Source organism: Flavobacterium sp. B183 (assembly GCF_023539155.1).
Taxonomy (GTDB): Bacteria; Bacteroidota; Bacteroidia; order Flavobacteriales; family Flavobacteriaceae; genus Flavobacterium; species Flavobacterium tructae.
This window is the reverse complement of the sequence record NZ_CP097434.1, coordinates 2,017,213-2,074,883: the sequence shown is the minus strand read 5'-3', so window position 1 is coordinate 2,074,883 and position 57,671 is coordinate 2,017,213. Positions and strand designations below refer to the sequence as shown.

The 57,671-nt window shown below is 34.8% G+C and carries 55 protein-coding genes, 1 tRNA gene and 1 pseudogene (2 of these 57 only partly in view); 14 read left to right on the top strand and 43 right to left on the bottom strand.

Features of this window, described 5'->3' with window-relative positions; translation table 11 throughout:
- The 18 genes from M4I44_RS09250 to M4I44_RS09165 form a co-directional block, all read right to left on the bottom strand.
- Window positions 1–91, bottom strand: the 5' end (the start) of a protein-coding gene (locus M4I44_RS09250) for an ABC-F family ATP-binding cassette domain-containing protein (protein WP_249967101.1). It extends 1,823 nt beyond the left edge of the window; only the first 91 of its 1,914 coding nucleotides appear in the window; its start codon is at window positions 89–91; the stop codon falls past the left edge of the window.
- 248 nt (window positions 92–339) lie between these two features.
- Complete coding sequence (locus tag M4I44_RS09245; protein ID WP_017496968.1) at window positions 340–1,338, bottom strand: TerC/Alx family metal homeostasis membrane protein; 999 nt, start codon at window positions 1,336–1,338, stop codon at window positions 340–342.
- A 29-nt stretch (window positions 1,339–1,367) separates the two neighbouring features.
- Window positions 1,368–2,879, bottom strand: coding sequence for a helix-hairpin-helix domain-containing protein (locus M4I44_RS09240; RefSeq protein WP_249967100.1), 1,512 nt, complete (start codon window positions 2,877–2,879; stop codon window positions 1,368–1,370).
- 2 nt (window positions 2,880–2,881) lie between these two features.
- Window positions 2,882–4,288, bottom strand: a complete 1,407-nt coding sequence (locus tag M4I44_RS09235; protein WP_249967099.1) for a PP2C family serine/threonine-protein phosphatase — start codon at window positions 4,286–4,288, stop codon at window positions 2,882–2,884.
- 3 nt (window positions 4,289–4,291) lie between these two features.
- Window positions 4,292–5,344: a TerY-C metal binding domain-containing protein gene (locus tag M4I44_RS09230; RefSeq protein ID WP_249967098.1), complete on the bottom strand. Its 1,053-nt coding sequence runs from the start codon at window positions 5,342–5,344 to the stop codon at window positions 4,292–4,294.
- 252 nt (window positions 5,345–5,596) lie between these two features.
- Entirely contained in the window at window positions 5,597–6,085 is a 489-nt protein-coding gene (locus M4I44_RS09225) for a hypothetical protein (RefSeq protein ID WP_249967097.1), read from the bottom strand.
- A 2-nt stretch (window positions 6,086–6,087) separates the two neighbouring features.
- Entirely contained in the window at window positions 6,088–6,723 is a 636-nt protein-coding gene (locus M4I44_RS09220) for a VWA domain-containing protein (RefSeq protein ID WP_017496974.1), read from the bottom strand.
- Window positions 6,724–6,880: 157 nt separating this feature from the next.
- Window positions 6,881–7,519 (bottom strand): VWA domain-containing protein, encoded by a 639-nt coding sequence (locus M4I44_RS09215; protein WP_017496975.1) that lies wholly within the window; start codon window positions 7,517–7,519, stop codon window positions 6,881–6,883.
- A 12-nt stretch (window positions 7,520–7,531) separates the two neighbouring features.
- Window positions 7,532–7,945 carry a hypothetical protein gene (locus tag M4I44_RS09210; RefSeq protein WP_249967096.1) on the bottom strand — a complete coding sequence of 138 codons (414 nt, stop codon included), beginning with the start codon at window positions 7,943–7,945 and terminating at the stop codon, window positions 7,532–7,534.
- A complete protein-coding gene (locus M4I44_RS09205) occupies window positions 7,945–8,604 on the bottom strand; it encodes a TerD family protein (RefSeq protein ID WP_017496977.1) in 660 nt (219 codons plus the stop codon). The genes M4I44_RS09210 and M4I44_RS09205 overlap by 1 nt, the downstream gene beginning before the upstream one ends.
- A 21-nt stretch (window positions 8,605–8,625) precedes the next feature.
- Window positions 8,626–9,177, bottom strand: a complete 552-nt coding sequence (locus tag M4I44_RS09200; protein WP_017496978.1) for a TerD family protein — start codon at window positions 9,175–9,177, stop codon at window positions 8,626–8,628.
- A gap of 12 nt (window positions 9,178–9,189) precedes the next feature.
- Window positions 9,190–10,155, bottom strand: coding sequence for a hypothetical protein (locus tag M4I44_RS09195; protein ID WP_017496979.1), 966 nt, complete (start codon window positions 10,153–10,155; stop codon window positions 9,190–9,192).
- 19 nt (window positions 10,156–10,174) lie between these two features.
- A complete protein-coding gene (locus M4I44_RS09190; RefSeq protein WP_017496980.1) occupies window positions 10,175–11,263 on the bottom strand; it encodes a toxic anion resistance protein in 1,089 nt (362 codons plus the stop codon).
- A 6-nt stretch (window positions 11,264–11,269) separates the two neighbouring features.
- On the bottom strand, window positions 11,270–11,878 hold the full coding sequence (locus M4I44_RS09185) for a TerD family protein (RefSeq protein ID WP_017496981.1): 609 nt from the start codon (window positions 11,876–11,878) through the stop codon (window positions 11,270–11,272).
- 8 nt (window positions 11,879–11,886) lie between these two features.
- Complete coding sequence (locus tag M4I44_RS09180) at window positions 11,887–12,441, bottom strand: TerD family protein (protein ID WP_017496982.1); 555 nt, start codon at window positions 12,439–12,441, stop codon at window positions 11,887–11,889.
- A 4-nt stretch (window positions 12,442–12,445) separates the two neighbouring features.
- Complete coding sequence (locus tag M4I44_RS09175) at window positions 12,446–13,252, bottom strand: phosphoribosyltransferase family protein (protein ID WP_017496983.1); 807 nt, start codon at window positions 13,250–13,252, stop codon at window positions 12,446–12,448.
- 2 nt (window positions 13,253–13,254) lie between these two features.
- Window positions 13,255–13,920: an HAD family hydrolase gene (locus M4I44_RS09170; protein ID WP_249967095.1), complete on the bottom strand. Its 666-nt coding sequence runs from the start codon at window positions 13,918–13,920 to the stop codon at window positions 13,255–13,257.
- Window positions 13,921–14,074: 154 nt separating this feature from the next.
- On the bottom strand, window positions 14,075–14,650 hold the full coding sequence (locus M4I44_RS09165) for a TerD family protein (protein WP_249967094.1): 576 nt from the start codon (window positions 14,648–14,650) through the stop codon (window positions 14,075–14,077).
- A gap of 306 nt (window positions 14,651–14,956) precedes the next feature.
- Here M4I44_RS09165 and M4I44_RS09160 point away from each other — a divergent pair, with 306 nt between their 5' ends.
- Window positions 14,957–15,340 carry a DUF983 domain-containing protein gene (locus M4I44_RS09160; protein WP_017496986.1) on the top strand — a complete coding sequence of 128 codons (384 nt, stop codon included), beginning with the start codon at window positions 14,957–14,959 and terminating at the stop codon, window positions 15,338–15,340.
- Window positions 15,341–15,342: 2 nt separating this feature from the next.
- Here M4I44_RS09160 and M4I44_RS09155 read toward each other — a convergent pair whose 3' ends face one another.
- The 8 genes and pseudogenes from M4I44_RS09155 to topA form a co-directional block, all read right to left on the bottom strand.
- Entirely contained in the window at window positions 15,343–16,392 is a 1,050-nt protein-coding gene (locus M4I44_RS09155) for an FAD-binding oxidoreductase (protein WP_249967093.1), read from the bottom strand.
- Between the two features lie 72 nt (window positions 16,393–16,464).
- Window positions 16,465–17,457 (bottom strand): gliding motility protein GldN, encoded by a 993-nt coding sequence (gene gldN / locus M4I44_RS09150; protein ID WP_017496988.1) that lies wholly within the window; start codon window positions 17,455–17,457, stop codon window positions 16,465–16,467.
- Window positions 17,458–17,676: 219 nt separating this feature from the next.
- Entirely contained in the window at window positions 17,677–18,666 is a 990-nt protein-coding gene (gene gldN / locus M4I44_RS09145; RefSeq protein WP_017496989.1) for a gliding motility protein GldN, read from the bottom strand.
- A gap of 43 nt (window positions 18,667–18,709) precedes the next feature.
- Window positions 18,710–20,251, bottom strand: a complete 1,542-nt coding sequence (gldM, locus tag M4I44_RS09140) for a gliding motility protein GldM (RefSeq protein ID WP_249967092.1) — start codon at window positions 20,249–20,251, stop codon at window positions 18,710–18,712.
- Between the two features lie 51 nt (window positions 20,252–20,302).
- On the bottom strand, window positions 20,303–20,950 hold the full coding sequence (gldL, locus tag M4I44_RS09135; RefSeq protein WP_070908728.1) for a gliding motility protein GldL: 648 nt from the start codon (window positions 20,948–20,950) through the stop codon (window positions 20,303–20,305).
- Window positions 20,951–21,026: 76 nt separating this feature from the next.
- Complete coding sequence (gldK, locus tag M4I44_RS09130; RefSeq protein ID WP_026110043.1) at window positions 21,027–22,430, bottom strand: gliding motility lipoprotein GldK; 1,404 nt, start codon at window positions 22,428–22,430, stop codon at window positions 21,027–21,029.
- A 263-nt stretch (window positions 22,431–22,693) separates the two neighbouring features.
- Window positions 22,694–23,845 (bottom strand): formimidoylglutamase, encoded by a 1,152-nt coding sequence (locus M4I44_RS09125; RefSeq protein WP_017496993.1) that lies wholly within the window; start codon window positions 23,843–23,845, stop codon window positions 22,694–22,696.
- A gap of 3 nt (window positions 23,846–23,848) precedes the next feature.
- Window positions 23,849–26,382, bottom strand: a pseudogene (topA, locus tag M4I44_RS09120) (type I DNA topoisomerase).
- Between the two features lie 284 nt (window positions 26,383–26,666).
- Between topA and miaB the strand changes: the two are divergent.
- The 8 genes from miaB to M4I44_RS09080 all read left to right on the top strand — a co-directional run bounded on the left by miaB (window position 26,667) and on the right by M4I44_RS09080 (window position 35,509).
- Window positions 26,667–28,112, top strand: coding sequence for a tRNA (N6-isopentenyl adenosine(37)-C2)-methylthiotransferase MiaB (gene miaB / locus M4I44_RS09115; protein ID WP_017496995.1), 1,446 nt, complete (start codon window positions 26,667–26,669; stop codon window positions 28,110–28,112).
- Between the two features lie 94 nt (window positions 28,113–28,206).
- Entirely contained in the window at window positions 28,207–29,460 is a 1,254-nt protein-coding gene (locus tag M4I44_RS09110; RefSeq protein ID WP_017496996.1) for a sigma-54-dependent Fis family transcriptional regulator, read from the top strand.
- A 176-nt stretch (window positions 29,461–29,636) separates the two neighbouring features.
- A complete protein-coding gene (locus tag M4I44_RS09105) occupies window positions 29,637–30,140 on the top strand; it encodes an LptE family protein (protein ID WP_026110044.1) in 504 nt (167 codons plus the stop codon).
- Between the two features lie 101 nt (window positions 30,141–30,241).
- A complete protein-coding gene (locus tag M4I44_RS09100; protein ID WP_249967091.1) occupies window positions 30,242–31,582 on the top strand; it encodes a tetratricopeptide repeat protein in 1,341 nt (446 codons plus the stop codon).
- A gap of 3 nt (window positions 31,583–31,585) precedes the next feature.
- Window positions 31,586–31,924, top strand: a complete 339-nt coding sequence (gene secG, locus M4I44_RS09095) for a preprotein translocase subunit SecG (protein WP_026110045.1) — start codon at window positions 31,586–31,588, stop codon at window positions 31,922–31,924.
- A gap of 144 nt (window positions 31,925–32,068) precedes the next feature.
- Complete coding sequence (gene groES, locus M4I44_RS09090) at window positions 32,069–32,344, top strand: co-chaperone GroES (protein WP_012023920.1); 276 nt, start codon at window positions 32,069–32,071, stop codon at window positions 32,342–32,344.
- Window positions 32,345–32,429: 85 nt separating this feature from the next.
- On the top strand, window positions 32,430–34,058 hold the full coding sequence (groL, locus tag M4I44_RS09085; protein ID WP_017497000.1) for a chaperonin GroEL: 1,629 nt from the start codon (window positions 32,430–32,432) through the stop codon (window positions 34,056–34,058).
- 251 nt (window positions 34,059–34,309) lie between these two features.
- Complete coding sequence (locus M4I44_RS09080) at window positions 34,310–35,509, top strand: ectonucleotide pyrophosphatase/phosphodiesterase (RefSeq protein ID WP_249967090.1); 1,200 nt, start codon at window positions 34,310–34,312, stop codon at window positions 35,507–35,509.
- 48 nt (window positions 35,510–35,557) lie between these two features.
- Here M4I44_RS09080 and M4I44_RS09075 read toward each other — a convergent pair whose 3' ends face one another.
- Both M4I44_RS09075 and M4I44_RS09070 read right to left on the bottom strand, forming a co-directional pair.
- Window positions 35,558–37,087, bottom strand: a complete 1,530-nt coding sequence (locus tag M4I44_RS09075) for a SulP family inorganic anion transporter (protein ID WP_249967089.1) — start codon at window positions 37,085–37,087, stop codon at window positions 35,558–35,560.
- 125 nt (window positions 37,088–37,212) lie between these two features.
- The gene (locus M4I44_RS09070) at window positions 37,213–37,425 is read right to left on the bottom strand and encodes a hypothetical protein (protein WP_017497003.1); all 213 of its coding nucleotides are present in this window, start codon (window positions 37,423–37,425) and stop codon (window positions 37,213–37,215) included.
- Between the two features lie 571 nt (window positions 37,426–37,996).
- Between M4I44_RS09070 and M4I44_RS09065 the strand changes: the two genes are divergently transcribed.
- Window positions 37,997–38,464, top strand: a complete 468-nt coding sequence (locus M4I44_RS09065; RefSeq protein WP_070908721.1) for a hypothetical protein — start codon at window positions 37,997–37,999, stop codon at window positions 38,462–38,464.
- Window positions 38,465–38,933: 469 nt separating this feature from the next.
- Window positions 38,934–40,184 (top strand): TMEM143 family protein, encoded by a 1,251-nt coding sequence (locus M4I44_RS09060; protein WP_249967088.1) that lies wholly within the window; start codon window positions 38,934–38,936, stop codon window positions 40,182–40,184.
- Here the strand turns inward: M4I44_RS09060 and M4I44_RS09055 are convergent.
- Entirely contained in the window at window positions 40,181–40,417 is a 237-nt protein-coding gene (locus M4I44_RS09055) for a hypothetical protein (RefSeq protein ID WP_249967087.1), read from the bottom strand. The genes M4I44_RS09060 and M4I44_RS09055 overlap by 4 nt on opposite strands.
- Before the next feature lie 328 nt (window positions 40,418–40,745).
- On the opposite strand from M4I44_RS09055, the gene M4I44_RS09050 reads away from it, so the two are divergent.
- Entirely contained in the window at window positions 40,746–41,210 is a 465-nt protein-coding gene (locus M4I44_RS09050; RefSeq protein WP_249967086.1) for a DUF962 domain-containing protein, read from the top strand.
- A gap of 91 nt (window positions 41,211–41,301) precedes the next feature.
- Window positions 41,302–41,493, top strand: coding sequence for a hypothetical protein (locus M4I44_RS09045; protein WP_017497008.1), 192 nt, complete (start codon window positions 41,302–41,304; stop codon window positions 41,491–41,493).
- A gap of 216 nt (window positions 41,494–41,709) precedes the next feature.
- On the opposite strand, the gene M4I44_RS09040 is transcribed toward M4I44_RS09045, so the two are convergent.
- Window positions 41,710–42,651, bottom strand: a complete 942-nt coding sequence (locus M4I44_RS09040) for a GyrI-like domain-containing protein (protein WP_249967085.1) — start codon at window positions 42,649–42,651, stop codon at window positions 41,710–41,712.
- A 155-nt stretch (window positions 42,652–42,806) separates the two neighbouring features.
- On the opposite strand from M4I44_RS09040, the gene M4I44_RS09035 reads away from it, so the two are divergent.
- A complete protein-coding gene (locus M4I44_RS09035) occupies window positions 42,807–43,541 on the top strand; it encodes a hypothetical protein (protein ID WP_089077734.1) in 735 nt (244 codons plus the stop codon).
- 93 nt (window positions 43,542–43,634) lie between these two features.
- Here M4I44_RS09035 and M4I44_RS09030 read toward each other — a convergent pair.
- The 13 genes from M4I44_RS09030 to M4I44_RS08970 all read right to left on the bottom strand — a co-directional run.
- Window positions 43,635–43,708: transfer RNA gene (locus tag M4I44_RS09030), tRNA-Arg, on the bottom strand.
- Between the two features lie 66 nt (window positions 43,709–43,774).
- Complete coding sequence (locus tag M4I44_RS09025; RefSeq protein WP_026110046.1) at window positions 43,775–44,224, bottom strand: GatB/YqeY domain-containing protein; 450 nt, start codon at window positions 44,222–44,224, stop codon at window positions 43,775–43,777.
- A gap of 206 nt (window positions 44,225–44,430) precedes the next feature.
- Window positions 44,431–46,458, bottom strand: a complete 2,028-nt coding sequence (ftsZ, locus tag M4I44_RS09020) for a cell division protein FtsZ (RefSeq protein WP_026110047.1) — start codon at window positions 46,456–46,458, stop codon at window positions 44,431–44,433.
- 84 nt (window positions 46,459–46,542) lie between these two features.
- Window positions 46,543–47,964: a cell division protein FtsA gene (gene ftsA / locus M4I44_RS09015; RefSeq protein ID WP_017497013.1), complete on the bottom strand. Its 1,422-nt coding sequence runs from the start codon at window positions 47,962–47,964 to the stop codon at window positions 46,543–46,545.
- 6 nt (window positions 47,965–47,970) lie between these two features.
- Window positions 47,971–48,693 carry a cell division protein FtsQ/DivIB gene (locus tag M4I44_RS09010; protein ID WP_249967084.1) on the bottom strand — a complete coding sequence of 241 codons (723 nt, stop codon included), beginning with the start codon at window positions 48,691–48,693 and terminating at the stop codon, window positions 47,971–47,973.
- Window positions 48,680–50,029, bottom strand: coding sequence for a UDP-N-acetylmuramate--L-alanine ligase (gene murC / locus M4I44_RS09005; protein ID WP_249967083.1), 1,350 nt, complete (start codon window positions 50,027–50,029; stop codon window positions 48,680–48,682). The genes M4I44_RS09010 and murC overlap by 14 nt, the downstream gene beginning before the upstream one ends.
- A 135-nt stretch (window positions 50,030–50,164) precedes the next feature.
- The gene (gene murG / locus M4I44_RS09000; protein WP_089077737.1) at window positions 50,165–51,250 is read right to left on the bottom strand and encodes an undecaprenyldiphospho-muramoylpentapeptide beta-N-acetylglucosaminyltransferase; all 1,086 of its coding nucleotides are present in this window, start codon (window positions 51,248–51,250) and stop codon (window positions 50,165–50,167) included.
- Window positions 51,251–51,359: 109 nt separating this feature from the next.
- Complete coding sequence (locus M4I44_RS08995; protein WP_017497017.1) at window positions 51,360–52,673, bottom strand: FtsW/RodA/SpoVE family cell cycle protein; 1,314 nt, start codon at window positions 52,671–52,673, stop codon at window positions 51,360–51,362.
- A gap of 83 nt (window positions 52,674–52,756) precedes the next feature.
- A complete protein-coding gene (gene murD, locus M4I44_RS08990; protein WP_017497018.1) occupies window positions 52,757–54,088 on the bottom strand; it encodes a UDP-N-acetylmuramoyl-L-alanine--D-glutamate ligase in 1,332 nt (443 codons plus the stop codon).
- 58 nt (window positions 54,089–54,146) lie between these two features.
- The gene (locus M4I44_RS08985) at window positions 54,147–54,509 is read right to left on the bottom strand and encodes a four helix bundle protein (RefSeq protein WP_017497019.1); all 363 of its coding nucleotides are present in this window, start codon (window positions 54,507–54,509) and stop codon (window positions 54,147–54,149) included.
- 44 nt (window positions 54,510–54,553) lie between these two features.
- Window positions 54,554–55,789 carry a phospho-N-acetylmuramoyl-pentapeptide-transferase gene (gene mraY, locus M4I44_RS08980; RefSeq protein WP_017497020.1) on the bottom strand — a complete coding sequence of 412 codons (1,236 nt, stop codon included), beginning with the start codon at window positions 55,787–55,789 and terminating at the stop codon, window positions 54,554–54,556.
- Between the two features lie 99 nt (window positions 55,790–55,888).
- The gene (locus tag M4I44_RS08975) at window positions 55,889–57,352 is read right to left on the bottom strand and encodes a UDP-N-acetylmuramoyl-L-alanyl-D-glutamate--2,6-diaminopimelate ligase (RefSeq protein WP_017497021.1); all 1,464 of its coding nucleotides are present in this window, start codon (window positions 57,350–57,352) and stop codon (window positions 55,889–55,891) included.
- On the bottom strand, window positions 57,349–57,671 hold the end of the coding sequence (locus M4I44_RS08970) for a penicillin-binding protein (protein ID WP_202703051.1). 1,687 nt of this gene lie beyond the right edge of the window; only the last 323 of its 2,010 coding nucleotides appear in the window; its start codon lies off the right edge, out of view — the gene reads right to left on this strand; it ends in the stop codon at window positions 57,349–57,351. Before M4I44_RS08970 ends, M4I44_RS08975 begins: the two co-directional genes overlap by 4 nt.

Here is a 57,671-nt window from a genome sequence, read left to right as displayed (position 1 = left end):
CTACGCGGTCGCCGGCACCTAAACGAAAGGTAACTTCTTCAAATAAATATGTTCCTCCAAAAGAAACCGAAAGATTGTGTATATTAAGCATAATTTGTAACTATTATAACAAGGAGTAAAGGCTTTAAGTGCCTTATTTACTTTACTTTTTGAAAGTGCAAAAGTATGACAATTAATTTAAGTTTCGACTGTCGTTTTAAAAACAAATAGTAGAAGGCTTTTTTACACCAGAAATTAGTTTTAACCCTTTCGTTTCTTTGTTCCAATCAGGAAAATCATAAAAAACGGATAGCAATCTTTAGACTGCTATCTGCTTTAATAAGTTCTTTATTTTAGGTCTTATGCCTCTTTTGGTTCCGGTAACATTACTGATGCAATTACCGAAATTGCCAGAATCCCACCAATTACAAGCAATGAATACAGAGATTCAATATGATAAAACGGAGAAATAATCATTTTTACTCCGATAAACGAAAGAATTATAGCCAAACCATATTGCAATTTACTGAACAAGTGAATGAAGTTATCCAATAAGAAGAATAACGCTCTAAGTCCCAAAATAGCAAAAATGTTAGAGGTATAAAGAATAAAAGGATCACTAGAAATGGCAAAAATTGCCGGTATAGAATCGACTGCAAACAATAAATCGGTAAACTCAATTACAGCTACTACTACTAAAAGTGGGGTTGCCAGTTTTTTTCCGTTTTCGAATGTAAAGAATTTATCTCCATCGTATTTATCGCTAACGCTGAAAAACTTTCTGATTAATCTTGCTCCTCTGGTATTGTTGTAATCCTCTTCATCGTCATCATCACCAGCAGACCACGATTTGATTCCTGCATAAACCAGAAACAATCCGAAAGCTGTCATGATTAAGTTGATATCGTATTTGAAACCAGCAATTCCAACCAGACTTAAAAGCTTGTTTAAATACGTAAGTTCGATTAAGAAGGCTCCCGAAAAGATAAAGATAGCTCTCAAAACCAATGCTCCGATAATACCCCAAAATAAAACTTTGTGTTTGTTTTGGTTGGCTACGTCAAAAAACTTGAATACTAATATAAATACAAAAAGGTTATCTACTGAAAGTGCTTTTTCAATCCAATAAGCCGACTGAAATTCATAAAATTTCGCCGATCCGGCAAAGTAATAAACCAAACCACTAAAAATCATCGCTAAACTAATCCATACTAATGACCAGGTTACTGCTTCTTTATTACTTACTTCATGGCTTTTTTTGTTGAAAATTCCCAAGTCCAACAATAGCATGATGACTACTGCAATCGCGAAAACGATTATTAATCCCGGATGTTCTGAAAAAATAGGGTGCTGATTCATTTTGAATATTAATTAAGTTAATTTTAAATTTATTTATTGGCCATTGTAACCATGATAACTCTTCCTCCTTCTTCTTTTGAAAGAAGTATTTTTTTCCCGTCAGTCAGCTCTATCATAGTTCCAATAGGAATTTCTTTGTCTTCGGTTAAGTCTTTTAATGAAGTTAACTTTTGGTTGACAAATACCCATTTATCATTAAAATAGGTAAAGTAACCAACCGGTACTTTTTGTTGCGCCGTTAATTTTTCATTGCGCGCAATATTACGATTTACATGCCATTGAAACAAGTACTGATCGTTATAAACCATTAATCTATGATTCTCGGGTTTCCATACTGTTTCCTGAAACTGATAATAGAGGTCTAGGACTGGCAGCGTACCTTTGTGGGGAGTATTACAAAATGGGCACTTTGGTGTATTTGTATTGTCAAAAACATACCATTTTTGCTCGCACGCAACATTGTGGCACTTCTGCATTAAATCTGTTGTTTTGAGTAATGCAATTTCCCACTCTTCGGCATTAGGTCTTTGCATCGGATTGTGTAATCCGTCTATAAAAACTTTATCGAATAAGGTTTTTAAATAAGGTCCCGTAATCGAATATGGCAATTGGTTAATATCCGCCCATGGCAAATCCCACTTAGAAACCTGATTGAGCTTGGGTCTGTTCGTTTCATCCGTTGGATGTTCAATAAACATTGCTTTTTCTCCCATAGACAGCAAATCATCTTTTTCGGTATCAAGATCATGAACCTTCCCTCCTTTCAAAGGGTGTCTGTGTAGTAAAAACATGTAAATAAGAACCGGCAATGCATGCAGATCTGTTAATCGACTCGGTAATTTTCTGTCAGGATCGGTTTTGTTTAAATGTTTGGTCGAAAGTACTTCGGGAGCAATATATTCGGGAGTTCCAATTACTTCAGCTGGGAATAAACCCGGCACCACTAATCCATCCAGATCTATAATACAAGCAGATTTATTGATTGGATCTATTAAAACATTATTATGAGATAAATCAGAATGTGCTAATCCCATAGCATGCATTTTCTTTACACCTCTAGTTAAATTGACACAAATCTGAAAGTAATTTAACCAATCTCCTAATTCTGAATTCGAGACTCTGAGAGGAAAATGGGGGTTTCTGAATTTTGGACCTGCAAACCATTTCCCGTTTTTTTCTTTTCCCTGAATTAAGTCACTGGTAGCATATCCTTTTTTAAAAAAATAATTCGAATTATAAATTGGAACAATAACTCCCATTAATCCATTATGTTCAATAACATCAGTTGGCCACCTGTATACTTCATTTAAATAATAATCACCTGCATCTCCATTTTGAATTTGAGGCAAAAATTTAGTTGTTATTTTTTGTAATCTCTCTTTTTGATTGAAATCTAATTTATCTCTAAAAATAGCAACAACATATTTTCTATCTGGACTAAAATAAACATCTTTAACACCGCCACGCATGGGTTCACCATTATCAACAAATTGATAGGTTTTCACGGTGTCATTAATTGATTTTACTGTAATTACACTCATACTTAATAAATTATGGCAAGGGTTCTGTCATCATGATTTCCCGGGTTCCAGAAATCCATCCAGGTTGAAAGCTGGTTGGCAATTTCAGTATTTCCCTTATCAAAATCAACTTTATTTGCGTCTTCATTTTTTCCGTTTAGATCTTCAAGAAATTCGTTCCAATTATCAATCTTTTCCAGGTTGGCTTCAACGACAAATTTAGGATCGTAAATCCCGTCCGTCATCAGCATTAAATAAGAGAAATCATCAACCAATTTAAATCCAAATCGCGTAGAAAATTTATCACTTTGAAAAATTTCCGGCATGGTTATAAATCGTGTTCCTCCCCCAAAATCGCCTACATCAATCCAGTTCATTAACTTAACCTCTGTCAGATCTTTATTCAATAATCCGATTGGACAGTCTCCTATTCCAAAAGTTAAGACAGCATATCCGAAATTATATTTCTTAACCAGAGCAAAAATTAAAGTTGCATGAAAATCTTTCAGATCAGCTTCATTTTTGATCGCAAATTCTTCAATTTTCTGATGTGCAAAATGAGCCGCTCTTGACAAATTATGATATACAAAATGACTTATTTTTTTTGAAGTCTCATCAGTTGCTTTATGATGATGTTCACTTAAAACCTCATCAAATTCCTTTAAACCTTCTGTGTTTAAATTTTCTTCAAAATACTGAATAACCGAATCACAGGCTATTTTTGAACCTTGTCTTGAAAGTTTTGCAGAACCTGCACCATCCGAAACTGCCAGAACACTCCAGCCAATTTCGTCAAGATTTTTAAAGGCAAAATCGTCTTCTCTAAAAGAACCTTTATTAGCATGACTGCGGCCTCTTTTAGAAGCTACTACAATATTCTTATCTAAAAATTTAGCCGCAACAATTTCATTATCCGGTTTCCAGAGCGCATCGGTTTTATCGCTTTCCAAATCCTTCCACAACGATTTTGGATCCGGATTTACAATCAGTGTTAGTATTTTTTCGTTTAAAACCGAATCTTCCGGCTCACCCTGAACTCTAAATAGTATTTTTATTTTTAAATCACCGCTAATTTTTGGAGTTCCAATTAGCTCATCATTCGCATTAAATTCAAGACCTGTACTTTCTAAGCCTTGTATTTCAAAAAAAATAAAATCATTCCAGCTCAAAGTATCGAAATCAATTTTTGCCTGGTAATTTTTATTTACTGTGCCGTTTGGTATTGAGACCGTTTGTGTCAAAATATCGTCTATTCTGTTTTTCAATATCCAATTCTGCATAATCATTTTTTGGTTTTCCTGAATTATTTTTACTGCATTGACATTTTTTTCATTAGCTATAAAGGCCTCGAAAAGGGCTGCTTTATCTGCAGAAATGTCAATTTTCTTTTGGGATAAAAAAGACTGAATATATCTTTTAGTCTCTTCCATGAATTATCCTTGGGTTCTGTTTACATCAAACCCGCCTTCACCGCAGCCATAACTTCCCTGATTGTTACACCACGGACAAGTACTTATATCTTCGTCACCAATGCAATGTATTTTTTCGCACACACAAACGGCAAAAGCAATCTGATTTCCACAACACGGACAAGTTGGTCCGCCAATAAGTTCATCGGTATTTACTTTATTGTTAAAATTAGCTGAATCTGCTAATTCAAAATAAGAGTTATCAACCTGATATGCGCCTACTAACTTGTAGTTTTTTGAAGATAATTCTATTCCCGCATAAATAGATTCCGCAATAGTTTTACGGTATTTCATTAAATAAGGCCTTTTGGTATTTTGGCATTTTCCGTTTAGAACTACAAAATTATCATCGACATATTGACGGTTCGGACTTTCTTTGGTTAAATCTATTTTCGAAAGTGTTTCTCCGTCTAATTTTGCCAATTCAAAACCATTCGAATTACTTTCAACACTTATGCTGCTTGTTTTTATGGAGTCTGTTACCCATTTAAAAAACTCTTTATACGATTGCACATTGGTATTTTTAAAATGCAGTACATTTTCTGTAAGTTCGCCTAATAATTTTGTATCTGTTTCGTTACCAAAAGAAATCGCAATTAAGTTGGCTGTTCGCTGCCAGTTTTGTTTCCATTCGTTTATTGCTGCCTGACTATCATCAGTAGGAACGCCGTCTGTAAATAAAAAAACAATAGGTTTCCAATCACCTTTTACCTCATAAGTAGTTTTAACAATATTACTTCTTAACTCATACATTAAATGTCCTAGCCCTTTGCTTAAAGAAGTACCGCTGCCAATTGGAAATTTAGGCGGATAAAAACTTACTATTTCCTGCAAAGGCACTAATGTTCTGGGCTGTCCTGCAAATACTATAATTGAAACAAAAACAGTTTCAAGAGCATGCGGATCTGTTTTTAAAGCCTGAATTATGGTAGCCAATCCTTCTTCAACCTGTTGAATTGGTTCTCCAACCATTGATTCCGAAATATCAATTAAAAAATATATGGGTAATCTTCTCATTTTAAAGGAAATTTAATAACATTAAAAAAATAACTAAAAGCAAAATTTGCGTCATATCAACTGCTAAACCCACTCCAACCTGAAAAGGCTTTATCATTGTTTTTAGAGAATTGAATAGGGGTGAAAAAATACTATTGAAAAAATCAAAAATACTTCTGTACTGTGGGCTCAATTTGTCTTTATAAGGCAATAATTTGGAGTACAGAAACAACCCGACAATTAGAATTTGAATAAATAGCTTTATGAAATACATTAGGAAACTGCGTTTATTAATTCGTTTGCGATTTCTTTAAAAACCAATTCTTCATCGGCATTTATTTTCTTTGCTCCATAAACAGCAACACCATCATTTACAGTCATAAAATTGATTGAAAAAGAAGCCCCATAACATTTATTACTGCCGTTATACGGAATAGCATGCATTACTTTTATATACATACAATTCTGACGTATAATAACGTCATCGATATAAAAATCATCCTGCACGTAATTATTAAGCAAAGTACGTCTTGCGTTTTCAATAGAGAAGCCATTAATTCCGGCAGTTTTATAACAAATGTTTAAACTGTCAATGTTCATGTTTTCTAATTTTTCCTGTGGTGTAAACTCATGAACAACCTCATAAGTCACGTCCCTATAAGAGTTTCTGTTGTTATCGCTTTTGGAGGAGGATTCATTTACTTTTTGAACAATATGCACAATTATACTAATAATTGTGATCAGGGTGCCTAGTACTTCCATATCTAAATTACGACCGTTATTTCGCTTGGCGGAGGCGGCAATGTTACACTTTCACCCGTTCCCTGGCTTTTATTACCTTGTTCGATTGTTTCTGAAACCCATTTAAAAAATTGTTTCAATGTAGCACTATCAGCTGATGCCAAATGCACTACATTATCTGTCAGTTCTTTCAAAATAGAATCGTTCGCCATATGTCCGGCTGCACAACCTACAACAGCTCCAAAATTAAGATCTCGTATTTCGGTAATTTTTTCTCTGTAAAACTGGATATCACTAGGTTTCCCATCTGTAAAAACAAATAATAATGGCTTCCAGTCTCCTTTTTGAGTTGCTGAACCTTTTATAACATCTGCTTTTACCTTTTTAATCACAAAATCCAAACCTGCTCCTGTATTTGTAGGACCGCTTTGTGGACAGGTGATTTCAGGAAGCTGAAAGTGAACTAATTCTGTTAAGGGTACTATTTCTTTTACTTCACGATCATAAGTTATAATGCTAATCCAAAGGGAATCTAAAGCCTGAGGATCTGAGCGCAAAGTGTTAATCATACCACTTAAGGCATTATTTAGCGCCTGAATGGGCTCTCCATACATCGAACCCGAGGTGTCCAGCAAAAAATAAACAGGTAGTCTTCTCATAACTTTAAAATGATTTAATAAATGGAATTACTTTACTACTAACATGAGTTTTAGAAATTCGCAAGCATACTTAATGCGTATAACTTCTTTAAAAAAGATGTAATACGAAAAAGTTTATTGAATTAAAAAGGCAATATAAACTCTGCCTCGCCGAAATTTAAACTACAATGTTTAGTTCAGACGGAGGCGGAGGCAATTCTTTTAGATTTGTAAATTCTTTACCGAAGTCCTCTACTTTTGTTGAAGTTACTCCAATCGAAGCTGTGACCCATTGAAAAAATTTTCCAATGCTGGAACTATCCGCTGTATCCAGACTTACTACATTATCTGTGATTCTTTTTAAAATAGCGGTATCGGCTCCTCCACCAGCAGCACAGGCAATGGTGTAGGCGACTTTTGCTTTTTTAAATTCATTGAGACCACTTTCCCAATTATCGGTTGGAATTCCGTCAGTCATAATAAATACCAATGGTTTCCAGTCTCCTTTTTGTTCTGTTGTTGTTTTGGCGACTTCAGTTTCTATCTTTTGTGCCGCTAATCTCAATGCATCTCCAAAGGCTGTCACTCCGGCTGCTTTAATATCGACCATTTGAAAAGAAGCCAAATCCGTTAATGGGATAATTTGCTGCGCTGTAGTATCGAATGTAATGATACTTAAAAAAGCCGTCTCAATGGCTTGTGGATTTTGTCTTAACGAGCTCACCATCATTTGAACACCGTTTTTCACAGCTTCAATAGGTTCTCCGGTCATTGAACCGGAAGTATCTAATAATAAGTACACAGGCAGTCTTCTCATAGTAAATGTGATTTATACAGGAATATTATAGATTGGTGCTTCGGTTACTTCACTTCTTTCATTAGAGCTTTCTATACCGTTTATATTGTAAGTATTGGTATTTGCTTCAGGGTCATGTTGTATTAAATGGCTCAGAACTGCCTGGGTCAGATCTTTACCTCCTACTACATGATGATATGCCGAACCTATTGTGTAAATCGGTCCCCAGGGAATACCCCACCAACCAACGATCAGATTCAGAAAAACAAAACCATATGAATACTTAAACGTATTTTCATTCGCCTTAATGAAATAAATATCAGAACTTCTTTTTAAGGTCATTAATATAAACGACACTGTGTACGGGAATACAACAAATTTACCTCCCTGCTGAACCATGTTTCTAATTTGAGAAACGCTGAGTCCGTCGATATTTTTGATTTGCATTACAGGTAAGACTGTACTATTTTGTGAATAGTCTGTCCTAAAAATGTATCATCGGTAGGATCACCTATTGCGCTAAATTTCCATTCTCCATTACGTTTGTATAATTTCCCCATAATGATAGAACGCTTGTTTACATATTGAGAATCAGCAGAAACATTATAAGAAGCAAATTCTGAAACTACTCTGGTTGGAGTACCTTCATACATTCTGATTTTAGCATACGGAATTTGTGAGAAATCTTCTTTTCCTGCATTATTTAAAAAGAAAAAAATCTGATTTACTTTAGCATCAACTTTAGAAAGATCAACCGTAATAATTTCATTATCTAAACCATCATCTCCACCAGTATCACCTGCAAGGTCATCTCCTGTGTGTTTTAAAGCACCGTCAACACTTAACAATTTACCTTTAGGAAGACCAAATTGCTGTAATACTTCTACTCTGTATAGAGGAGAATACAAATGATCGCAAAGTTTATTCTGATCATCAATCAACACACAGCTCAAATCTAAATCAATTTCTACTACGTTTTTTGATAATCCTAAAAATCCTTTTGTTTCAATTGCACCCCAGTTTACACCCACGCAAAAGTTTGTTAATGTTTCGCCACTTGATTTTCTTAAATCAATTTTTTGTCCTTTAGTTAAGTTAATAGCCATGTTTGTTAATAGTGTTTTAAATTAGTTGTATTTATTTAAATAATCCTGTAAGCCACCTTTCATACCAATACCTACGGCTTCAAACTTCCACTCATTGTTTCTTTTATAAAGTCTTCCAAACTCTACTGCTGTTTCAATAGAAAAGTCCTCATCAAGCTCGTACTTCACTAATTCGGTATTGGTTTGATCTACAATTCTGATAAATGAATTTCTAATCTGACCAAAATTTTGTCTTCTGGTATCAGCATGGTGAATCGTTACAACAAAGCAAATTTCATTCACATCCGGTGATACTGTAGACAAATCAATCTGAATCTTTTCGTCATCTCCGTCTCCTGCTCCGGTCAAATTATCCCCCGTATGTGTTACAGCTCCGTCTGGCGATTTCAAATTATTATAATAAACAAAATGGTTGTCATTTGGAATTTTTCCATTAGCACCCACTAAAAAAACGGAAGCATCCAAATCAAACCCTTCTCCTGTGTTACTTGAATTACTATCCCAGCCAAGTCCAACAATAAATTTTGGAGCATCAATACTCTGTCTTTGACCTTTTTCTAAATTAATTGCCATTTTAATTTTCTTTTATTTAATATTAATATTTAACATTGTTTTTAAAATATTGGTTTGCTCATCTACATTTTGAAGCTCTTCTATAAAATCCATTGAGGAAATTTTATTCAGATATTCTCGCAATACACCATTTACATTTTCAGGAAATGATGTTTTTATTGTACTTAATTCAAACGTTAATGCTGAGTTTTTTTCTTTTAATTGCGTGATAATTTCACCCTTAACGGAATCATTTTTAGCAAGATTAATTTCTTCTACTACTGCATCATCTAAAAAGTAAAATGCTTTTTCATTAGCGATGAAAATAAATTTATCGTTAGAGTCTCTAAATTCGAATATCTCGATAACTTCATTATTACAAACCAGCCCACACAAAAACTTAATTTTAAATTTCAGGATGTTTAGCCTTCCTAAAAGTTTCTTTTCAAATTTCGCATGTTTATTTTCATACAGCTTCTTGTTTAAAGAGGCTATTTTTTCATATTCTTCAATTGTAATCTCTCGATAATATTCAAGTTTTACACGGTCTGAAAAACTTGTGATTTCATTCCAACTAAAAAAATCTGAACTTTCATTGACAAACATACTGTAGAGTACTTCAATTTTTCCAGACATATTTTGAGCATGTGTCTTTGCTTTTTCTGCAAATCCGGATTCTCCAATTTCTGATTTTAATTTGGTTATGATATCTTCATTGATATAAATCTCATCAGAAATCAAAAGATACTGCTGTTCTTTTGATTTTTTTAATTTTTGAAACAACTCAATAAAACTGCTTGTAAACTGTATATGAAAGAGTTCTAATTTGTTTATGTCTAATGATTTATTGTTTTCAAAAAGAGTATGAATGATTCTTGTTTTTATTAAAACACCAACAAAATCCTTGTGACTAAAGAAATTGGATAACAATTCTAAAATCACAAGTTTTCTATTACTATCTTTTATTATTTGAACATACCGTTCCTCTTCCTCTTGCATTTAACTGATTTCTGTTCAATTAGCTTATCACTCCTTTTTTTAGTTCAACCTCAAGACTTTGTAATCCGGCATCAAGCTGTCTTCTGGTTTCAGTACCCTGATCGTGAATTTGTTTTACTTCTGTCAACGTATCAATCAATGATTTTGTTGTCATTTTTAAAGTCTCAAGAGATACAACTGTATTTTCATTTTCTTTTGCTACTTCAATACTGTTTTGTTTTAACATTTCAGCATTTTTCTGCAAAATGGTATTGGTTGTTTCAGATACTCTTCGTTGTACTTCGATATTTTGTTTTTGTCTTTGTAAAGCAACCGCAAGCGTTAATTGATTCTTCCAAACCGGCATGGTTGTAGTTAGAATCGATTGTGCTTTTTCGGCAATTGAAGTATTGTTGTTTTGTACCACACGAATTTGTGCCAAAGACTGCAGCATAATAAAGCGAACAATTTTCATATCGGCCAGACGTTTGTCCAGACGATTAATAAAGTTCCTTTTATCTGAAATTTGATAATCCTGGTATTGAGCCGGATTTCCTTCCATTACAGCAAGTTCTTCACCCAATTCTTTAAATCGAATTTGTCCCGCAATAATGTGTTTTTCCATCTCTTTGATAAGATTCACATTTCCGTCAAACATGGTTTGAAGCGCACTGTTATCTTTTACCGAATTGATCATTCCTGCCTTTACCTTATTACTGATCTTATCGATATTTACAGTAATTTTATCGTATTGCTGGAATAATTTCTTTACATCGGTTACTAATTTGTTCAGAATCGGAATTTTAGACAGGAAACGTTTAAACGGTCCCTGATCTAACTGATCTACATCAACATAATTTAACTCTGTAAGCAAGTCATTTATCAACGTACCAACTTCACCTGAATTATAAGTTCTAACATTGGTTAAAAAAGTATCACTTTGCTTCGCAATTGAATTCTGGATTTCGGCTCCATAATTCAAGATTGAATTAGTATCATTTTCATTCAACTGATTCGAAATCGATTTGTAACTATTAACTTCCGTTTCAGAAATTGAAGCTAAGTTTACATTTCCATCCTTATCAATCAATGCGGTATTCTCTTGAGTAACTAATTGATTTTCTGACATAACTTTTTATAGATGATTTTGTTGAATGGTAACTATAGTTTGTTCCAACTTTTTATCATTTGTTGGTGTTCCAATTGCACTAAATTTCCAATCTCCGTTTCTTTTGTAAAAAACACCCAAAACCATAGAAACATTTCCTGCAAAAGAAGCATCATTTGCGACATCATAACGGGCAAATTCCTGACTTACTCTTGTTGGAGTTCCTTCGTAAATTCTGATAGATGCGAAAGGAATGTCTTTAAAATCCTGACCTCTGAAACTATTTATAAAAAATGCAACGTGATTTGCAGCCGGTGATAATTGCGAAAAGTCTAAAGTAATTACTTCATTATCCAAACCGTCATCTCCATTTAAATCTCCGGTTAAGTCATCACCACTGTGCTTGATCGCACGATCGTTTGATATTAATTTTCTAAAATTTACAGAATCAATATGATTTTTCTTATCGTCATAAATGGCGCAGCTTGCATCTAAATCTACTGCTTCTTTTTTGGTACCGAAAAGCCCTTTCTTTTCAATTGCTCCCCAGTTTACACCAACACAAATATTTTGTAATTTAGTACCGTTACTTTTTTCAAGATTGATACGTTGCCCTTTTTCTAAATTAATTGCCATATCTTTTTTTAATTATATTTATTTAAATAATCCTCTAACCCGCCTTTCATTCCAACGCCAATAGCTTCAAATTTCCATTGCCCGTCTTTGTTGTAAATTCTCCCAAACTCTACTGCCGTTTCTATTGAGAAATCTTCTTCTAACTCATATTTAACCATTTCACTGTTATTGCTGTCATCTACAATACGAATGAAAGAGTTTCTCACCTGACCAAAATTCTGTTTTCTGTTTTCAGCATCATGGATGGTTACAACAACACAAATTTCTTTTACTGCTGAATTGATTTTAGTCAAATCAATTTTTACCTGCTCGTCATCTCCGTCACCGTCTCCGGTTAAATTATCACCTGTATGTATTACTGCATCGTCAGGGGAGGTTAGATTGTTGTAGAAAACAAAATGAGAATCTGATATAATTTTTCTGTTATCTCCCAAAATAAATACCGACGCATCAAGATCAAAACCTGATCCTGTACTGCTGCTGTTTGTATCCCATCCTAAACCAATGGTAAATTTAGGTGCATTTATGTTTTCACGTTGTCCTTTTTGTAAATTGATAGCCATAGTTTTAATCTATTTTTATTACATTAATGTTTGATTTATACTCTAGAATCTGATGATAATTATTGCTTATTGCCAGATGAAATAAGTCATTCGTTTTTTCGATTGAAATATTTTCTGCTAAATACCTAAACTGCTCTTCATTTAAACTTAAAATAAATTTGACGATTCTGGTATTATATTGAAAAGAAGGACTGTTTATAATGTCAACAATATCTTCAACATTTTTAACAGCATAGTAGTTATAATGATTTTCAATTTTAGGATGAATGTCTTTATTCACTAATTCTGCGAAATACACAAAAACAAAATCTCCATTTACATTGTATTGATTCAGAATTTTATTCACGGTATGTTCGTGACTACCGGTAATTTTAATATCATCAACAAAAATGCAAAGCTTTCCGTCTATAAAATTACGATCGATATAGTAGGTATCGTTCGAGATTAGCTTTACCCTTTCATCAAAATCTAAATTTCCGTAATCTGTAACATAGGTTTGGTTTCTGTAAATTTTAGATTCTATACTGGTCTTTTTACCATTTTTGAATAAAAAACTATTCAGCTCTTTTTTAAAATAAGAACACAAAAAATTCGAGGCTGTTGGTATGGATAAGAATGGGCTCGGTAGAATAACAATTTCTTGTTCCGACAACAACAATTCTCCAAATTCTGACACGAAACCTTCAAACAATTCCTTTGCAAACTTCTCTGCAAATGATTTGTCACCAAATTTAAATTTACTGTATTCTTGTTCCTTAAACGGACAGTTATCTTTGTCCACTATCTTATGTAAGCTGTAACTTTTATTCACTTTTATATTTTTAATAAATGAGCATCAAATCCGAAATTAATTGCTCCATTGTAATCTGCAACACTATTATCTCCGACGTGTAATATTTGTTTTTTTTCCGTACTTTTAAAGGTGTTAATCTCATCAAAAACCAATTGAAAAATTTCATTGTTTGGTTTCGAAAATCCAACTTCGTCAGAATAAATCTGAAATTTAAAAAAATCTGTCAATTCATAATACGCCAATAGTTTTTTTAAGGTTCTGCCTTTGATAAAAGCTGTATTACTCAGGATATTAATAGTCTTATCTTCATTTGTTATTTCCTGAAACAATTTCTTAGTATCCGGAAAAATTAACTCCGCCTTATAGTTCATAAACAAAGAATCTGTTTCTTCATAAAACTCACTTAACTTACTTGTTTCGAATTTATTAATATCAACTTCGAGTGCGCTTAAAATTAAATAATAAATTTCATACGTATCAATATTCAATCCTGTTTTTTCGTTAATATTGTTGCACAAAACATCATAGTATCTCACTACTTCATTTACTTTATCGATCGTACAATCAACTTCAAAGAAATTTTTAAACAATAAATTTCTCTTCTTCTTAAACTCCGGATTGGATTTTATTAATGTCAGCCATAAATCGAAAGAAATATGGGTGTGTTTTTTGTAATTTATTTCCAAATGAATGCTTTTAAAATATGTACAGAAATACCTGTCTTACTATAATTTACTAATTAACTTACTTCCTATTGATGGCGGTTAGCTTCTAAGAACATCTTTATAAATCAAGGCAAAGAACAATATCCTTAACCCGATTAACATTAAAAGATCAGACCTATTTAATTATTTCTCCTGAATAATATTTTTCTAAAAAGAATCCTAAATCGGCTCTGTAACCAATTCCGGAAGCTTCAAACTTCCATTGCTCATTTCGTTTGTACAATCTTCCAAACTCGACACCGGTCTCAATAGAAAAATCTTCGTCTAATTCATATTTGGCAATTTCCTGACCTGTGGCATCATCTACAATTCGGATATATGAATTTCTTACCTGCCCGAAATTTTGTTTTCTTCTTTCAAAGTCTTCAATGGTAACCACAAAAAGGATTTCTTTAACTTCGGAAGAAATTTTACTCAAATCAACCTTAATCGCCTCGTCATCATCACCATCACTGTTACCACCTGTCGGATCATCTCCAGTGTGTTCTAATGCTCCATCCGGAGATGCAAGATTATTATAAAAAACAAAGTAATTTTCGCCAAGAAGCTTGCGATCAGAATTGATCATTATAGCCGAAGCATCCAAATCAAAATCATGCCCTGTTCCTTCATTTGGATCCCAGCCTAATCCGATAGTAATTCTTGATAAACCAATATCAATTTTTTGTCCTTTCTGTAAATTTATTGCCATTAAAATATCCTTTTAAAAAAAATTAAACCATACAATGATACGAAAAGCAAGCTAAGTAAAAATGAGGGTTCCCGTAAAAGCAGAAATATTTATTAACAAATTGAGTTTTGTTATTTAAAAAAACTCATCAGGCAGTCATAATAAGTCATAGCTTCGTTTGTGCAAAAATTACAAACTAAAATGGTATATTTGTTCAACTCATCTTTGTAAGATAAATTTTTAAATATTTTTTTCAGAATCAAAAGGTTTTACTCTAAAAGCAAAAAATGATTCTCTATAACTTCAACAAATAACTGAATTGTCATCATGTTAAAAAAAGGATCCAAACTAAACAGTATACTAACAGGAAGCTGCCCGAGATGTCAGAAAGAAAGTATGTATTCAGACCGAAATCCGCTTCATTTGACTAAGGTGCTAAAAATGAACGAAAATTGTAGTCACTGTGGATTAAAATACCAGATAGAACCATCGTTTTTTTATGGTGCTATGTATGTTAGTTATGGTTTAAATGTTGCAGTCGGAATTGCGGCTTTTATCGTTTCGTTTGTATTTTTCAAAACGTCAGTCGAGGAGTCTTTTCTGATCATTGTTGCAACGTTGATTCTATTATTCCCATTTGTCTTAAGACTTTCGAGAAACCTTTACATTAACATGTTTGTTTCTTATGATCCAGAAGCGGGATCAAAATAAAGCTATTTTCTTTTCTTGTAGAAACGATGAATATCAATTGTTGGATCTAAAGTTTTTTGGTATTCGATATACTCATATAAATCTTTGGCCATAGCCGGACCCAACATTACACCGCGCGTCCCTAATCCGTTTAAAAGATGTAGTGAATTATATTGATTGTGTGTACCAATAATTGGCCTACGATCACGTACCGTTGGTCTCACCCCGCCAAAATGCGAAACAACTTCAAAACGACAATTGATTATTTCCTCTATACGATCGATTAACTCTGTTCTTCCTTCTTCCGTTGGCGTATCTGTTTTGTCTTTCCAATTGTAGGTTGCTCCCACTTTAAACAAATCGTTTCCTAAAGGCAAAATAAAGACGCTGGTATTCACAATTACATCCAGATCCAGATCAGGTGCTTTGATAACAAAAAGCTCCCCTTTAGTCCCATCTAATGGCAAATCCTGAAAAAACGGATTGGCATGTAATCCGAAACCTTCTGCAAAAATAATATGCTTAGCCTGATATTCTTTATACTGAACAAAATCTTCCTCAATAATCAGTTTAGCATAATCAAACGACTCCTGAAGCAATAATTTGTTTTGAAGTAAATACTCGTGGTATTTATCCAACAATAAAGCCGTATCGACATAACCGGTATGCAAAACCTCACCATAATCAAACGGAGAATCGATACCATTGTATTTTTTAAAGATTAATTTGGTAGAAAGAAATGGTGCCAGAAGTGGTTTATCCGAAGCTGAGAACCAATTGTTTTGTTCTTCTATAGAGAAAAATTTTCTTAAAATAGGAAGTTTAAAATTCACCTTCGTTTTCAGCTTACCTTCGATGGTCTCATAAAATTCGTCCATTAAGGACAACTGTTCTTCTGCTTTCCAAACCTCACTAAAGCGTTTTAAAATTACAGGATTGTACAATCCTCCCGCAACTCTTGATGAATTTTGCGATTCATCATTTATAACTACTATAGATTTATTGTTTTTAAACGCAATTTCAGCAAATGAAATTCCAGCCAATCCAGATCCGACAATTATATAATCCAACATGTGTAAAAAGGTAAAATAAAAAACTCTTACCACAAATGTAATAAGAGTTTTTGGTATAATGTTACTAATTTCTTAGTAGCTCCACATATCCTGTTCGAAGTTGCGAATCTTCTCTTTTACTCTTTCAGATTCCAACAGCTGTTTTTGTGCATTATCTTTCATGTAATCTTTAATTTCACGATCACCATATACATTTTCTTCTTTATAGATAATCGAATTAAAACGTCTCGAATTTAAAATCTGATCGAATGAAATTGGGTGTGCCGAATTACTATCGTTAAATGCTTTTGCTTCGTTCAACACTTCTCTTGCATTGGGAAAGAAAACCCAAAACAGTTCAATATAATCTTTCTCATCACTATTCATGGTATAAACATCGGGTGTCACAGGACAAATTCCGAGTAATCGGTATTTCAATTCACTCTCACGTTTGTCAAAATACCAGTATCCTTTTAATTTATACTGAGTAACATCTGCCGCCGTTAAATCTTGTTTTAAAATGTACTCAGCAGGTACCGTTCTGGTCGGGCCAACTGTTTCGTCAACATAAGTAACTACTTTTTTCTTACCTGTACCTGTAACTACTTTTTTCTTCACCACCCGTGTTTTGTAGTCGTCCGGGTATTGATTGATTAATTCCCTTCCGGCATCAGTCGTATCGATACGTGATAATCCGCCCTGAATATCTTTAAGTGATTTTTTAGTATTAAAGTAGCTGTCGGCATACACTTCCGTGATTCTTCCTGCTTTTATTCCTCTGATCAAAACATCATAAAGAGAACGTCTATCCGAACCAATATTGGCAGTATCCACCGGAAAATACAATGGAAAATTGATTTTTTCATTCAAATCAACAATCTCCCAGGTCGTTTTTCCCATTAAAATATCCCTGTCGTCAACATAACCGTAAGCCAATGGCTTATCATTGTCAGCACGTAACTGAGCAGGATTCTTTATCCCGATCTGATTTGCCGTTTTTGCATTCAGCAAATTTGATTGTGCCATAATAGAACTAAAACTTCCAATAACTCCAACAATAACGATTAAAAACTTTCTTACTTTCATAATGAGACAATTAAAATCTATTGAACGTAAACACATGGTGTTTATTGTGTTTTTTCTCACACAACATAAAGAAACACCAAAATAACAACTACTCTACCCCGAATCAAACCTAAAAAGCTCAACAAATTCACCATTCAAACTGATTCTCAAGATAATGAGCAAAAAAAAACTCTTACTACAAATGTAGTAAGAGTTTTTGACATATTGTTATTCAGATACTTAGTAGTTCCACATATCTTGCTCAAAGTTACGAATCTTCTCTTTTACTCTTTCAGATTCTAACAATTGGTTTTGTGCGTTATCTTTCATGTAATCTTTAATCTCACGATCTCCGTACAAGTTTTCTTCTTTATAGACAACCGCATTAAAACGTCTTGAATTTAAAATCTGATCGAATGAAATTGGAAGCGCAGAGTTATTATCGTTGAATGCTTTTGCTTCGTGTAGCGCCTCTCTGGCGTTAGGGAAGAAAACCCAAAACAACTCAATATAATCTTTTTCGTCACTATTCATTGTGTAAACATCCGGAGTTACTGGACAAATTCCAAGCAAACGATATTTTAATTCGCTTTGACGTTTGTCAAAATACCAGTATCCTTTAATTTTATATTGTGTAACATCTGCAGCAGTTAAGTCTTGTTTCAGGATATACTCAGCTGGCACCGTTCTTGTTGGACCAACAGTTTCATCAACATAAGAAACTACTTTTTTCTTACCAGTACCAGTTACAACTTTTTTCTTCACAACACGTGTTTTGTAGTCGTCCGGATATTGGTTGATTAATTCTCTACCTGCATCTGTTGTATCAATACGTGATAATGCACCCTGAATATCTTTCAAAGATTTTTTAGTATTGAAATAACTGTCGCTGTATACTTCAGTTATTTTGCCGCTTTTAACAGCTTTCGTCAAAACATCATAAAGTGAACGTCTGTCAGAACCAATATTAGCCGTATCAACCGGAAAGTACATTGGAAAATTGATTTTTTCATTTAAATCAATGATCTCCCAAGTAGTTTTTCCCATTAAGATATCTCTATCATCTACATAACCATAAGCTAAAGGCTTATCGTTATCAGAAATAAGTTGCGCAGGAGTCTTAAGACCTATCTGAGCCGGTGTTTTTGCATTAAGCAAATTCGATTGCGCATAGGAAGAAAATCCTCCAGCGATAGAAACAATAGCTATTAAAAAATTTCTTACTTTCATCATGATATCATTATAAGATATTGAAGTAGTTTTACCTACTATATTATTGTATTTCGTAAATTACCGGAGCAGTTCTTGGCAATAAATAACTACCAGCTCCAACAAGTTTAGTTTTAATTTCAGAAATAGTAACCTGGTCTCCTTTACCAGCTCTTGCAAGAACTGATTTACATTGTGCATTTAATCTGTTACCATTAACAACCACTGTAGGTTGTCCTGCAATTTTTAAATTAAATCCAACAACATCTAAACCAACTTCGAAATCGAAATCAAGTAATTTAGCACCAATTGTAGCAATTTCTAAGTTAGATTTAGGTCCTTTAACAACACCCATTTCTCCTCTAATTGTACCAGTTGGTCCAGGAATACCTTTAATTCTGAACGTTCTCTTATCTGTAACTTTATCTCCATTTGGCAATGTACCAGTAACAGAAATAGTAGCTTCAGTACCTGAACCCGGGTTCATGTTATATTTTCCAGGTTTTCCAGCAGATACTAATCCCGGAGCACTTGCAACAATTTTGTTTGCATCAACACCAGCGAACGATACAGAGATTGGATTCACAACTCCTCTATATACTACGTTCATTTTATCAGCAGAAATTGTAGCAGAGTTTGGTCTTGGTACTACAACATATTTTCCAGCAAATTTAAGTGGAATGTTTTTACCGTCTTCTAAGAATGTAAATTGTCCATTAATATTTTGCTCTCCAACACCTCCTGCAGTTAAGGAAATAACCGCTTGTCCGTTAACGATTTGTCCAGGACCTTGGAATGAAGTTGGTTTTGTGTTTTCGTCATAACGACCTAAAACTACCTTACCAGTAACTTTTTCTCCTTGGAAGTAAGCGTTTTTGTCTAAAACAACAATCGCTTGATAATTGCTGTAAGAAGCAGCAGCAACAGCCGCTTTCCCTAAAGCACGGTTGTAAACGTCAGCTTCAAGTTTTTGAACATCATTTTGCCAAGCTGAAAGTTTTGCAGCCGAAGCAATTGCAGGAAATCCTTTGAAGTGATATGCTAAGTATTTTTCTTTTATACCTTCTTTGTTTTTTACATCAGAAACATTAAATTTTTTCTCTACCTCTGCAATAATATCAGCATATTTTTTATCTGTACCTAAAGCAGCTTTAATATCTGATTTGTATTTCTCGATTTTAGCGATAATTTCATTTCCTTTTTTAGTGTAACCGTCTCCTGTAAACCAATCGTCGATGTTATCACCTCTGTCCATAGACTCATAAGGCATTTTTCCAGTTTCTTTATCTACTTCAAATCCTTTTACAGCCTGAGTTTTCAGACCTCCAATAAAACTATAAAAATCTTTTGTAATTGCTTCAACTTTATGAGCAGTTCCCGCAGCGATAGCGAATTCTCCTTTTGCTTCAGCAGCTTTCTGATCTAAAGCTGTCAATAAACCAGCATTTGTAGTAACTGAAGAAGTATTTGCATCTTCAAATTTTTCATTCATCAAACCAAAAGCAGATATAACTTCTTTTGATACGTTCATTGCTAACATTGCGATGAAAACCAGATACATCAGGTTAATCATCTTCTGTCTAGGGGTTAATTTTCCTCCTGCCATTTTTTCTAATTAGTTCTTATTAATAAATTTAATATAATAGTCAAAAACTAATTATCCTTTGTTACTCATTGCAGAAAGCATACCACCGTAAACACTGTTTAATGAAGCAATGTTTGCAGTCATAGATTGCATTTGTTCTTTTAATTTAGAAGCATTTTCAGCAATTTCGCTGTTTGCTTGTGCATTTCTAGAAGCACTTTCTAATTGAACTTTGTATAAACTGTTTAATGATTCCATTTGTGCAGCAGCCATAGACATTTCTTCAGCATATTTCTTTTGTCCTGCAATTGAATCAACTGTTGGAGAAATAGCTTTAGCAGCTCCTTCGAAGTTTTTGATGCTGTTTCCTAAGCTAGCCATTAACTCTCCGTCAATTTTAGCATCTTTTAACATTGCATCTAATTTTTGAGACAATAATCCTTGGGCGTCAGATGGTGCCTCAACTTTGTCAGCTTTTTTTCTAGCCTGACCATTCGCTAATTCAGGGTAAACAAGAGTCCAGTCTAATTCGTCTTCAACTGGTTCGAAAGCAGAAAGAGCAAAGATTAACGCCTCAGTTACCAATCCAATCGATAACATAACAGTCCCTGTTAATGGTCCAATCTCAAAGTGAGTAATTTTGAATAATGCTCCAATAATTACTACTGCCGCTCCCATACCATAAGCGAAATTCATTGCTTTTTTACTTAATAATGCCATAATACTTTTTTTAGGTTTTAATTTAAAATAGATTTGTTGATTTGGTTTACTTATTTGATTTTAATTAATTAAATGATTACTTTTTCTTCTTACCGCCTCCAGTTGATTGAGTTCCCATGTAATCTTGTACAGTTCTGAAACCAATATAACTTCTCGCAGAATCAGCATATTCGTGGTCACGTGTACTTACCTGTAGGAAATAAGCAACGTCTTTCCAAGAACCTCCACGAACTACTTTTCTTTGATTGTTTCCGTCAATTACGTTAGGGTTCATTGTAGAAACATACTCGTATGCATTTGGGTTATAAGCTGAGTCGGTCCACTCAGAAACGTTTCCTGCCATGTTGTATAAACCATATCCGTTAACTTCATAAGATTTAGCTTCAACAGTGTATAATGCTTCGTCGGCAGCATAATCTCCTCTGCTTGGTTTGAAGTTTGCTAAGAAACAACCTCTGTCGCTTTTCGTATAAGGACCTCCCCAAGGGTAAGTAGCTGATTCCAGACCTCCTCTTGCAGCATACTCCCACTCTGCCTCTGTTGGCAATCTGAAAGCATTTACTAAGTCACGTCCTTTTTTCTTAGATTTGATATAACCGTTTTTGTTCAAAGTTCTCCATGCACAGAATGCTTTTGCCTGTTTCCAGGTTACACCCACTACAGGATAATCTCCATAAGCTTTATGCCAGAAGTAATCGTTATGCATTGGCTCATTGTAAGAATAAGCAAAATCTTTAATCCAAACTGTTGTATCAGGATAAACACTTACTTGTTCCGTTTTAACGAAATCTTTTCTTTTTCCAACTTTAGCTTTCGCTGCAGCCTGAATATCCATCCAAGAATAACGGAATTTCAATTTGTTTACATCAATTGTTCTTAAACCATTATAAGACTCTTCAATTGGTAAATACATAGAATCCATTACCTCAGTATAATACTCATCCGGGTAAGCTTTTGTATCTTTAATTAACTTTACTTTTTTGTTTAATTTTCTACCTGCATAAGGATCATCTTTTGTTCCTACACTGTAGTAGTTATCATACATATACTTATCATATGCAGTCATTTTTTCCGGATCTGAATCATTAAATGCAAAATCAGCAATACTTCCGCCTTTTTTACCTTTAGAATCACCTGCAGGTTTTTGACCTGTTTCATCAGCTAAAATAGCCAAACGAACTCTCATTGTAGAGTCTTTTACCCACTCTACAAATTGACGGTACTCACTATTGGTAATCTCTGTTTCATCCATATAAAATGAACGAACTGTCACCGTTCTAGTAGGAGCATCCTCCACATTAGCTAAATCAGCATCTGATTTACCCATAATAAAAGATCCACCGGGAACTAATGTCATTCCATAAGGCTTCTCAGGATGCCATTTACCTCCTGTAACACCTACCAACTCACCTTTGTCACCTGACTTACCACAGCCAATTACCAGTGTTAACATTGTTGCAAATGCAATAAACTTCTTCATATAAATTTGGGATTATCTATTCATTATTATAAGTCCGTAAACGTATTTATTATTTATCTAAAAAACAATACTAGTTGCGAAATTTATTTTATCGGTCAAAAATAATGTTAAATAAAATAAAAAAAAAATATTTCATCGATAAACTAACACAAAAAATCGACGTAAGACGTTATTTATCAGTTACTGTACGACTTGTCTTACTAATACTATTTAACACTATTTCAAAAATCCAGAAAAAAGAAAATTTCTGCTAAAATTTCATTTTACAAAGCATTTTTTCGTTGTGCTTTCCACCATCTTTCAGGCAATTCCTGATTACAAGCACTCAGATACTCGTCGTAAGAACACGGTAATAACGTATTTCTCTTTAATTTATTGTGACCATTTGATTCAAACGGAATTTCAATCCACCAACGGTCTGTTTTATCACTTTTATAAAAGATCAATTCTTCCTCTTCAAGAGGAACAATATATTTCAAGTACGTTGCTCTACTACCAAAAGGATACTCCTTCGATCTGTAATGATATCCTTCGATAAAATACCATACTATTTGCGCAATGATACCAGCTTCAGGCGCTGTACTATTGTGATTAAAAATTCCAAAACTGGAAACTTTATCACTTATTCCGGCATACCTTGCCAGTGAACATATTTCTTTTCCATTGAAACCGTTTGGTTCAAACGAAACCATATTTCCTGAAGCTGAAGATTTTACCGAGTTCAAATCGATACTAACCAAATCAGCATCTCTAAAAACTGGTTCCGCCAATGCAATTTTATTGGAGATTTCCCCTAAACGATAGGCATCAAAAAACAATTTTTCAATCAGATCAATTTCTTCTTGTGAATTATAGTAAGTCTGATAACCAATGTTGCAGTAATTAAAAAGATTATTAGGCTCGTCGATAATAATTTTGGTTAAATAAGAATTAGCCGAAACCGTTTCATTCTCTTTACCAAAATCAAACTTATTATCCACCGCAACCATATTCACCATTTGCTCTAAATCGTCATACGCACGATATAACGCATAGGTTAAATCCTGTGAACCCCCAAGAACTATAGGAATTACTTTGTTCTTAATTAAAGTAGATGTCACTCGCTTTAAAGCAAAATAAGTATCTTCTACAGAATTTCCTGCGAGAATATCTCCCAAATCAGCAACCGAAGCATCCCAGTTTCCCGGAAACATACCGTAAAGTTTTTTACGAACGGCATTCAGATTAACAATGTTAATTGAATCTTCATTACGACGATCTTCTAAAACACCAATAATCGCAATATTGATTTTACTGATATCCGGAAACTGATCCTCAGTATGCAAAACTATCTTACTTCCCAACTCCTGCGAAGACAACGAACTAATAAATTTTAAAATCCCGTCGTTAAGTGGCTCTAAAAAATCAAACTCCATTCTTTATTTCTTTTTTGCAGCTGGTTTTTTAGCAGGTGCTTTTTTTGCAGTTGTAGCTTTCTTTGTGGTTGCAGCTTTTTTAGCCGGTGTTTTTTTAGCCGGTGTTTTCTTGGCAATCATTTCCTGAACTTCTTCCAATGTTAATTTCGTAGCATCAACCTCTTTACTCAGTTCAATTTTGATTTTTCCTTTTGTGATTACAGAGCGACCCCAACGTGCCTTTTCAACCAAAATCCCTTCTTCTTCCCAGTTGTGAAGCACTTTATCAATGTTCTTCTGTAATTTATCTTCAATTAATTCCTCAACATCTGCTTGCGATAAATTATCAAAATTATACTTCTTGCTTACGTTCACAAAAAGGCCATTCCATTTAATGAACGGACCAAAACGTCCCACTCCTTTTTGAACCGGTTCGCCTTTATACGTTGCGATTGGTGCGTCTGCAAGTGCTTTTTCATCGATCAGTTCCTGCGCTCTTTCTTTTGAAACACTTAAAGGATCTTCTCCTCTTGGCAACGAAATAAAAACACTTCCATGACGTACGTATGGACCGTAACGACCGTTATTCACTTCCACTTCTTCTCCTTTGTATTCTCCTAAACTTTTAGGAAGCAAAAACAAATTCAAAGCATCTTCCAGTGTAATACTTCCGATATTCTGATCGGCCATTAAACTGGCGAATTTTTTATCTTCATCGTCCGCTTCTCCAATTTGAGCCATTGGTCCAAATTTTCCTAAACGAACTGAAACCTGTCTTCCGTCAGCATCTTTTCCTAAAATTCTCTCTCCGCTTTCACGCTCAGCATTTGCCTCAACTTCTTTTACATTTGGATGGAATTTATTGTAGAATTCCTGCATCATGGTTGCCCAGTCAATATTTCCTTCGGCAATTTCATCAAAATCCTGTTCTACTTTTGCGGTAAAGTTATAGTCCAGAATATTTCCAAAATTCTTCACTAAGAAATCAGTAACAATTGTTCCGATATCTGTTGGAACCAGTTTCCCTTTGTCGGAACCTGTATTTTCTTTTAACAGCTTCTCTCCCAATTTACTATTTTGCAAGGTCAGTTGCGTGTAGTTACGTTCCTGTCCTTCCAGAGTTCCCTTTTCAACATAATTTCTGTTAATAATGGTAGAAATTGTTGGCGCATAGGTTGACGGACGTCCGATTCCTAATTCTTCTAATTTCTTCACCAGAGAAGCCTCTGTATAACGTGCCGGAGGTCTTGAATATCTTTCGGTCGCTGTAATATAATTGTTTGCTAATTTTTCGTTTACTTTCAAAGCCGGCAACATCCCCTCTTGTTCTTCCTCATCATCATCATGTCCTTCTAAGTACACTTTTAAGAATCCTTCAAAAAGCAAAACTTCTCCTGAAGCTGTAAAAATCTCATCATGATTGTTTGCTTCGATTTTTACATTGGTTCTTTCCAATTGTGCATCACTCATTTGCGAAGCCAATGTTCTTTTCCAGATCAAATCATACAAACGAGCCTGATCACGATCGATGTTCACCGTATGACGAGACATATCGGTAGGACGGATTGCCTCGTGCGCTTCCTGAGCTCCTTTATTTTTGTTGGCAAAAGTTCTCGGTTTAGAAAATTCTTTTCCGTATGATTTTATAATTTCAGCTTCAGCAGCACTCATAGCCTCCGCAGAAAGATTCACACTATCCGTTCTCATATAGGTAATCAATCCGGCCTCGTACAAACGTTGTGCTAACTGCATGGTGATTCCAACCGGCAAATACAATTTTCTCGCCGCTTCCTGTTGCAGGGTCGAAGTGGTAAAAGGTGCAGTTGGTGATTTTTTGGTAGGCTTCGTTTCTAAATCGGCTACCTGATATTGAGATCCGATATTTTTATTTAAAAAATCTTCGGCTTCTTTTTTAGTATTAAAGTTCTTTGGCAATTTCGCTTTAAAAGCTTTCCCTGCCTCATTTACAAATTCTGCAACAATAGAATAAGTTGCTACTGCATTAAAGTTCTGAATTTCACGTTCACGCTCCACAATCAAACGAACAGAAACGGATTGTACACGACCGGCAGACAAACCTCCTTTAATTTTTCTCCACAATACCGGAGATAATTCGTAACCTACTAAACGATCCAAAACACGACGTGCTTGTTGTGCGTTTACCAGATTGTAATCTATTTCTCTTGGATTGTCGATTGCTTTAAGAATCGCAGTCTTTGTAATTTCGTGAAAAACAATTCTTTTGGTTTTTTTAGTATCCAGTTTCAATTCTTCCGCCAGGTGCCAAGAAATAGCCTCCCCTCGCGGTCCTCATCGCTCGCTAACCAAACCATATCGGCATTCTTAGATAGTGTTTTCAGCTTGCTTACCAGGGCTTTTTTATCCGAAGAGACTTCATATTTAGGCTTAAAACCATTCTCAACATCCACTCCTATTTCCTTTGATGGTAAGTCCGCTATGTGACCGTAACTTGACTCTACCTGAAAATCACTTCCTAAAAATTTCTCTATCGTTTTCGCCTTTGCAGGGGACTCCACTATTACTAAATTCTTTGCCATTGCTCTATTTTTCTGCAACAAAAGTATCTATTTTTTTTAAATATCTACTCCGTGAACTCATTTTTGAGTTATTTTAGTATTATGTTTCCTAAAATTGCAGATTTATCTGTAATCCCACTTCATACATATATAGGTATAACTTTTTGGATTGCAGATACTGATTGTTGATTGTAGATTATTGATTTCAGATCACAGATTACAGAATTATAAAATCAAAAATCTTTTTTCTGCCATCTTGTCACATTCCCCCCATTTACATTATCTTTGCACTTTGAAATTATACAATGGAAAAGATTATTGAGGAAAGTAAACAAGGCGAAAGTCTCGTTTTGGAAAACAAACCTGAGAATACTAAAAAACTTTTTATTGAAAGTTACGGTTGTGCGATGAATTTTTCGGACAGCGAAATTGTAGCTTCCATTTTATCTGAAAACGGATTTAACACCACACAAACTCTTGAAGACGCCGATTTGGTTCTGGTAAATACCTGCTCGATTCGAGACAAGGCAGAACAGACTATTCGCAAACGTCTGGAAAAATATAATGCTGTAAAGCGTATCAATCCGAAAATGAAAGTTGGCGTTCTGGGCTGTATGGCCGAACGTTTGAAAAGTCAATTTTTGGAGGAAGAGAAAATAGTCGATCTTGTTGTTGGACCTGATGCTTACAAAGATCTGCCGAATTTATTAGCTGAAGTTGACGAAGGACGTGATGCCATCAATGTAATTTTATCAAAAGAAGAAACTTACGGAGATATTTCACCTGTTCGTTTGATGAGTAACGGTATTACTGCTCTGGTTTCGATTACCCGAGGCTGTGATAACATGTGTACCTTTTGCGTTGTACCTTTTACACGCGGACGTGAACGCAGCCGTGAGCCACAAAGTATCATGAATGAAATTCAGGATTTATGGAGCAAAGGCTTTAAAGAAATTACACTTTTAGGTCAAAATGTCGACAGTTATCTTTGGTACGGAGGCGGGTTAAAAAAGGATTTTGTAAATGCTTCTGAAATGCAAAAAGCAACAGCCGTTGATTTCGATCAGTTGCTGGAAATGGTTGCCGTTGGTTTTCCAAAAATGCGCATCCGTTTTTCGACTTCAAATCCACAGGATATGCATGAGAGTGTACTGCACGTTATTGCCAAACATCCTAATATCTGCAAACACATTCACTTACCGGTTCAGTCAGGAAGTAACAGAATTTTAAAAGAAATGAATCGTCTGCACACTCGTGAAGAATACATGACTTTGATTGATAAAATCAGAGCAATTATTCCAAATGCATCGATTTCACAAGATATGATTGCCGGTTTTCCAACAGAAACCGAACAAGATCACCAAGACACTATGAGTTTGATGGAATATGTGAAATATAATTTCGGTTATATGTATTCGTACTCTGAGCGTCCCGGAACTTTGGCAGGAAGAAAAATGGAAGATGATGTTGCTGAAGAAACCAAAGCCAGAAGATTACAGGAAATTGTTGACCTACAGCAAAAACATGCCTGGTTCCGCAGTGAGGAATTCGTAGGACAAACGGTTGAAGTTTTAGTCGAAAAAGTCTCTAAAAAATCAACTGAAGAGTTCTCAGGAAGAAATTCGCAAAGTATCACGGTAGTTTTTCCAAAAGAAGATTATAAAATTGGTGACTTTGTCAATGTAAAAATTGAAAGCTGTACCTCAGGTACCTTAAAAGGAAAAGCTGTTGGATATTCTGAAATGAATTAAAAAGTTATTCAAGTTTCAGGTTTCAAGTTTCAAGTTCTTTGCGTAATTTGAAACTTGAAACCTGAAACAAACAAAACTTGAAACAAAAACACACATGGAAACAGTTCAAGCAATAAAACAGCGATTTGAGATTATCGGAAATGATCCGAAACTAAACCGTGCTATTGAAAAAGCCATTCAGGTTGCCCCAACTGATATTTCGGTAATGGTGACCGGAGAAAGTGGTGTAGGTAAAGAAAATATTCCACGAATCATCCATTCTCTTTCACACAGAAAACATGGGAAATATATTGCTGTAAACTGTGGTGCAATTCCGGAAGGAACTATTGACAGTGAACTTTTCGGTCACGAAAAAGGAGCTTTTACAGGTGCCACAAGCACTCGTGAAGGGTATTTTGAAGTAGCTGACGGAGGAACTATTTTTCTGGATGAAGTTGGAGAATTACCTTTAACTACTCAGGTTCGTTTGCTTCGTGTACTTGAAAACGGTGAGTTTATTAAAGTAGGTTCGTCACAAGTTCAGAAAACAAATGTGAGAATTGTAGCCGCTACCAACGTGAACCTGTTCAATGCAATCGAAAAAGGAAAATTCCGTGAAGATTTATATTATCGTTTAACGACTGTCGAAATTACTTTACCACCATTGCGTGAAAGAAACGACGACATTCATTTGTTGTTCCGAAAATTCGTAGCCGACTTTGCGCACAAATACAAAATGCCTCCATTAAAATTAGACGATGATGCGGTACAGCTTCTTCAGAAATTCAGATGGAACGGAAACATTCGTCAATTGCGAAATGTGGCCGAACAGATCTCGGTTCTGGAAACCAATCGCGATATTTCATCGGCTACTTTACAATCGTATTTACCTACAGAAGGAAGCAGTCTGCCTTCTGTTATTAACGATAGTAAAAAAGAAAGTGATTTCAGCACCGAAAGAGACATCTTATACAAAGTGCTTTTTGATATGAAAAGCGATCTGAACGATTTGAAAAAACTCACTTTAGAACTGATGAAAAATGGCACAAAAGTGCAGGACATCAATCCGAATTTAATTCAGAAAATATATGGCTCTCAGGAAAATGAAAGCGAAATAGACTTTGAAGAAGAACCAAGGACCGCTGTAATGACACCTACTCCACGCGAGGACAATTATCAGATGCAGGACGACAATTATCTGTTTGCGGAAACCATTGAAGAAGAAGAGGTACTACGTTTAGAACAGAAAGAAATCGAGATGATCAAAAAGTCACTAGAAAAAAATAAAGGAAAACGAAAAGCTGCTGCAGACGAATTAGGCATTTCTGAACGAACTTTATATAGAAAAATTAAACAATTCGATTTATAAAAGTAAATAATTCTCAAATTTTAAATTCCTGATTTAAAATGTGAGACAAAAAAAATAAAATCCAAATTGCTTCGCCGATGCGCCAGCACTCAAATCCAAATTGTTATATTTGAAAAAAAATGGGATTCCCTAAAAACTTGGAATTTGAGATTTGGAATTTACCCCCAATTGATATTATGAAAAAAATATATTCTTTATTAGCCTTAATGAGCTTGTTCATGCTAAGCGGTTGTTCTGTTTACAACTTTACAGGAACAGGAAACATCGATGCCAAAACTTTTCAGGTCAACTTTTTTCAAAATAATGCTGATTTAATTGAACCGGGAATTGATCGAACTTTTACATTGACCCTACAAGACTTAATTCAAAATCAAACCAATTTAAACCTGGTAAGTAATAGTGGTGATTTAGTTTACGAAGGAGAAATTGTAGATTACAGAACCACACCAATGACGGCCACAGCCGATCAGGGAGCTTTCCAAAACCGTTTAAGTATTCGTGTACATGTGAGGTTTACCAATAAAAAGAAGGAAAAAGACGATTTCGAAAAAACATTTGAATTTTACTATGATTTTCCAGGACAGGGACTGCCTACCGGAGCTACGCTAAATACAGCTATTCAGGTTATTTTTGAAAGAATCACACAAGATATTTTTAACGAGTCACTAGCAAAATGGTAATTTGCTTTTCTGTCGAATCATTAAAACTTTTAAGCGTTTAATCGATTAAACAGTGAAACAAATAAGCGATTAAATCCATAAACGATTAAACAATAGAATAAATGAATGTAACCGATTATACCTACTTAATGAACAAGCCTGATGCTATTACCGAAAAGCAGGCAGAAGCATTGGGAAGCGTTTTGAATGAATTTCCTTATTTTCAAAGTGCAAGAGCCTTGCGCTTAAAAGGACTTTACGATCAAAACAGTTTTAAGTATAATTATGCGTTAAAAGTCACAGCAGCTCATACTACGGATCGTACCGTATTATTTGATTTTATTACTTCTGAATCTTTCACTTCGATTCAAAGTGAATATTACGATAAGAAACTTAGAGACCTTATGGAAATTAAAGTTTTTGACAGTGAGATCGTATCCTTTGAAGAAGTCAAAAAAACACCGGAAGTACGTGTTAATCCAATCGAGCAATCTATTTTGGATTCTATAAAAGAAGCTGCAACAGTAACTTTTGAAGAACCTGTAAAAGCAGAAGAAAAACCTGTTAATCAATTTATTGAACAATCAATACTAGATTCTGCACAAGAAGCAGCAGCTGTAACTTTTGAAGAGCCGGTAAAAACAATAGAAAAAGCTGTTGAATCTGTTTCAGAACAATTTATTGCTGCCGAACCTGTAGAAGTTGCTCCGATCATTTTAGAAGAACCTGCAAGAATCGAGCAGACGGAAACAGAGCAGACGGAACAACAACCTGTATTACCTCCAACCAAAGAGCCGACACCAACTTTCTTTGATGAAATCGTTGAGGAAGAAATTCAGGAAATAAAACCAGAGGTTAAAGAAGTAAAAGTCAACCCAGTTGAGCAATCGATATTAAATTCTATAAAAGAAGCAACAACGGTTGTTTCCGAACAACCTGAATTAATCGAGGAACCAAAAGAAGCCCAAGCTCCTGAGAGTGTAAAAATAGCAGAAGAAAATCTGGAAATAGGACAGCCTTTAGACTTTTCTGTTAACGAAAAACATTCTTTTCAGGAATGGCTGCAATTAGCCAGAACGGAACCAATTGACAGAAGCGAAGAAACTTCACCCGAAATAAAAGAGCCCGAAAAAGTAACGGAATCTCCAACAGTAACAGAATCAATTGAAGAAGAGAAAAAGAAAAAAGCAGAATTGATCGATAAATTCATCGAAACCAATCCGAAGATCTCTCCTATCAAACAAACTGCAATAACGCAGACCGTACAATCAGACCTAAGTAAAGAAGATAATTCTTACCTAATGACAGAAACTTTGGCCAGAGTATATTTGGAACAAAAAAAATACACCAAAGCAATACAAGCATATGAAATATTAATTTTGAAATATCCAGAAAAAATTAGTTTCTTTGCAGACCGTATTTCGGATATAAAGATTTTACAACAAAATAACAATAATATTTAAACAATGAGTACATTTTCAATTTTCTTAGTTTTAATCACAATAGTTTGTTTTCTATTGATCGTAGTAATCATGGTTCAAAACCCTAAAGGAGGCGGATTGTCTTCTACAATCAGCGGAACTCAAATGTTAGGTGGAGTACAAAAAACAACTGACTTTTTAGACAAAAGTACTTGGACATTGGCTACTATTTTAATTGCTTTAATTTTACTTTCTAGCTTAAGCTTTACAGGATCATTAAGCGACAGTGACTCTAAAATCATTGAAAAAACTGAAGCGCCTGCTGCTACACCAGCTGCTCCTGCTCAACAAACACCTGCTCCGGCAACGCCTGCAGCTAAATAATACATTTCAATATCACTATAAAATGCCAGCCTGTCAAAAGCTGGCATTTTTTTTAAGAAATAATGTCAGTTTTACCAGCATGGCATAGTTTCTGAAAGTTTCTAGAACATTAAAAAAACGTATAACCTAATAATATAATAAATCATGGCGTTAAACATAAAACCGCTTTCAGACCGCGTACTTATTGAGCCTGTTGCAGCTGAAACTAAAACTGCATCAGGAATCTTTATTCCAGATACTGCCAAAGAGAAACCACAAAAAGGAACTGTAGTTGCAGTAGGAAACGGATCTAAAGATCACACTATGACTGTAAAAGTGGGCGACACTGTTCTATACGGTAAATATGCAGGAACAGAATTAAAACTGGAAGGAACTGATTATTTGATCATGCGTGAAGATGACATCCTTGCGATTATCTAAAAAAATATTGTCTTAAGTACGAAGTATTAAGAATTAAGAACTTCATTAACTTGAAACAAATCAAACTTTAAACAAAATTAAAAAAATGGCAAAAGATATAAAATTTGATATTGAAGCACGTGACGGATTAAAACGTGGTGTTGATGCATTGGCAAATGCTGTAAAAGTAACTCTTGGACCAAAAGGTCGTAACGTAATTATCGGAAAATCATTTGGTGGACCAACGGTTACTAAAGATGGTGTTTCGGTTGCAAAAGAAATCGAATTAAAAGACCCATTAGAAAATATGGGCGCGCAAATGGTTAAAGAAGTAGCTTCTAAAACTAATGATTTAGCGGGTGACGGAACTACAACTGCTACAGTTTTAGCTCAGGCAATCGTAAAAGAAGGTCTTAAAAACGTTGCTGCAGGAGCAAATCCAATGGATTTGAAACGCGGTATCGACAAAGCCGTTGAAGCAATCGTTGCTGACCTTGCGAAACAAGCAAAAGTAGTTGGAAGTGATTCTGATAAAATCAAACAAATTGCTTCTATCTCTGCAAATAATGACGAAGTGATTGGAGAACTAATCGCTACTGCATTTGCAAAAGTAGGTAAAGAAGGTGTTATTACTGTTGAAGAAGCTAAAGGAACTGATACGTTTGTAGATGTTGTTGAAGGTATGCAGTTTGACAGAGGATATCTTTCTCCTTACTTCGTAACAAATCCTGAGAAAATGGAAGTTGAATTAGACTCTCCATACATCTTATTATACGACAAAAAAGTATCTTCTTTAAAAGAATTACTACCTGTTTTAGAGCCAGTTGCTCAATCTGGAAAACCATTATTGATCATCGCTGAAGATGTTGACGGAGAAGCTTTATCAACTCTTGTAGTGAATAAATTACGTGGAGCATTAAAAATCGCTGCTGTAAAAGCTCCTGGTTTTGGAGACAGAAGAAAAGCAATGTTAGAAGACATCGCAATCTTAACTGGTGGAACTGTAATTTCTGAAGAAAGAGGTTATACTCTAGAAAATACAACTATCGAAATGTTAGGAACGGCAAAAAGAGTTTCTATCGACAAAGACAATACTACAATTGTAAGCGGTGCAGGTGAAGCAGATATCATCAAAAACAGAGTAAACCAAATTAAAGGTCAAATGGAGGCTACGACATCTGATTATGATAAAGAAAAACTGCAAGAGCGTTTGGCTAAATTAGCTGGTGGTGTTGCTGTTCTTTATGTTGGTGCTGCTTCTGAAGTTGAAATGAAAGAGAAAAAAGACAGAGTTGATGATGCTTTACACGCAACACGTGCTGCTGTTGAAGAAGGAATCGTTGCAGGTGGTGGTGTTGCTTTATTAAGAGCAAAAGCTGCTTTGGCTGACCTTAAAGCGGATAATGCTGACGAAGCAACCGGAATTCAAATTGTATCTCGCGCCGTTGAATCCCCATTAAGAACTATTGTTGAAAATGCAGGTCTTGAAGGTTCTGTAGTAGTAGCAAAAGTGGGTGAAGGTTCTGGAGACTTTGGATACAATGCTAAAACTGACGAATACGTAGACATGCTTAAAGCAGGTATTATCGATCCTAAAAAAGTAACTCGTGTAGCGTTAGAAAATGCTGCTTCGGTTTCAGGAATGATCTTAACTACTGAGTGCGCATTAATCGATATTAAAGAAGAAAACGCTGGCGGTATGCCAATGGGTGGCGGTATGCCGGGAATGATGTAATCGTTCTTTTCTTTAAAACTCAAAACGCCGGATTTCGATCTGGCGTTTTTTTTTATATTTTTTTGCCCAAAATTCTCGCAGACAATTATTTTCCAGCCACAGATTAAAGGATTAAAAAGATTATAATCTGTGAGAATCTTTTTAATCCTATAATCTGTGGTAAACCTTTTAATTTTAAAATTGTTTAACATTCTCTTTTTCATTAAAAATCCGGTTATTAATATCTTTACAGTTCTGTTTAAAATTTCAAAATGAGAAAATTTACCATTCACCTCTTACCTTTTATATTCTTACTTCTTACGATACTTTCTAATGCGCAAAACCAAAAAGACGTTTATGTGGTTCTGGTTTCTATGGATGGATTTCGTTGGGATTATGCTAAACATTTCAAACTTCAAAATCTAGCTCAAATAGCAAAAGAAGGTGTCCATGCCAAATCAATGCGACCTTCTTATCCCAGCAAAACCTTTCCCAATCATTACGCCATCGTTACCGGGCTCTACCCCGATCATCATGGAATCATTAATAATGTTTTTTACGATGCTGCATTAAACGAATCTTTCTCATTGTCTTCAAATGCCAAAAATGATTCCCGTTTTTATGGCGGAAATCCGATTTGGAACGTTGCTGAACAACAGGGAGTAAAAACCGCTTCTTTTTTCTGGCCCGGATCAGATACGGATCAAAAAAGACCTGGTATTTATAAAGAGTACGACAACAAAATTCCTTACGAAACCCGCATTGATACTGTAATCAAATGGCTTCAGCTTCCTGAAAAACAACGTCCGCATTTTATCACACTTTATTTTGATGAGCCTGATCATACCGGCCATTCATTTGGTCCTCTTTCTCCTGAAAACGAAAAAGTAATCCAAAGAATGGATACTCTTATGGGGCGGTTATCTTCTAAACTGAATCAATTATCCATTGGAAAACAAATCAATTTAATTATCGTTTCAGATCATGGAATGGCAAACATTAGCGATGATAAAAAAGTAGCCGTTCTGGATTATATAAAACCCGAATGGCTTGGTTATAATGCTGTAATTAATCCAATCATGAGTCTCCAGGCAAAACCCGGCTTTCAGGATTCAATCGCAAATGCTTTAAAGAAAGTACCGCATATTAAATTCTGGAAATCCAAAGAGGTTCCTAAAAGATTACACTTCGGAACTAATCCGAGAGTTCATGATTTTGTCATTGAGGCCAAAAAAGGATATAGTTTAGTAAAAGAAAAATCGGTACATGTAAGCGGTGGTACACACGGATACGACAACAAAGAAAAAGACATGCAGGCTATTTTTTATGCTAAAGGCCCCGCTTTTAAAGTAAATAAAACGGTCGGATCGTTTCAGAATGTTTCGGTATACCCTTTAATTGCTCATATTCTCGGCTTGCAAATTGATGAAGTAGACGGAAATTTTTCCGAAGTTAGTAACATGCTTAAATAATTAGATAATGTGGCAATTAGATAATTATCTAATTGACAAATTAAGCTACTAAGAAACAACTTTGTACGTTGGATCTTCAATTACATTTACGGCAATAACAGCTTCAGCATTTTTAAGTAAAACAATACAGTCTTTGCTTAGATGTTTCAGTTCAATTACTTTGTTTAACTGACTGTATTTTTTCGTCAAATTATTCAATGCTTCGATAGCCGACATATCTGCTATGCGGCTTTCTTTAAAATCAATAATCACATGATTGGGATCGTTTAAAGGATCGAATTTTTCTATAAAAGCAGCAGTAGAGCCAAAAAACAATGGTCCATAGATTTCGTAATGTTTTGTCCCTTTCTCATCAATATAATGTCTGGCACGAATTCTTTTGGCACTTTCCCAGGCAAAAACCAAGGCAGAAATAATCACTCCAATCAGAACCGCTAACGCCAGATTGTGTAGTAAAATAGTAACAACTGCCACCAAAACACCCACAAAAATATCATGCGCCGGCATTTTGTTAATAATCCTGAAACTCGCCCATTCAAAAGTCGTAATCGCAACCATCATCATGACGCCTACTAAAGCAGCCATTGGTAATTTACCGATTACAGGAGCTCCAAAAAGGATAATCAATAAAATCGTTAAAGAAGCGATTATTCCCGAAAGTCGTGCTCTCGAACCAGCAGAAAGATTAACCAGTGTTTGTGCAATCATTGGGCATCCCCCCATTCCAAAAAAGAAACCATTCAAAATGTTAGAACTCCCCTGAGCAATACATTCTCTGTTGCTATTCCCTCTTGTACCTGTTATTTCATCGACAAGATTCAATGTCAGTAAACCTTCTGTTAAGCCCACTGCCGCAACAATTACAGAATATGGAAATATGATTTTAATGGTTTCAAAAGACAACGGGATATTTGGAATATGAAAGGACGGAAATCCCCCCTTAACAGAGGCAATATCCTGAACGGTTTTTGTGTCAATATTAAAAATCAATACGACAGCAAATACGACAATGATTGCCACCAAAGAGGCCGGAACTGCTTTTGTAATCTTTGAAAAAAGTAATACAATTCCAATTGTAAGCGCCACTAAAGCCAGCATAATATACAATTGAGATCCTTGTAACCAAGTGGTTTGCCCATTCACCACAATTTTAAATTGCTCCAGCTGCGACATAAAAATAACCACGGCAAGTCCGTTTACAAAGCCATACATAACGGGCTGCGGCACCAATCTGATAAATTTTCCGAGTTTAAAAAGTCCGATACAAATCTGGACGATGCCTCCAAGCGCCACGGCTGCAAAAACATATTCGATACCCTGCGATTTCATTAAAGCAATTAAAACAATAACAGTGGCTCCCGCTCCACCCGAAATCATCCCGGGTCTGCCTCCAAAAACCGAGGTAACCAAACCCGCAATAAAAGCAGCATATAAACCAACCAAAGGTGGAAAACCAGCCAAAATTGCAAACGATAACGATTCTGGAATCATTGTCATCGCAACTGTTAATCCCGCTAAAATTTCGTTTTTATAATTGACCTTTTGAGTAAAGTCAAAAAGAGGAGTCCTTTTTTTCATAAGCACACAAATTTAAAAAATAATGTGCACATACTTAAATAAAGCTTTCCTATACTAAAACTTAATTTAAAAACTGTTTTACCAACAGTAAAAAACAAAAAACAATAAAATTTATCATATTCTAATTATTCTAATTTTACACAAGTATATCCTAAACAATTCACATAATCGATAATATTCTCAGGCTCTAAATCAATGCCTTCTATACGCAATATTTTATCACAATCTTCTAAGTCAAAATTGATTTTATAATCAGGAAACTGGCTTTGAATAACGGCAATGACATAATTTTTATCTGCCTCTTTTTGCACATTTGTTTTAAAAACTTCAACAACCATATCTTTCTACTTTAGTGATACATAAAATGATCAACGAATTACGGAATAAAGCTGAATTATAAACCTACTATAAAATGAATCATGAAAAATCCCCAATCTAAATAATTCGGGAGCTTCCTGATAACTACAAATAACTTAGACGTTCGTTCTTAATTTCTGTTACACGTACATCTAAATTTTATAAACTCTAGCACATAAAAAACGAATAGCTGAGACATAATGCACTCTTTTCAGGCGATTTCAGGTTTAAAATCCGACTGCCTTAACGTGTAGATTCTCTTGAGATTTGAGGTGCATAAATGTAAGCAAAAACTTTCTGAATTAGATTCTGCACCCGAAGAAAATATTCTTTTTTCATCAAAAAAATGAAAAAACAAAGCAGCTAAACGAGATTACGGTCAAATACCTGATACAGAAACGTATTTTATATTTATGCGATAAAAAACAAATGCTTTCTCTCGATAAAATTCCCTCAAATTCTCAAAAAAACAATCTGCTTTAAAAATAATTTTCTTACATAAAAAAATTATCTTCGCAAGGCCAAACAACTTTAACCTAAATTTTCGGAAAAATGCCTTTTTTTAGTTTTCTATTTAAAAAATCAAATTCAGGATGCCCAAGATGTCTTGGGAAAGGTTTTGTAGACTGGGAAGACATACGACGTTTAAACAAACAATTAAAATGGGCACCGGGTCCTTGTGCTTATTGTAACGCTTCAGGAAAAGCTACCCCAGAAATGCTTTCGAATGTGGCCGTAGATACGACTTACCTCACTATTGATTTACCAGAATCTGAAATAGAAAAAATAAAAAATGGTGACGAAGAAACTATAGAAAAAGGTAAACTGCAAGAACTTTTTGTAGAAAGCATTATTAAATATACCGAATACCATTACGTAAATAAAAATATGGATGCCCAAAGTATTGCAGATTTATACCTGAATACGGAAGATGAAAAAGCACCATTTTCGGTAGAAAAAGAAAACCTGATACAATACATTCAAAAAATAATAGAATTAAAAAATTCTAAACCGGATTAATCTCAAACAAATACTACTTTAAATACATTAGAGAAAACAAGTCGCAAAAAATGACTATAAAACAATAAAATTAAGGAAAAATACACTTTTAATCTCTAATCCTTTTGGACAAAAAAACACAAAAACAGGTATAAATACGTATTGCCAAAACTTTCTTAAGTGGTAGTTTTGCACCAAATAATTTTTATTTTAAATTGTAGTTTTCCTAAGAGAAAATTATAAAATATTGTCATTTTTTTTGGAACAATTAAGCGAGCTTTTTAATCGATGCCAACGATTAAAAGTCTCGTTTTTTTTTAATCACAGTTTTCAATTGATGAGAAAAACACTCCTTACTTTCTACCGAAAACATCTACAAAGATTTCTTTCTTGATGATCATCTAACAAATTTTAAAAGCCTGTTATGATCAAAACAAAATCACTTTGTATCTTTGAGCCTTTAAAAAAAATATAGCCCCTAAATATCTCTATGACACGAGAACACTATATTCCCTTCAACAAGGAATTTCTATTGGAACAACAACTAACTGCCTTTGCCGAAGATTCCAAGAAAACGGATGATTTCAGAAAACTGTTTGATATTATTGAACACTATTTCCATTACGAAGCTTTTAATCTTAATCGAAATCTGAAGCAAAACTACGCTTTGTTTGATCCTGATTTAAGTCTGAACGAACGCGAAAATTTTATAGGTAAAAGTGATTTCAACGTTTTCAAAGAAACATTACTTACGGTATTAGAACAGGGAAATTATCGTGAAATAGATCAGGAAACACTGGACAAAGCTTTTGAGGATTCAGACTTAATCGGTTTGAAGCTTTCAATTGATTTCAACGCCTTTAAAGACTACGAATTATACGTTCGGGGACAACATAAGGCAAAAGAAAAGATTCGAAAATATTATTTCTGGAAGAAAGAAATTGAAATTGAATATTACGATCGTGTCCTGATTTACCTTCATTACAGCGAAGCCGATTATATTAAAGAAAAAAAAGTAAAACTGGGGAAAATGCCTATCGAACCGGGTTCGGTTGCTTTAAAGATCTTTAAACGTGTTCCTAAAAATGATCTCGAAACTATATTCCCAAATGCTATTCCGAGAATGTCTACCAAAGATAAGTTGTTCTTTTGGGTTCCGGGAATTGGAGGCGGAATTTCACTTTTAAGTACAACTGTAATTCCTGCTTTGATTGGCATGTATGGCGCATATCAATCGGGAGAAGCTATCGATTTATTAAACAGCAAAGCCTCTTTAAATCAGGGTTTAATTGCGCTGGGTATTTTATCCCTTTATTTGTTTCGTCAGTACAGTAACTTTGTCAATAAAAGAATCAAATACTCTAAAATCCTTTCAGACAGCCTTTACTTTAAAAATCTCGGAAACAATAGCGGTGCTTTCTATTCACTGCTAAATTCCTCTGAAGAAGAAGTACTGAAAGAAACGATACTGGCTTATACCTTTTTATACAAAAATGAATATGCAATCTCAGCCGAAGAACTCGACAATCAAATTGAGTCCTGGTTTACGACAGCGCTCAATACAAATCTGGACTTTGATGTACAGGATGCTTTGTTGAAATTAAAAACTATGGCGTTAGCTGTTGAATCCAATGGTAAATGGAGTGTTATCCCTTTAGATGACGCATTGGTAACCGTTGACTCATTATGGGATAATGTTTTTGACTACAATCAGAAAGCAGAAGTTTCTGAATATAATTAATTACAGAATTTAATAATCAACAATACTATAAATGAAAAGAAAAGAGCAAGGAGAAGAAGTATACTAAAAATTAGTTTTACAATTTCAACTCGATTTTCTGACAAATCATTTTGAATCCATGTATGATTGTATAGCTGTAAACCGTCTGCCATTGTTTGATCATCATTTTCTTTTTCATGATTAATTACATAAATCTTTACAATCACCTCTTCTTTGTTTTCTATTTGATACATAACTATTTGTTTAATAAGTTATTTAATTATCGACAAAATTAGAAATGAAAAAAACGACGGCACACCTAATAAAGCCATAAAACTATCATGATAAGACAAATACCTCCTTTTTTTGAGTATTAAATCTAAAATTTATCCTTTTTTCATTATTTTTTCTCGAAAACGAAGTACTTCTTTAGTGCCAGATTAAAAGCAGATCTGCAGCGTTTTTAATTCAAATTTCATATCTGCGTCTTCTTAAAAACTAAGATTATATATTTTTAAGAATAGTCGAAACTGATAAAACTAAATGTTTTTTTAGTAGATTTACGACACTAAACCCAAAACAATGAGAACATTAGAACAATGGTTTGATGAATACGCTGTAAGTCATCAGAACCCAAAGAATAAGGCAATACATTATATTTGTGTACCAGCGATCTACTTTTCGATAGTTGGACTGTTAATGAGTATTCCAAGTGATTTCATCTCCAATACCTTAAAACTGAACGCTCCTGTTCTGGAAAACTGGGCTGCTGTTGTTTTAATTTTTGTACTTCTTTTTTACCTTCGTCTGTCGGTAACGATGGCTTTGAAAATTGCTGTTTTTTCGACAATTTGTTTGGTTGTAAATTACTATATCGGACAAGTTTTGCCGTTATGGATCTTTTCTGTTGGCGTATTTATAATTGCCTGGATCGGTCAATTCTACGGACATAATATTGAAGGAAAAAAACCTTCTTTTTTGAAAGATTTACAATTTCTAATGATTGGTCCGGCCTGGGTTGTAGAGAATTTATTTTCTAAGAAGTAACTCACTTCCAATATGTTGAAAATGATAGCCTCAGGAATACTTGTCATTTAACTTGAAATACTAATTAACATACTTATAAAACATTAAAAAAATGGAAAACCAAAAAGCATCATCATTTGTCTTTTCGATTATTGCAATCATCTTAGGAGTAGTATTGTACAAACAATTTGACTTTGAAAAACTAACTTTCGAAAAACCGGCTTTAGCAGTACTTTATATCATCGTATTTTTATTCTCTATTTTTATTTTGATCAAAAACGCAAAAAAAGGGTCTGCAAAATAACGGAAGCAAAATCTCGTGCCTCAGATATTAGATCGTTTTCGAATGAATTATTAGAAAAAGGCCTGAGAATTGATATTCTCAGGCCTTTTTTCAAATACTCTCATATACTTTTTTAGAAATAATTTATTCTAAAATTAAATTGAAGACCATTAGCTGTAACAGAAAATGTAACAATAAAAGACAGTTTCATAAATTCGAATTTAGAAGTTATTAATCCTATAGTAATTTTATTGGTATATAGATATCGATAATATGGAGGTTTTCAGGATGCAATTTAGGATCATTTAAATGGCTTAGAAAGAAATTTCTATTATCGGGCTGATAGCCATTCTCTTCAAACCAAACTTCGTATATGTAATTCCAGGTTTTAAAGCATTCTGACATTGGTCCTTCTTTATGGAAAATGGCATACAACCCTCCACTAATTATGGTATTACCCACTATCCCCTCTCCTACTATTTTCTCAGGAACAGACAAACAAACATCAGCCTGAAGCATTCCTGATAAATTAGCATTACTTCTGTAAACGGTCAATGCTTTGGTTTCAGGAAAATTTACTAAATTTCTTGGAGTAGCCCAGCTAAAAAGCTTTTTAAACATCTCTTCAAATGTTTTACTATCATGACTGTGAATATTGAGATTTCTGATGTAAATAACATTAAATGCCTCAAGATTTTTAACTTCAAAATCAAGTTTCTTAATTTCACTCATTTCAATATTTTTTAAATTATTTAATTTGAGTGCAAGGTAGTTTTCGATTTCAGACTGCATTTTTCCAATATTGCTATCTATTATACGAATATTGCTATTTTTATACTGTACCCGCCATTCGCTTGGTGTCATCTGTCTGACTTCACGAAAACTTCTTGAAAAAGAGGAAACATTCAAAAAACCGCAATCATTGGCTATTTCACTAATTGTCTTTGACGGATTATTCATCAGGAAAAACAGAGCCCTCTCTATCTTTGCATTTTTAATAAATTCATTGATTGTTTTTCCTGTAACAGACTTAAAAATTCTATGAAAATGAAACTTTGAAAAACTGGAAAGAGCTGCCAATTTTTCTAAAGAAAGCTCTTCATGAAGATTTTCCTTAATGTAATCTATACTTTTATTGATTCTAAAATAATACTCTTTAATAGATTCTTCCTTTGTCATGCTTTTAAGCTATAGTATAAACGTTAAATATCATTTACAAATGCAAACTAATATTAGTACAAAGTTATGGATGTATTAGACATTTTTTTATTCTTTTAAAGTCCTTTTCTGAAGCAAAATTATTAATACATTTATCCAACAATAAAGATGAAAAAATGGGTGACAGAATATTAAAAGACATACGCTTTTATGAAAGTGAAAAGCAAAATATTGAAGGGCAAAGCATTCCTCGACAACTAGGTAAGCTTTTCGTACCAACAAAAGATACAAATTTTATAGGACAACGAATTGCCAGAAAATTAAACGAACTAAAATTCACTTATGGAGAATTTGATCATATATACATCAATTTAACAACTGTATTAAAAGAAAATGAAATTGTAGTTTCGAATAGAAACGTTGACAAAAGAATTAAATATTTAGATTTTGGAATTGACGTTGAAAAATTACAATCACTTTCTGATAGTGAAAAAAATGGCCTGATTAAATCAATAACATTCCAATCGCTGAGAAAAATAAGTAATGACTTAAATTTGGCATTAGTAGATCAAACTGAGAAGCTTATTGATGAGTTGGATACCAAAATAAAAATTCATTTTAAAACAAAAGAAACCAAGTCCTTTAAAATTGATATTTATTATCAAATTGAAGTCGAAGAAATTGGAACAATGGCTGTAATTGAATACAAAGACAAGAAGAATAATTTCTACGGTTCAATGAACTATAAGCTTCAATTCTATGAAGATATTTATACCTTGATTGATACAATTAGTATTGCAAAGGGTTTGATAACTTTAAAACCTAAAAAATCTTTTACAGCTGACATAAACAATAAAAGATACGAAACTCCAATACAATTAGAATTGAGCGATTTTACTCCTGTCATATGAACTTCATGGAATGTACAAAGCAAAACGTATAAAACAGTTTAAAAAAGACATAAAAAAAACCTATTTCGTTACGAAATAGGTTTTTTACTTAAGTGACCCCGGAGGGGTTCGAACCCCCAACCCTCAGAGCCGAAATCTGATATTCTATCCAGTTGAACTACGAGGTCTTCTTATTTTAGATTTATGATTTCAGAGTTCAGATTTTGAACTAAACTCTGAAATCATGAAATTATCTACGATAATAACTTTTTTACAATTGTAGAAATGGTTTTCCCTTCAGCTGTTCCGCCTAATTGTGCAGAAGCCAATCCCATTACTTTACCCATTGAAGCAATTCCAGCAGCTCCAGTTTCAGCAATGATTTTTGCTACTACTGCTTCTACTTCTTCTTCACTTAACTGAGCCGGTAAAAACTTCTCGATTACAGCTACCTGAGCTAATTCAGGCTCTGCTAAATCAGGACGATTTTGCTCTGTAAAAATTCTGGCGCTTTCTTTACGGGTTTTCACCAATCTCTGAAGCAATTTAATTTCATCGTCTTCTGTTAATTCTTCTTTAGAACCTGAAGCCGTTGCAGCCAATAACATTTCAGACTTAATAGCTCTTAATGCTTCTAAACTTACTGTATCTTTTGCTTTCATGGCGGTTTTAATCTCGTCCATGATTAGTGTTTGTAAACTCATTTTCTAATTTTATTTAAATAAGCCAAGGCCTATAGATTGATCAATTACATTTAAAATTATATTTTCTCCTTCGCTTAAACTGACCCATAAGATTCACTTTAAAAACCTGCTTATGAAGTCAAATTTCAAATTCTGTGCGAAGATAAAAAAAATAACCCGAAAATTAAATCCAATTTTCGGGTTATCCAATTATTATGATTTTAAAACTAGTCTACGTTGTCGTGCAAAAACGAATTGTTTGAACGCAATTGCAAATCGTTGTTACTGTCTGTTCCAACCGAAATTCTTGAGTTTGTGTTGTTTGCTTGTGAATTAGACAAATCAATACCTAATCTTTTGTAAGCAGGCTCTTTCTCCAATTCATCAATTCTGGACACATTATTATGGAATTTATAATTAAATTCTTTTAATTTTTTTCTTCTTTCTTCGGCTCTTAAACGTAAAGTCTCTTCAATTGTCAGTTCCATCGGAGACACATTTGCTGTTGTGGAGTAATCCGGTTCAACAGCGAAATCTGGTCTTGGTTTCATGGTGATATTTAATTCCGCAGGAATTACTTCTTCTACCACTTTTTCAACCGGTTTTGACGTCATTAAATCGTTTTCAACTTCCATGTATTCCTCTAAAGAATACTTGATAACTCCTTTGTCAGAAAGCTCGGTTACCGGTACAAATGAAACCGGATCATTTACTTTAATATTACGAGTTTCGTTTGTTAATTCGAACAAAACTTTAGTTTCTTCAACAACCGGCTCTTTCCTAACTTCTGGCTCAGATCTGAAAATTGGCAAATCAAAGGAGAATGTCGTTTGTTCTTCTCTTTCGAATGTTCTTTGCTGCACTTGCTGAACTGGTTTTATATCCTGAAAAGCTTCGGCTTGCGGAGTTGTAATCGTAAAATCGATATCGGTTATCGGCGAAACAATTTCAAACGTAACATCCAGATTTTTGATAAACTCAGACATCACTACCAATTCTTCCTGATTCATTGTTGGAGTAGCTGCCACCGGAGCAACTTCAAATGGTGTAGCTGCAACTGGTACAACCGGAGCGGGAGTTACGGGAGCAACCGTGTCTTCATCGTCCATTAAATCAAAAACAATTTTTTCTTCTGATTTACTGGTTGGTGTATCAATTGTTAAATCAAAAGAAGTAACTGATTTATTGGTTAGATTATGAACACTTCTTTGCTCATCTTCCAAGGTATGAATGATTTTTTTAGGCTCTGTATTAACGATATCATTTTGCTGTTCAACGTCAAAACCTGTCGCAATAATAGTTACGGCAATAGCCTCACCAAGAGTCTCGTCTTCACCAACTCCCATGATAATATTAGCATTGTAACCTGCTTCAGCCTGAATATGATCGTTGATTTCCCCGATTTCATCTAAAGTAATTTCATTAGATCCAGAAACGATAAGCAACAATACGTTTTTGGCTCCTGTAATTTTATTATCGTTCAGCAACGGAGAGTCCAGTGCTGCAATAATAGCTTCCTTAGCTCTGTTCTCGCCTTCTGCAACGGAAGATCCCATGATCGCTGTTCCACTATTCGAAAGAACAGTTTTAGCGTCACGTAAATCGATATTTTGAGTATAGTGATGCGTAATTACTTCAGCAATACCTCTTGAGGCTGTTGCCAAAACTTCATCCGCTTTAGAGAATCCGGCTTTAAAACCAAGATTTCCGTATACTTCTCTTAATTTATTATTGTTGATTACGATTAATGAATCGACCTGCTTACGCAATTTCTCAATTCCTAAAAGTGCCTGCTCCTGACGTACTTTCCCTTCAAACTGAAAAGGAATCGTCACAATACCAACGGTCAGGATCTCTCTTTCTTTAGCTAACTGTGCAATTACCGGAGCTGCACCTGTACCTGTTCCACCTCCCATACCAGCGGTAATAAATACCATCTTAGTACCACGGTCTAACATTTTTTCGATATCAGCGATACTTTCTATAGCAGATTGCTGTCCTACATCAGGATTTGCTCCTGCACCAAGACCTTCTGTTAAGTTCATCCCTAACTGAATCTTATTAGGAACCGAACTGTTCTGCAGTGCCTGTGAATCGGTATTACAGACGATAAAATCTACGCCTTTAATACCTTGTTTAAACATATGATTGATAGCATTACTACCACCTCCACCTACACCTATTACTTTGATAACATTTGATTGGTTTTTTGGTAAATCAAATGAAATACTTCCAAATTCTGAGTTGCTCATCATCTTTTTGGTTTTTGAAATTCTTATTTAATACATTTTTTACTTCTTGACTTGGGGCCAATAAAGTAATCCTTTTCTTTTATTATCTTATTCAGCGTTGTCTAAAAAATCTTTGATTTTATCGACATATCGGTCAAAAAATGATCTTCTGATTTTTGTTTCTGTAGATTCTTCTTTAGAGACGCTGTTTCTAACTTCTCTGGTTTCTTCGATAGTTTCTACTCTTTCAACGTAGTTTTCTTCAACTTCGTATCGCTGTTGTACCGGCTGTTGTATCGGCGGCGGTACATTTCTGTAAACCACTTTTGGCTGATCATTTACAATCTCCATTCTAACAGCACTTTGCGTACTATTTTCGATACTATTCATTACTAAACCAACTGCGGTTGCAAATAGCGGACTGGAGATTTCTTCACTTGAATTCCCTGCCAGGTGCTCGTTTGGATATCCAATTCTCGTATCCATTCCTGTAATGTACTCTACTAATTGCTTGATGTGTTTTAGTTGAGCACCTCCACCCGTAAGCACGATACCGGCAATTAATTTTTTACGCGGATCCTCGTGTCCGTAAGCCTTGATTTCTGCAAAAACCTGCTCTACAATCTCCACCACACGGGCATGAATAATTTTAGATAAGTTTTTAAGCGAAATTTCTTTTGGCTCTCTTCCTCTTAATCCCGGAATAGAAACAATTTCATTGTCTTTATTTTCTCCCGGCCAGGCCGATCCGAATTTTATTTTTAAAAGCTCTGCTTGTTTTTCGATAATCGAACAGCCTTCTTTAATATCATCTGTAATTACATTTCCTCCAAAAGGAATCACTGCTGTGTGGCGGATAATACCGTCTTTAAAAATAGCTAAGTCAGTCGTTCCTCCACCAATATCAATTAACGCTACTCCGGCTTCTTTTTCTTCCTGACTTAAAACTGCATCAGCAGAAGCTAAAGGCTCTAAGGTTAATCCGGACAATTCGATTCCTGAACTCTGAATACATCTTCCCACGTTTCTGATTGAAGAAGCCTGCCCCACTACAACGTGAAAACTGGATTCTAATCTTCCGCCATACATTCCGATTGGCTCTTTAATCTCAGACTGCCCGTCGATTTTAAATTCTTGTGGCAAGACGTGAATAATTTCTTCTCCCGGTAACATCGCCAGTTTATTTACCTGATCGATCAAAAGCTGAATATCTTTTTCGCCAATTACTTCTTCCGGATTATTACGGCTGATGTAATCGGTATGCTGTATACTTCTGATGTGCTGTCCGGCGATACCTACTACCACATCTTTAATTTTATAACCTGAATTATTTTCTGCTTCAAGTATTGCTTGCTGAATTGATTGAATAGTTTGCGTAATGTTGTTTACAACTCCTCTCGCCACTCCCAAACTTTTGGATTTCCCAATCCCCAAAATTTCCAGTTTACCATACTCATTTTTCTTGCCTATCATGGCAACTATTTTGGTTGTTCCAATATCTAGACCTACTGCAATGTTATCTTTTTCCATTTTCTATTATTTTGTGCAAACTACTTGTTCCGTAAACCTAAGGTCAATTTTATTGTATTTGTATAACGAACTATCTAAAACCGCTTTTTGAAAAAAGGCTTTATAGTTATTAAATTTCTTATCAACATTCATCGTTCTGCCAAAATCGATGAAGTAATTATAATTTCTATTAAACATTTTTAAGCTACCATTAGGCATAATTTGTATTGCAATGATGTTTTTTTTCAAAAACGCATCGTCATAAATTGTGCGAAATAAAGCAGCTAAATCTTCGTTATTTTTTTTATTAATTGCCCCCGAAACAAGAGGAACTCTCGCAGTATAATTGTCCGACAAAGGCATTTTATTACCCTCATAGTCAATATAAAAAGATTGATCACCATCATAAACTCTTGCTATTGGTGTCTTCTGTTTTACTACTGCTTTTAGAACGCCGTCGATACTTACAAAAACATCTGACTCTTCAATCATGTCTTGCGCATTGAGGGTTTTCTCTATCTTATTCAAATCTACTTCATCTTTTCTAATACTGGAAGCGTCTCTTTTATTTTCTATCAACAATTTATTAACCGTTTCAGGCTTCACAAAAAGCGTATTTTCTCCTACAAAAACTACCATGGATTTTTTTAATTTTCGATCTCCATTTCGATGTTGAGCGAAGGAATATAAAAAAATAACCAGCCCCAAAATGAGTATCAAACGAATATTTGTCCAATTAAATATTTTCATTCAGCATTTTTTTAATTGAAGGAACCATCTCACCAAGATCACCAGCTCCTATTGTTACAATTATTGGCGCATCACTGGCTTTGATCTCCGCTAATAAATCCTCTTTTGCAACAATTTTTTTGTTCGAATTTGTCATTTTTCCTAACAGCCATTCCGATGTAATCCCTTCCATCGGTAATTCACGTGCCGGATAAATATCCATTAAAAACACTTCATCAAACTGAGACAGACTTTCGGCAAATCCATCAGCAAAATCTCTGGTTCTGCTGAACAAATGCGGCTGAAAAATAGCCAGTACTTTACGTCCCGGATACAATTCAGTAACCGCCTGATGTACTGCATTTATTTCTGTTGGATGATGTGCATAATCATCTATATAAACTAAGTTTTCAGATTTAATCTGATACGAAAAACGTCTTCTGATTCCGTTGAATGAAGCAATGGCCTTTGCAATGGAGTCGGTTGGGATGCCGAACGTTTTAGCCATCGCAATAGCCATTAGTCCATTCATTAAATTGTGTTTTCCCGGCAATCCGAAACGCAGGTCTGTCATTACTTCTGATGGCGTCTGCACATCAAAAACATAACTTCCATTATCAATACGAACATTAAAAGCCTTATATACCGCCTCTTCGTTTATAGCACACTGAACTCCTTCAAGAGGTAATTCCTTGGTTATAAACAGCTTATTTTTATCTTCTACTTTTGAAGCGAATTCTACAAACGAAGCTTCGATTGCATCACTGGTTCCGTAAATATCCAAATGATCTGCATCCATTGATGTGATACAGGCAATATTAGGATGCAGGTGCAAAAACGAACGGTCAAATTCATCTGCTTCCACTACGGTAACTGTTTTTCCTTCTCCAATTAAATTCGAATTGTAATTCTCTACAATACCCCCCACAAAAGCAGTTACATCTGCTCCGCTTTCATACAGTATATGCCCCAAAATACTTGAGGTTGTGGTTTTTCCATGTGTTCCTGCCACAGCAAAACAAAACGTATCTTTAGTGATAATCCCTAAAACTTCAGCACGTTTTTTAACCACATAATCTCTTTCTGTAAAATAATTCCACTCAGAATGTGTTTTGGGTACAGCCGGTGTAATAATCACCAGTGTATTCTCGATATAATACTCCTTTGGAATTAAACCAATATTATCTTCAAAATGAATATCAATACCGCTTTCAATCAACTCGCTTGTCAGCATAGATGGTGTCTTATCGTAACCGGAAACCTGCTTCCCAATATTTTTAAAATAGCGGGCCAGGGCACTCATTCCGATGCCTCCAATACCAATAAAATAAACGTTTTGTATTTGATTTAAATTCATTTCTTTTTTTGCTTTTTTTTTGCTTTAAGCAATAGGCTTTAGGCTTTAAGCACTCAACCTTTGTGTTTATTATTTATTCTCTTTTGTATTTTAAGCTTTAGGGCAAGCTTAAAGCTTACTGCCTATAGCCTACAGCTAAATCAGCTTCACAATCTCAGCTACAATATCCTGTGTTGCTTTTGGTTTTGCCAGTTTTTTAATATTTGCACTTAATTGTTTTTGCTTTCCTTCATCTTTAAGCAAGGCTTCAAAAACAATACTAAATTCATTATCCAATTCTGATTCCTTCAATAAAATAGCTCCTTTTGCATCTACAATTGCTTGCGCATTTTTTGTCTGATGATCTTCAGCAACATTCGGCGACGGAATAAATATAACCGGTTTCCCTACAATACACAATTCGGAAACCGATGAGGCTCCGGCACGTGAAATAATCACATTGGCAGCCGCATATACAAAATCCATTCTTTCAATAAAATCAACCACCTTAACATTTTGCTGATTGTATTTTTTATATTCTTCAAAATACAACTTCCCGCATTGCCAGATTATCTGAACGTCCTGCGAAAGAAAATTTTGCAATTCTTTTTCGATTAACTGATTGATTCTTCTCGCTCCTAAACTCCCTCCTAAAACCAACAATGTTTTTTTATTCGGATCTAGTCCATAAAAAGCAATCGCCTCTTCATGCTTACTGTCAATATCAATCAAATCCTGACGAACCGGGTTTCCGGTTAAAACAATTTTCTCTTCTGGAAAAAAACGCTCCAGATGATCATAAGCTACACAAATTGCATTGGCTTTTTTGCTTAGCAATTTATTCGTAATTCCCGGAAACGAATTCTGTTCCTGAATGACTGTTGGAATTCCGGCCGAGCCTGCTGCCTTTAATAAAGGTCCACTGGCAAAACCTCCGGTACCAATTACAACGTTTGGCTTAAATTGTTTTATGATTCGTCGTGACTCCAGCAAACTTTTTGCCAATTTTAACGGAAACATTAAATTTTGCAACGTAAGTTTTCTTTGCAAACCTGCAATCCAAAGTCCTTTGATTTCATAACCTGCCTGCGGCACTTTCTGCATTTCCATTTTATCTTTGGCACCTACAAAAAGAAATTCAGCATCAGGGAATTGTAATTTTAATTCATTCGCAATAGCAATTGCAGGATAGATATGTCCTCCTGTACCACCACCACTTAATATGAATTTATATTTTGTCATGTTTTTTTTTAGTTATGAGTTGTGAGTTATGAATTCTCTCAATACTTCTCAACCTATTTCTCAATTCTCTTTCTTCTATTATCTTGCTTCTATTCTCTCCGCTCTATACTTATTTATTTAAAACTGCATTCATTGGATTTCTGGAATTGTCTTCAATGGAATACATTCCCTCTTCTTCGTATATCTTTTCATCAGCAGGCAGATCTTCTTCTGCTAATTCTTTATCAATTAATCTTTGAAGGGCCTCTCTTCTTCTTTCTTTTTCTTCCTGTTCTTCAGCAATTTCTTCTTCTTTTTTCGTCACACTAATGATAATTCCGAGAGAGAAACAGGTCATCCAAATCGAACTACCTCCACTACTGATCAACGGAAGTGTTTGCCCTGTTACCGGAAGCAGCTCCACTGCAACAGCCATATTGATCATTGCCTGAAAAATCATCGGAAACCCGAGTCCGACGACGACGAGCTTTCCAAATAAGGTATTGGCCTTATGTGAGGCGATCACAAATCGAAACAATAACAATAAGTACAAAATCAATATTGCTACCCCACCTACTAAACCGTATTCTTCTACAATAATCGCATAGATAAAATCGGAAGAAGACTGTGGCAAAAAGTTTTTCTGAACGCTTTTCCCCGGACCTACTCCTCCTAATCTCCCTGAAGCGATTGCAATTTTTGCTTTCTCAATCTGATAATCATCTTCATCCGGTTTATCGGTGGTAAAGTTTTCGATACGACTTCCCCAAGTACTAACCCTGCTAAAGAATCTGGAATCCGGGAATGCTTTTGCAACCAAAAGGAAGAACGCAAACATTGCAATTCCGGAACCGATAATAAAACCAATATATTTTAATGGATACCTGCCAATAAATGTCAGCATAATTACCATTGCAAAAATCAACGCTGTGGTTGAGAAGTTCGCCGGTAAAATAAGCGCCAGTGTTATAAAAACCGGCAGCCAAAGCTGTATCAGCGATACCTGAAAAGGTTCATTTTCTTCTTTCGTTTTCGACAGATAACGCGCCACAAATATGAACAATATACTGGCCGCCAAGGTCGACGTTTGAAACGTAATTCCGATAAAAGGAACCTGAATCCAACGGCTCGCATTTGCACCTGCAATAACAGTTCCTTTCAACAAGGTATAAAGCAGCAAAAACCACACAATAGGCAGTGCAATTTTCGAAATCGCCCTGAAATAATGATACGGCACGCGATGTACCCAGTAAATGATTAGGAAACCAATACAAACGTGAGCCAAATGCTTTACTAAATAACCTAATGTATTTCCAGTTCCATGACCTATATAGGCCAGATTACTACTCGCACTAAAAACAGGCATAAACGAAAACAATGCCAATAAAGCCACGAATGACCATATTACTCTGTCTCCTTTTAATTTGTTCACCAGCTCTTTCATAATCTTTTATTTCAGGTTTCTCTCGTTTCAGGTTTCAGGTTTCAAGCTTCAGAATTCAAACCTGAAACTTGAAACATTTTTTTTTACAAATTGTGCACCGCTTGCTTAAACTGCCTTCCTCTGTCTTCGTAGCTTTCGAATAAATCGAAACTTGCGCAGGCCGGAGACAATAAAACAGCATCACCTTTTTCTGTTAAACGCTGTGCTGTTTTTACAGCATCGTTCATATTATTTACTTCAACCATGATGTCAACCACATTTCCGAAAGCGCTGATAATTTTATGATTATCAATTCCAAGGCAAATAATAGCTTTTACTTTTTCACGAACTAATGACATCAGTTCGTTGTAATCGTTTCCTTTATCTACTCCACCAACAATCCAGACTGTTGGAACGTTCATACTGTCTAAAGCAAAGAAAGTCGCATTAACATTTGTTGCTTTTGAATCATTGATATATTGTACATTCTGAATTTTAAGTACTTTTTCTAAACGGTGTTCAACACCCTGAAAATTAGATAAACTTTCGCGAATTGTTGCATTTCTAATTTGCATCAATTTCGCAACAGAGCTTGCTGCCATTGCGTTTTTCATGTTATGTTTTCCTTCTAACGCAATGTGTTCTGTGTCCATTGTAAACTCTTCTTGGTTGATCTTTATTTCCATTTTGTTGTTATTTATAGAAGCTCCTTCATCGAATGATTTCGTCAATGAGAAAGGAATTAATTTTGCTTTTGTTTTGTTGTTTTTTAACCATTCTACACTTGCTTCATCATCTGCATCGTAAATGAGATAATCACTTTCGGTCTGGTTCATCGTTATTCGAAATTTCGAATTGATATAATTCTCATATTTATATTCATATCTATCGAGATGATCGGGACTGATATTGGTTATGATCGCAATATCGGGCCTATAATCTATTATTCCGTCTAACTGAAAACTGCTTAATTCAAGAACGTATGCATCGTATTTATTCTCGGCTACCTGCCAAGCAAAACTCTTTCCTATATTCCCTCCCAAACCTACATTCAAACCTGCTGATTTTAATAAATAATGGGTCAGCATAGTGGTAGTCGTTTTTCCATTACTACCTGTGATTCCAATAGTCAATGCTTCTGTAAAAGGTTTTGCAAATTCTATTTCCGAAATCACTTTTACTCCCGCTGCTACCAACTTCTTTACAATTGGTGACTTTTCAGGAATCCCCGGACTCTTCATAACCACATCAGCATTTAAGATCAAATCTTCGGTATGCTGTTCTTCTTCCCAGGGAATTTTATTAATGATAAGAACTTCTTTGTAACTCTCTTTTATCTTTCCAAAATCTGATACAAAAACATCATATCCTTTTTTCTTTCCGAGAATAGCAGTACCTACACCGCTTTCTCCTCCGCCTAAAACCACTAACCTCATACTTTATAAAATTAAAAATTGAGAATTAAAAATTAAAAATCTGCTATACTCAAGACCTCTAATTATTTGCATTTTTCCCTTTTAAGGTTAATATAATTTTCGCTAATATTTTACATATTTCCTCTGCTTCCTTATGAATGCTTTCGAATTCAACTGCAGAAATATAATCCGTTGCTTTCAAGAGTTTCAACCAATAAATTGTTTCTCTTGCTTCTTTATATGAGATTTCCAGTTTAAATAGAAACTCCTTATCAGAACGTCCCCCGATTGACTCTTCGATGTTGGCTCCTATAGAAGTCCCACATCTTAGAATCTGCTTACTCAAAACAAACTCTTTCTTTTCGGCCGTCAGATATTTATATAAATTGATAATTCTAACCGCGAAAAGAAAGGATTTATCCTGAATAATATTTTCTTTCATTTCTAAGAACTTTTAATTTTTAATTCTCAATTTTTAATTCAAAACTATCTTAGTTTTAAAGTAACGATTGACAATATGGCTAACATTACAGCAACAATCCAGAAACGGGTCACAATCTTACTTTCATGATATCCCTTTTTCTGATAATGATGATGCAGCGGGGACATCAGGAAAATTCTTCGTCCCTCTCCGAAACGTTTTTTCGTATATTTAAAATAAGTGACCTGAATAATTACGGAAGCACTTTCGGCAAGGAAAATTCCGCAGAATAGAACAATCAATATCTCTTTACGAACGGCAATGGCTAAAACCGCTATAATTCCACCAATGGTCAAACTTCCTGTATCTCCCATAAATACAGATGCTGGAAATGAATTGTACCAAAGAAATCCAATCAAAGCTCCCACAAATGCAGATATAAACACGGTCATTTCTCCCGAATTGGGGATGTACATTATATTGAGATAGTTGGAGAAAATAATATTCCCGGAAACGAATGTAAATATACCAAGTGCGAGTACCGAAACCGCCGAAGTCCCAGCCGCGAGTCCATCAATACCATCCGTTAAATTAGCTCCGTTTGAAACTGCTGTGATGATAAAAATAACCACCGGAATAAAAACCAGCCAGGCCCATTTTTCATATCCTTCACCTGTCCAGGCTAAAATTTCAGCATAATCAAATTCATTATTTTTCACAAAAGGAATTGTCGTTGCAGTAGATTTTTCTTCTACCGGTGCCGGCAAAACTATCGTTGAATTGTTCGTAGCCGTTTTAAAAACATCAGTTCTGCCTGTATCGGTTCGAACAGTTACCGCAGGATTAAAATACAAAACAGATCCTACAATGATTCCAAGACCAACCTGTCCGATCACTTTAAAAATTCCTTTAAGTCCTTGTTTGTCCTTTTTGAATATTTTGATATAATCGTCCACAAAACCAATACTCCCCATCCAAAGCGTCGTTACAATAAGCAATACGATATAGATATTATGCAAACGAGCGAATAACAAAACCGGTACTAGCGTTGCAAAAATGATAATCAGTCCTCCCATTGTTGGAGTTCCTGCTTTTTCATTTTGACCTGCAAGACCTAACTCACGAACGGTTTCACCAACTTGCTGATTGCGTAAAAAGTTTATAATTCTTTTTCCGTAAATCGTTGACAAAAGCAACGAAAGCATAAATGCCAAAGCCGATCTGAAAGTGATGTACTGAAAAACTCCCGTTCCCGGTACATCTAATGTTTTGTCTAAATATTCAAATAAATAGTATAGCATATATCTTTGTTTATTTGGTTAATCGTTGATTTGTTTATCGTTTATTCTTGATTTAATAATTATTCGATTAAACGAATAATCAATTCACCGGTTAAACTTTTATTTTCCTAATTGTTCTAAAATTTCCTTTACCGTTTCCATATCATCAAAATGATGACGTACCCCGTTTATCTCCTGATACGTTTCATGCCCTTTCCCTGCAATTAGTATAATATCATTGGGCTGGGCCAACTGACAAGCCGTTTTAATCGCTTGTTTTCTATCTGAAATTCTCAATATTTTTTTATAATTGTGAGCTTCAACGCCTTTCTCCATTTCATCTAAAATCACTTCAGGATCTTCATTTCTTGGATTATCTGAGGTTAAAATGGCCTTATCACTTAAATCTGTAGCAATTTTTGCCATTATAGGCCTCTTGGTTTTATCTCTGTTTCCACCGCAACCAACAACTGTTAACAGCTGCTCGTTTTTGGTACGGATATCATTAATCGTTTTTAAAACATTATCTAAAGCATCCGGAGTATGTGCATAATCAACTATTGCTGTAATGTTTCCTTCTGAAACGATATACTGAAAACGCCCCGAAACACTTTCTAAATCAGACAGTAAGCGCAACGCTTCAAGACTATCCATTCCTAACTCTACAGCCGTTCCGTAAATTGCCAAAACATTGTAAGCATTAAACGTTCCGATTAGCTTTACCCAAACTTCATTGTCATTAACTTTCAACAACAAACCCGACAACTGACTCTCCAGAATCTGTGCTTTAAAGTCGGCATAGGTTTTTAAAGCGTAAGTAAACTTTCTGGCTACTGTATTTTGCAACATTACCGATCCGTTTTTATCATCGATGTTAGACAAAACGAAAGCTGTTTTCGGCAAAGAATCAAAAAACGATTTTTTCACATCTCTGTATTCCGCAAAAGTTGGGTGATAATCTAAATGGTCGTGTGACAAATTCGTGAAAATTCCCCCAACAAAATGCAGTGCCTCTGTTCGTTTTTGATGAATTCCGTGTGAACTCACTTCCATAAAACAATGCGTAACACCCGCTTCAATCATTTCGTTCAAGTAATGATTGATCGTAATCGAATCCGGAGTGGTATGTGTTGCAGGAAATTCAGTTTCATCGACCATGATTTTTACGGTTGACAATAAACCAACTTTAAAACCTGCTTTTTGAAACAACTGAAATAACAATGATGCAATGGTAGTCTTTCCGTTTGTACCGGTAACTCCAACCAATTTTAACTTTTCGGATGGATTTCCGAAGTAATTGGCCGCCATAAAAGCCAGAGCCGCATTAGTATCTTTTACTTTTATGTAGGTTATTCCTTTTTCAATATTTTCAGGCAACGTATCGCAAATAATCGCAATTGCACCTAATTTGATTGCTTTTTCAATATAATCATGACCATCTGAAAGTGATCCGCGAATAGCCACGAAAACATCATTTGCCTCAATTTTTCTCGAGTCAAAATCAATTTTATGTATATCGATTTCCGTTGAACCTGTTACAGACTCAATCGCTACTTTGTATAATATGTCTTTCAGTATTTTCACGATAATTCTAATACTATGATTGTGTTTTTACTAATATTTTGTCCGGGCTGAATAGATTGTTTTTTAACCTTTCCTACTCCGATAACTCTCACTTTTAAATCAAGGTTTTCTAACAATGCTACTGCATCCATACCCGGCATACCTTTTAAATTAGGAACCTGATTTATTTTTTTATTGGCTTCTGCCGTATATTTATTATAACTGTCATCTTGTTTTGGAATTCTTGAATCCAGTCTTTTTATTCTATTGGTTGATGGCGCATCTGTAAATATTTTTTGAGCGATTCTTTTAAAAACCGGCCCGGCAACATCTGCTCCAT

Coding starts and splice junctions, on each gene's coding strand:
- M4I44_RS09245 (WP_017496968.1), bottom strand. CDS start 1,338: ATGAATCAGCACCCTATTTTTTCAGAACATCCGGGATTAATAATCGTT.
- M4I44_RS09240 (WP_249967100.1), bottom strand. CDS start 2,879: ATGAGTGTAATTACAGTAAAATCAATTAATGACACCGTGAAAACCTAT.
- M4I44_RS09235 (WP_249967099.1), bottom strand. CDS start 4,288: ATGGAAGAGACTAAAAGATATATTCAGTCTTTTTTATCCCAAAAGAAA.
- M4I44_RS09230 (WP_249967098.1), bottom strand. CDS start 5,344: ATGAGAAGATTACCCATATATTTTTTAATTGATATTTCGGAATCAATG.
- M4I44_RS09225 (WP_249967097.1), bottom strand. CDS start 6,085: ATGGAAGTACTAGGCACCCTGATCACAATTATTAGTATAATTGTGCAT.
- M4I44_RS09220 (WP_017496974.1), bottom strand. CDS start 6,723: ATGAGAAGACTACCTGTTTATTTTTTGCTGGACACCTCGGGTTCGATG.
- M4I44_RS09215 (WP_017496975.1), bottom strand. CDS start 7,519: ATGAGAAGACTGCCTGTGTACTTATTATTAGATACTTCCGGTTCAATG.
- M4I44_RS09210 (WP_249967096.1), bottom strand. CDS start 7,945: ATGCAAATCAAAAATATCGACGGACTCAGCGTTTCTCAAATTAGAAAC.
- M4I44_RS09205 (WP_017496977.1), bottom strand. CDS start 8,604: ATGGCTATTAACTTAACTAAAGGACAAAAAATTGATTTAAGAAAATCA.
- M4I44_RS09200 (WP_017496978.1), bottom strand. CDS start 9,177: ATGGCAATTAATTTAGAAAAAGGTCAAAGACAGAGTATTGATGCTCCA.
- M4I44_RS09195 (WP_017496979.1), bottom strand. CDS start 10,155: ATGCAAGAGGAAGAGGAACGGTATGTTCAAATAATAAAAGATAGTAAT.
- M4I44_RS09190 (WP_017496980.1), bottom strand. CDS start 11,263: ATGTCAGAAAATCAATTAGTTACTCAAGAGAATACCGCATTGATTGAT.
- M4I44_RS09185 (WP_017496981.1), bottom strand. CDS start 11,878: ATGGCAATTAATTTAGAAAAAGGGCAACGTATCAATCTTGAAAAAAGT.
- M4I44_RS09180 (WP_017496982.1), bottom strand. CDS start 12,441: ATGGCTATCAATTTACAAAAAGGACAACGTGAAAACATAAATGCACCT.
- M4I44_RS09165 (WP_249967094.1), bottom strand. CDS start 14,650: ATGGCAATAAATTTACAGAAAGGACAAAAAATTGATATTGGTTTATCA.
- M4I44_RS09160 (WP_017496986.1), top strand. CDS start 14,957: ATGTTAAAAAAAGGATCCAAACTAAACAGTATACTAACAGGAAGCTGC.
- M4I44_RS09155 (WP_249967093.1), bottom strand. CDS start 16,392: ATGTTGGATTATATAATTGTCGGATCTGGATTGGCTGGAATTTCATTT.
- gldN (WP_017496988.1), bottom strand. CDS start 17,457: ATGAAAGTAAGAAAGTTTTTAATCGTTATTGTTGGAGTTATTGGAAGT.
- gldN (WP_017496989.1), bottom strand. CDS start 18,666: ATGAAAGTAAGAAATTTTTTAATAGCTATTGTTTCTATCGCTGGAGGA.
- gldM (WP_249967092.1), bottom strand. CDS start 20,251: ATGGCAGGAGGAAAATTAACCCCTAGACAGAAGATGATTAACCTGATG.
- gldL (WP_070908728.1), bottom strand. CDS start 20,950: ATGGCATTATTAAGTAAAAAAGCAATGAATTTCGCTTATGGTATGGGA.
- gldK (WP_026110043.1), bottom strand. CDS start 22,430: ATGAAGAAGTTTATTGCATTTGCAACAATGTTAACACTGGTAATTGGC.
- M4I44_RS09125 (WP_017496993.1), bottom strand. CDS start 23,845: ATGGAGTTTGATTTTTTAGAGCCACTTAACGACGGGATTTTAAAATTT.
- miaB (WP_017496995.1), top strand. CDS start 26,667: ATGGAAAAGATTATTGAGGAAAGTAAACAAGGCGAAAGTCTCGTTTTG.
- M4I44_RS09110 (WP_017496996.1), top strand. CDS start 28,207: ATGGAAACAGTTCAAGCAATAAAACAGCGATTTGAGATTATCGGAAAT.
- M4I44_RS09105 (WP_026110044.1), top strand. CDS start 29,637: ATGAAAAAAATATATTCTTTATTAGCCTTAATGAGCTTGTTCATGCTA.
- M4I44_RS09100 (WP_249967091.1), top strand. CDS start 30,242: ATGAATGTAACCGATTATACCTACTTAATGAACAAGCCTGATGCTATT.
- secG (WP_026110045.1), top strand. CDS start 31,586: ATGAGTACATTTTCAATTTTCTTAGTTTTAATCACAATAGTTTGTTTT.
- groES (WP_012023920.1), top strand. CDS start 32,069: ATGGCGTTAAACATAAAACCGCTTTCAGACCGCGTACTTATTGAGCCT.
- groL (WP_017497000.1), top strand. CDS start 32,430: ATGGCAAAAGATATAAAATTTGATATTGAAGCACGTGACGGATTAAAA.
- M4I44_RS09080 (WP_249967090.1), top strand. CDS start 34,310: ATGAGAAAATTTACCATTCACCTCTTACCTTTTATATTCTTACTTCTT.
- M4I44_RS09075 (WP_249967089.1), bottom strand. CDS start 37,087: ATGAAAAAAAGGACTCCTCTTTTTGACTTTACTCAAAAGGTCAATTAT.
- M4I44_RS09070 (WP_017497003.1), bottom strand. CDS start 37,425: ATGGTTGTTGAAGTTTTTAAAACAAATGTGCAAAAAGAGGCAGATAAA.
- M4I44_RS09065 (WP_070908721.1), top strand. CDS start 37,997: ATGCCTTTTTTTAGTTTTCTATTTAAAAAATCAAATTCAGGATGCCCA.
- M4I44_RS09060 (WP_249967088.1), top strand. CDS start 38,934: ATGACACGAGAACACTATATTCCCTTCAACAAGGAATTTCTATTGGAA.
- M4I44_RS09055 (WP_249967087.1), bottom strand. CDS start 40,417: ATGTATCAAATAGAAAACAAAGAAGAGGTGATTGTAAAGATTTATGTA.
- M4I44_RS09050 (WP_249967086.1), top strand. CDS start 40,746: ATGAGAACATTAGAACAATGGTTTGATGAATACGCTGTAAGTCATCAG.
- M4I44_RS09045 (WP_017497008.1), top strand. CDS start 41,302: ATGGAAAACCAAAAAGCATCATCATTTGTCTTTTCGATTATTGCAATC.
- M4I44_RS09040 (WP_249967085.1), bottom strand. CDS start 42,651: ATGACAAAGGAAGAATCTATTAAAGAGTATTATTTTAGAATCAATAAA.
- M4I44_RS09035 (WP_089077734.1), top strand. CDS start 42,807: ATGGGTGACAGAATATTAAAAGACATACGCTTTTATGAAAGTGAAAAG.
- M4I44_RS09025 (WP_026110046.1), bottom strand. CDS start 44,224: ATGAGTTTACAAACACTAATCATGGACGAGATTAAAACCGCCATGAAA.
- ftsZ (WP_026110047.1), bottom strand. CDS start 46,458: ATGATGAGCAACTCAGAATTTGGAAGTATTTCATTTGATTTACCAAAA.
- ftsA (WP_017497013.1), bottom strand. CDS start 47,964: ATGGAAAAAGATAACATTGCAGTAGGTCTAGATATTGGAACAACCAAA.
- M4I44_RS09010 (WP_249967084.1), bottom strand. CDS start 48,693: ATGAAAATATTTAATTGGACAAATATTCGTTTGATACTCATTTTGGGG.
- murC (WP_249967083.1), bottom strand. CDS start 50,029: ATGAATTTAAATCAAATACAAAACGTTTATTTTATTGGTATTGGAGGC.
- murG (WP_089077737.1), bottom strand. CDS start 51,250: ATGACAAAATATAAATTCATATTAAGTGGTGGTGGTACAGGAGGACAT.
- M4I44_RS08995 (WP_017497017.1), bottom strand. CDS start 52,673: ATGAAAGAGCTGGTGAACAAATTAAAAGGAGACAGAGTAATATGGTCA.
- murD (WP_017497018.1), bottom strand. CDS start 54,088: ATGAGGTTAGTGGTTTTAGGCGGAGGAGAAAGCGGTGTAGGTACTGCT.
- M4I44_RS08985 (WP_017497019.1), bottom strand. CDS start 54,509: ATGAAAGAAAATATTATTCAGGATAAATCCTTTCTTTTCGCGGTTAGA.
- mraY (WP_017497020.1), bottom strand. CDS start 55,789: ATGCTATACTATTTATTTGAATATTTAGACAAAACATTAGATGTACCG.